General features: G+C 68.8%; 50 protein-coding genes and 1 tRNA gene (1 of these 51 running past the window's edge). 35 read left to right on the top strand and 16 right to left on the bottom strand.

Features of this window, described 5'->3' with window-relative positions:
• The first annotated feature begins 288 nt into the window (after positions 1–288).
• The 10 genes from rnr (at position 289) to G7A98_RS04445 (ending at position 9851) form a co-directional block, all read left to right on the top strand.
• Positions 289–2670 (top strand): ribonuclease R, encoded by a 2382-nt coding sequence (gene rnr / locus G7A98_RS04400; protein WP_163648264.1) that lies wholly within the window; start codon positions 289–291, stop codon positions 2668–2670.
• Between the two features lie 89 nt (positions 2671–2759).
• Positions 2760–3500 carry a 23S rRNA (guanosine(2251)-2'-O)-methyltransferase RlmB gene (gene rlmB, locus G7A98_RS04405; RefSeq protein ID WP_276207472.1) on the top strand — a complete coding sequence of 247 codons (741 nt, stop codon included), beginning with the start codon at positions 2760–2762 and terminating at the stop codon, positions 3498–3500.
• A gap of 141 nt (positions 3501–3641) precedes the next feature.
• Entirely contained in the window at positions 3642–4034 is a 393-nt protein-coding gene (rpsF, locus tag G7A98_RS04410; RefSeq protein WP_163648265.1) for a 30S ribosomal protein S6, read from the top strand.
• A gap of 27 nt (positions 4035–4061) precedes the next feature.
• Entirely contained in the window at positions 4062–4289 is a 228-nt protein-coding gene (gene rpsR / locus G7A98_RS04415) for a 30S ribosomal protein S18 (protein WP_031382360.1), read from the top strand.
• A 14-nt stretch (positions 4290–4303) separates the two neighbouring features.
• Positions 4304–5155, top strand: coding sequence for a hypothetical protein (locus G7A98_RS04420; RefSeq protein WP_163648266.1), 852 nt, complete (start codon positions 4304–4306; stop codon positions 5153–5155).
• 15 nt (positions 5156–5170) lie between these two features.
• The gene (gene rplI, locus G7A98_RS04425) at positions 5171–5617 is read left to right on the top strand and encodes a 50S ribosomal protein L9 (protein WP_163648267.1); all 447 of its coding nucleotides are present in this window, start codon (positions 5171–5173) and stop codon (positions 5615–5617) included.
• A gap of 175 nt (positions 5618–5792) precedes the next feature.
• Positions 5793–7181 carry a replicative DNA helicase gene (gene dnaB / locus G7A98_RS04430; protein ID WP_163648268.1) on the top strand — a complete coding sequence of 463 codons (1389 nt, stop codon included), beginning with the start codon at positions 5793–5795 and terminating at the stop codon, positions 7179–7181.
• Between the two features lie 102 nt (positions 7182–7283).
• Positions 7284–7586: a hypothetical protein gene (locus G7A98_RS04435; protein WP_163648269.1), complete on the top strand. Its 303-nt coding sequence runs from the start codon at positions 7284–7286 to the stop codon at positions 7584–7586.
• Between the two features lie 66 nt (positions 7587–7652).
• Positions 7653–9425, top strand: a complete 1773-nt coding sequence (locus tag G7A98_RS04440) for an EAL domain-containing protein (protein ID WP_163648270.1) — start codon at positions 7653–7655, stop codon at positions 9423–9425.
• 123 nt (positions 9426–9548) lie between these two features.
• Positions 9549–9851 (top strand): DUF6482 family protein, encoded by a 303-nt coding sequence (locus tag G7A98_RS04445; protein ID WP_163648271.1) that lies wholly within the window; start codon positions 9549–9551, stop codon positions 9849–9851.
• Positions 9852–9854: 3 nt separating this feature from the next.
• Here G7A98_RS04445 and G7A98_RS04450 read toward each other — a convergent pair whose 3' ends face one another.
• Positions 9855–10238 carry a DUF393 domain-containing protein gene (locus G7A98_RS04450; RefSeq protein WP_163648272.1) on the bottom strand — a complete coding sequence of 128 codons (384 nt, stop codon included), beginning with the start codon at positions 10236–10238 and terminating at the stop codon, positions 9855–9857.
• A 160-nt stretch (positions 10239–10398) separates the two neighbouring features.
• Here G7A98_RS04450 and hemH point away from each other — a divergent pair, with 160 nt between their 5' ends.
• Positions 10399–11388, top strand: a complete 990-nt coding sequence (gene hemH / locus G7A98_RS04455) for a ferrochelatase (protein ID WP_163648273.1) — start codon at positions 10399–10401, stop codon at positions 11386–11388.
• 4 nt (positions 11389–11392) lie between these two features.
• On the opposite strand, the gene G7A98_RS04460 is transcribed toward hemH, so the two are convergent.
• From G7A98_RS04460 to G7A98_RS04490, 7 genes are all read right to left on the bottom strand, one after another.
• On the bottom strand, positions 11393–11776 hold the full coding sequence (locus G7A98_RS04460; RefSeq protein WP_163648274.1) for a Na+/H+ antiporter subunit G: 384 nt from the start codon (positions 11774–11776) through the stop codon (positions 11393–11395).
• Positions 11777–11807: 31 nt separating this feature from the next.
• Positions 11808–12077 carry a K+/H+ antiporter subunit F gene (locus G7A98_RS04465; RefSeq protein WP_163648275.1) on the bottom strand — a complete coding sequence of 90 codons (270 nt, stop codon included), beginning with the start codon at positions 12075–12077 and terminating at the stop codon, positions 11808–11810.
• A complete protein-coding gene (locus G7A98_RS04470) occupies positions 12071–12568 on the bottom strand; it encodes a Na+/H+ antiporter subunit E (RefSeq protein ID WP_163648276.1) in 498 nt (165 codons plus the stop codon). Before G7A98_RS04470 ends, G7A98_RS04465 begins: the two co-directional genes overlap by 7 nt.
• Positions 12565–14106, bottom strand: coding sequence for a monovalent cation/H+ antiporter subunit D (locus G7A98_RS04475; RefSeq protein ID WP_163648277.1), 1542 nt, complete (start codon positions 14104–14106; stop codon positions 12565–12567). Before G7A98_RS04475 ends, G7A98_RS04470 begins: the two co-directional genes overlap by 4 nt.
• Positions 14103–14453, bottom strand: a complete 351-nt coding sequence (locus tag G7A98_RS04480) for a Na+/H+ antiporter subunit C (protein WP_163648278.1) — start codon at positions 14451–14453, stop codon at positions 14103–14105. The genes G7A98_RS04475 and G7A98_RS04480 overlap by 4 nt, the downstream gene beginning before the upstream one ends.
• Positions 14453–17251, bottom strand: coding sequence for a monovalent cation/H+ antiporter subunit A (locus G7A98_RS04485; protein ID WP_163648279.1), 2799 nt, complete (start codon positions 17249–17251; stop codon positions 14453–14455). Before G7A98_RS04485 ends, G7A98_RS04480 begins: the two co-directional genes overlap by 1 nt.
• Positions 17252–17341: 90 nt before the next feature.
• On the bottom strand, positions 17342–17503 hold the full coding sequence (locus G7A98_RS04490; RefSeq protein ID WP_163648280.1) for a hypothetical protein: 162 nt from the start codon (positions 17501–17503) through the stop codon (positions 17342–17344).
• Between the two features lie 263 nt (positions 17504–17766).
• Between G7A98_RS04490 and G7A98_RS04495 the strand changes: the two genes are divergently transcribed.
• A complete protein-coding gene (locus G7A98_RS04495) occupies positions 17767–19176 on the top strand; it encodes a DASH family cryptochrome (RefSeq protein WP_163648281.1) in 1410 nt (469 codons plus the stop codon).
• Positions 19177–19429: 253 nt separating this feature from the next.
• Positions 19430–19702 carry a DUF3429 domain-containing protein gene (locus tag G7A98_RS16670; RefSeq protein WP_240464670.1) on the top strand — a complete coding sequence of 91 codons (273 nt, stop codon included), beginning with the start codon at positions 19430–19432 and terminating at the stop codon, positions 19700–19702.
• A gap of 156 nt (positions 19703–19858) precedes the next feature.
• Here G7A98_RS16670 and G7A98_RS04505 read toward each other — a convergent pair.
• Positions 19859–19935: transfer RNA gene (locus G7A98_RS04505), tRNA-Met, on the bottom strand.
• Positions 19936–20105: 170 nt separating this feature from the next.
• Between G7A98_RS04505 and phbB the strand changes: the two genes are divergently transcribed.
• The gene (gene phbB / locus G7A98_RS04510) at positions 20106–20852 is read left to right on the top strand and encodes an acetoacetyl-CoA reductase (RefSeq protein ID WP_163648282.1); all 747 of its coding nucleotides are present in this window, start codon (positions 20106–20108) and stop codon (positions 20850–20852) included.
• Positions 20853–20932: 80 nt separating this feature from the next.
• Here phbB and G7A98_RS04515 read toward each other — a convergent pair whose 3' ends face one another.
• On the bottom strand, positions 20933–23707 hold the full coding sequence (locus G7A98_RS04515; protein ID WP_163648283.1) for a DUF349 domain-containing protein: 2775 nt from the start codon (positions 23705–23707) through the stop codon (positions 20933–20935).
• 227 nt (positions 23708–23934) lie between these two features.
• Here G7A98_RS04515 and minC point away from each other — a divergent pair, with 227 nt between their 5' ends.
• From minC to sbcB, 4 genes are all read left to right on the top strand, one after another.
• Positions 23935–24690: a septum site-determining protein MinC gene (minC, locus tag G7A98_RS04520; protein WP_163648284.1), complete on the top strand. Its 756-nt coding sequence runs from the start codon at positions 23935–23937 to the stop codon at positions 24688–24690.
• 51 nt (positions 24691–24741) lie between these two features.
• Positions 24742–25560, top strand: a complete 819-nt coding sequence (gene minD, locus G7A98_RS04525; protein WP_163648285.1) for a septum site-determining protein MinD — start codon at positions 24742–24744, stop codon at positions 25558–25560.
• A complete protein-coding gene (gene minE, locus G7A98_RS04530) occupies positions 25557–25805 on the top strand; it encodes a cell division topological specificity factor MinE (RefSeq protein ID WP_163648286.1) in 249 nt (82 codons plus the stop codon). The genes minD and minE overlap by 4 nt, the downstream gene beginning before the upstream one ends.
• 70 nt (positions 25806–25875) lie before the next feature.
• A complete protein-coding gene (gene sbcB, locus G7A98_RS04535) occupies positions 25876–27366 on the top strand; it encodes an exodeoxyribonuclease I (protein WP_163648287.1) in 1491 nt (496 codons plus the stop codon).
• Positions 27367–27403: 37 nt separating this feature from the next.
• Here sbcB and G7A98_RS04540 read toward each other — a convergent pair whose 3' ends face one another.
• Both G7A98_RS04540 and G7A98_RS04545 read right to left on the bottom strand, forming a co-directional pair.
• Positions 27404–30241 carry an insulinase family protein gene (locus G7A98_RS04540; RefSeq protein ID WP_163648288.1) on the bottom strand — a complete coding sequence of 946 codons (2838 nt, stop codon included), beginning with the start codon at positions 30239–30241 and terminating at the stop codon, positions 27404–27406.
• Positions 30241–30927: an SOS response-associated peptidase gene (locus G7A98_RS04545; protein ID WP_163648289.1), complete on the bottom strand. Its 687-nt coding sequence runs from the start codon at positions 30925–30927 to the stop codon at positions 30241–30243. The genes G7A98_RS04540 and G7A98_RS04545 overlap by 1 nt, the downstream gene beginning before the upstream one ends.
• Before the next feature lie 206 nt (positions 30928–31133).
• On the opposite strand from G7A98_RS04545, the gene G7A98_RS04550 reads away from it, so the two are divergent.
• A complete protein-coding gene (locus tag G7A98_RS04550; RefSeq protein WP_163648290.1) occupies positions 31134–31748 on the top strand; it encodes a TetR-like C-terminal domain-containing protein in 615 nt (204 codons plus the stop codon).
• Entirely contained in the window at positions 31745–33628 is a 1884-nt protein-coding gene (locus G7A98_RS04555) for an MFS transporter (RefSeq protein ID WP_163648291.1), read from the top strand. Before G7A98_RS04550 ends, G7A98_RS04555 begins: the two co-directional genes overlap by 4 nt.
• A gap of 6 nt (positions 33629–33634) precedes the next feature.
• On the opposite strand, the gene G7A98_RS04560 is transcribed toward G7A98_RS04555, so the two are convergent.
• Both G7A98_RS04560 and ccsA read right to left on the bottom strand, forming a co-directional pair.
• Positions 33635–34918 carry an HlyC/CorC family transporter gene (locus tag G7A98_RS04560; RefSeq protein ID WP_163648292.1) on the bottom strand — a complete coding sequence of 428 codons (1284 nt, stop codon included), beginning with the start codon at positions 34916–34918 and terminating at the stop codon, positions 33635–33637.
• A 75-nt stretch (positions 34919–34993) separates the two neighbouring features.
• Positions 34994–35794 (bottom strand): cytochrome c biogenesis protein CcsA, encoded by an 801-nt coding sequence (gene ccsA / locus G7A98_RS04565; RefSeq protein ID WP_163648293.1) that lies wholly within the window; start codon positions 35792–35794, stop codon positions 34994–34996.
• 219 nt (positions 35795–36013) lie between these two features.
• Between ccsA and ffh the strand changes: the two genes are divergently transcribed.
• From ffh to G7A98_RS04615, 10 genes are all read left to right on the top strand, one after another.
• On the top strand, positions 36014–37435 hold the full coding sequence (ffh, locus tag G7A98_RS04570; RefSeq protein ID WP_163648294.1) for a signal recognition particle protein: 1422 nt from the start codon (positions 36014–36016) through the stop codon (positions 37433–37435).
• A gap of 168 nt (positions 37436–37603) precedes the next feature.
• Complete coding sequence (gene rpsP / locus G7A98_RS04575; RefSeq protein ID WP_163648295.1) at positions 37604–37867, top strand: 30S ribosomal protein S16; 264 nt, start codon at positions 37604–37606, stop codon at positions 37865–37867.
• Positions 37868–37881: 14 nt separating this feature from the next.
• Positions 37882–38430, top strand: coding sequence for a ribosome maturation factor RimM (rimM, locus tag G7A98_RS04580; RefSeq protein ID WP_163648296.1), 549 nt, complete (start codon positions 37882–37884; stop codon positions 38428–38430).
• A gap of 65 nt (positions 38431–38495) precedes the next feature.
• Positions 38496–39284 (top strand): tRNA (guanosine(37)-N1)-methyltransferase TrmD, encoded by a 789-nt coding sequence (trmD, locus tag G7A98_RS04585; RefSeq protein WP_163648328.1) that lies wholly within the window; start codon positions 38496–38498, stop codon positions 39282–39284.
• 140 nt (positions 39285–39424) lie between these two features.
• Positions 39425–39781, top strand: coding sequence for a 50S ribosomal protein L19 (gene rplS / locus G7A98_RS04590; RefSeq protein ID WP_163648297.1), 357 nt, complete (start codon positions 39425–39427; stop codon positions 39779–39781).
• A gap of 111 nt (positions 39782–39892) precedes the next feature.
• Positions 39893–40798, top strand: coding sequence for a site-specific tyrosine recombinase XerD (gene xerD, locus G7A98_RS04595; protein WP_163648298.1), 906 nt, complete (start codon positions 39893–39895; stop codon positions 40796–40798).
• A 3-nt stretch (positions 40799–40801) separates the two neighbouring features.
• Positions 40802–41545 carry a DsbC family protein gene (locus G7A98_RS04600; RefSeq protein ID WP_240464671.1) on the top strand — a complete coding sequence of 248 codons (744 nt, stop codon included), beginning with the start codon at positions 40802–40804 and terminating at the stop codon, positions 41543–41545.
• Positions 41546–41669: 124 nt separating this feature from the next.
• Positions 41670–42986 carry a homoserine dehydrogenase gene (locus G7A98_RS04605; RefSeq protein ID WP_163648299.1) on the top strand — a complete coding sequence of 439 codons (1317 nt, stop codon included), beginning with the start codon at positions 41670–41672 and terminating at the stop codon, positions 42984–42986.
• Positions 42987–43166: 180 nt separating this feature from the next.
• A complete protein-coding gene (gene thrC, locus G7A98_RS04610; protein WP_163648300.1) occupies positions 43167–44555 on the top strand; it encodes a threonine synthase in 1389 nt (462 codons plus the stop codon).
• Positions 44556–44746: 191 nt separating this feature from the next.
• Positions 44747–46564 (top strand): DHHA1 domain-containing protein, encoded by a 1818-nt coding sequence (locus tag G7A98_RS04615; RefSeq protein ID WP_240464672.1) that lies wholly within the window; start codon positions 44747–44749, stop codon positions 46562–46564.
• Between the two features lie 121 nt (positions 46565–46685).
• Here G7A98_RS04615 and G7A98_RS04620 read toward each other — a convergent pair whose 3' ends face one another.
• Complete coding sequence (locus G7A98_RS04620; RefSeq protein WP_163648302.1) at positions 46686–49676, bottom strand: copper-translocating P-type ATPase; 2991 nt, start codon at positions 49674–49676, stop codon at positions 46686–46688.
• Positions 49669–50097: a MerR family transcriptional regulator gene (locus G7A98_RS04625; RefSeq protein ID WP_163648303.1), complete on the bottom strand. Its 429-nt coding sequence runs from the start codon at positions 50095–50097 to the stop codon at positions 49669–49671. Before G7A98_RS04625 ends, G7A98_RS04620 begins: the two co-directional genes overlap by 8 nt.
• 233 nt (positions 50098–50330) lie before the next feature.
• On the opposite strand from G7A98_RS04625, the gene G7A98_RS04630 reads away from it, so the two are divergent.
• The 5 genes from G7A98_RS04630 to G7A98_RS04650 all read left to right on the top strand — a co-directional run.
• Entirely contained in the window at positions 50331–51602 is a 1272-nt protein-coding gene (locus tag G7A98_RS04630; protein ID WP_163648304.1) for an outer membrane protein transport protein, read from the top strand.
• A 167-nt stretch (positions 51603–51769) separates the two neighbouring features.
• A protein-coding gene (gene prfB, locus G7A98_RS04635) for a peptide chain release factor 2 (protein ID WP_163648305.1) occupies positions 51770–52868 on the top strand; the annotation gives its coding sequence in 2 pieces (ribosomal slippage) (positions 51770–51844 and positions 51846–52868; 1098 coding nt in all).
• Between the two features lie 185 nt (positions 52869–53053).
• Entirely contained in the window at positions 53054–54604 is a 1551-nt protein-coding gene (gene lysS, locus G7A98_RS04640; protein ID WP_163648306.1) for a lysine--tRNA ligase, read from the top strand.
• A 258-nt stretch (positions 54605–54862) separates the two neighbouring features.
• Positions 54863–55249 carry a hypothetical protein gene (locus G7A98_RS04645; RefSeq protein WP_163648307.1) on the top strand — a complete coding sequence of 129 codons (387 nt, stop codon included), beginning with the start codon at positions 54863–54865 and terminating at the stop codon, positions 55247–55249.
• Between the two features lie 72 nt (positions 55250–55321).
• Positions 55322–56719 carry the 5' portion of an MFS transporter gene (locus G7A98_RS04650; protein ID WP_163648330.1) on the top strand. The gene runs 3 nt beyond the window's last position, so the window shows 1398 of its 1401 coding nt (coding positions 1–1398); the start codon lies at positions 55322–55324; the stop codon falls past the right edge of the window.

The following is a 56719-nucleotide window of genomic DNA, read 5'->3' on the forward strand; positions in this document are numbered from 1 at the left end:
GGAGAGGACTTGAACCTCCACGTCCGTAAGGACACTAGCACCTGAAGCTAGCGCGTCTACCAATTCCGCCACCTGGGCCGGGGCAAGTGGCCACGAATCATACCGATTCCTGACGCGAATGCAAGCCCCTCGGCGGCAATTCTTCGGGCGAACGGCGGTCGCGGGTTGCCGGCCGATGGTTGGGTCGCCTTGCGCACGGCGCTATACTGCGCGCATGACAAGACCCTTATCAGCCTCAGCCGCGCCGCGTCCGTCATCGCCCGCAACGACAATCAAGGAAGCTACAACATGAATCACTGGACGTTAAATGACGATCCGCACGCCGCGCGCGAAGCCGAAAAATACGACAAGCCGGTCCCCAGTCGTGAATACCTGCTGGCCCGGCTCGAGGAGTATGGCAAGCCGATCACCGACGAGAACATGAGCCGCATGCTCGGCCTGACCGACGATGACCAGGTCGAGGCCGTGCGCCGCCGTCTGGCCGCCATGGAGCGTGACGGCCAGATCCTGCGCAACCGTCGCGGCGCCTACGCGCTGATCGACAAGCTCGACCTCATCAAGGGCAAGGTGCTGGGCCATCGCGACGGCATCGGCTTCCTGCTCCGCGACGACGGCAAGAAGCCCGACCTGGTCATGCCGCCGCGCCAGATGCGCCGCGTGTTCCATGGCGATCACGTGCTGGTGCGCATCAGCGGTCGTGACCGCCGCGGCCGCGACGAGGCGACCATCGTCGAGGTGCTCTCCCGCAACACCCAGGCGCTGGTCGGCGTGTTCCGCGAGCGTTCGAGCGAGTTCGGGGTATTGATTCCCGAGAACACCCGCATCACCCAGGAAGTGATCGTGCCGCACAGCGCCGCCGGCGGCGCCCGGGACGGCCAGGTGGTCTCGGTACGCATCACCCAGCAGCCCGAAACCCGCGTGCAGCCGGTGGGCGAGGTGACCGAGATCCTCGGCGAGCGCATGGACCCGGGGATGGAGATCGACATCGCCATCCGCAGCTACGAGATTCCCGATGCCTTTCCGCCCGAGGTCGAGGCCCAGATCGACGGCATGTCGGATCAGGTGGCCGAGGCCGACAAGCACCATCGCATCGACCTGCGCGACACCCCGCTGGTGACCATCGACGGCGAGGACGCCAAGGACTTCGACGATGCGGTCTGCGCGTGGAAGACCAAGTCGGGCAGCTGGAAGCTGATCGTGGCGATCGCCGATGTCTCGCACTATGTGCGCCCCGGGTCGGCGCTCGATCAGGAGGCTCACGTTCGCGGCAACTCGGTGTACTTTCCCGGCCAGGTGGTGCCGATGCTGCCCGAGCTGCTCTCCAACGGGCTGTGCTCGCTCAACCCGGAGGTCGACCGCCTGACGCTGGTCTGCGAGATGAACATCTCCAAGACCGGGGCGATCAGCCGCTATCGCTTCTACGAGGCGGTGATCCGGTCGCACGCCCGCCTGACCTACACCCAGGTCGGCGAGATGCTCGAGTCCCCCGACAGCCCGCTGGGTCAGGAGCTCTGCCAGCGCTATCACAGCCTGCTGCCCTCGCTGCACAACCTGCACGCGCTGTACAAGCTGCTGCGCCAGTCCCGCGAGGAGCGTGGCGCCATCGATTTCGAGACCACCGAGACCGAGATCCTGTTCAACGCCGAGCGCAAGATCGAGGCCATCGTGCCGCGCTCGCGCAACGACGCCCACAAGCTGATCGAGGAGTGCATGCTGGCCGCCAACGTGGCCACGGCGCGCTTCCTCGACAAGCACGACCTGCCGGCGCTGTATCGCATCCACCAGCCGCCGGCCGCCGAGCGGCTCGACAAGCTGCGGCTGTTCCTCAACGAGCTGGGCCTGACCCTGCCCGGCGGCGACGAGCCCACGCCGCAGGACTTCCAGGCCCTGCGCGAGACGATCAAGGACCGTCCCGACGCCGACATTATCCAGACGGTGATGCTGCGCACCATGAGTCAGGCGGTCTACTCGCCGCACAACGAGGGGCACTTCGGCCTGGCCTATCAGGCCTATGCCCACTTCACGTCGCCGATCCGCCGCTATCCGGACCTGCTGGTGCACCGGGCGATCCGTTCGGTCATCCGCGGCCCGCGCCAGACCAGCAACGTGCTGCGTGCCGAGGGGGCGCCGGTGGAGAAGCCCTCCATCTGGTGTCCGTACACCTTCGAGCAGATGATCGAGCTCGGCGAGCACTGCTCGATGACCGAGCGCCGTGCCGACGATGCGACCCGCGACGTCGCCGACTGGCTGAAGTGCGAGTTCATGTCCGACAAGGTCGGCGACACCTTCGAGGGCACTATCGCCTCGGTGACCCAGTTCGGGATCTTCGTGCGTCTTGACGACGTCTATGTGGAGGGGCTGGTGCATGTCACCTCGCTGCCCTCCGACTACTACCACTACGAGCCCGAGAAGCATCGCCTCAAGGGCGAGCGGGGCGGCATCGCCTATCGTCTGGGCGACGGCGTCACCGTGCAGGTGGCACGGGTCGATCTCGACGAACGCAAGATCGACTTCGATCTGGTCGACGAGCACCCGCGACGCCAGAAACCGCCGCGCAAGGCCGGTGGGCCGCGTGGCAGCGGCGGCGGTGACGAGGGTGGCGGGCGCAAGCGTTCACGGCGCAAGTCGCGGCCCGGCAAGCGTGAGCGTCGCGGCGGGGAGTCGTCGTGAGTCGTCGTCAGGCCCGTTCGCCCGCCGGCGGCAAGGGTCGCGGTACGGCAAAAGCGCCGCGTATTGCGACCCCGGCCGGGCTGGACAGCGTGTTCGGTGTGCATGCCGTCGAGGCGCTGCTCGAACGTGGCGAGCCACCCCGCGAACTCTGGTATCAGGAGGGGGCGGCCGAACGGCGGCTCGGCGAGCTGCTTGCCCGGGCCGCTGATGCCGGCGCGCGGCTCACCGCCCAGCCCCGTGACGTGCTCGACGGTCTGGCGCAGGGCGCCAGCCACCAGGGGGTGATCGCCTTCTGTCCGCCGCTCGAGGCACAGAGCGAGGAGTCACTGTGGCATCGCCTCGGCGGCTGGCCGCACGCCGAGCCTCCGCTGCTGCTGGTGCTCGACGGCGTCACCGACGTCCACAACCTGGGCGCCTGCCTGCGCAGTGCCGACGCCGCCGGCGTGCACGGCGTGGTGGTGCCCAAGGACAAGTCGGCGCCGCTCAACGCCACCGTGCGCAAGGTAGCCTGCGGGGCCGCCGAGAGCGTGCCGGTCTATCGCGTCACCAACCTGGCGCGCGCCCTGGGCCGGCTCAAGGACGCCGGCGTCTGGGTGCTGGGTACCGCCGGGGAGGCGACCGACGACGTCTTCGCGGCCGACTTCGACCGCCCCGTGGCGCTGGTGATGGGCGCCGAAGGCAAGGGGCTGCGGCGGCTCACCCGTGAAGCCTGCGACACTCTCATCAAGCTGCCCATGGCGGGCAGCGTCTCCAGTCTCAACGTCTCGGTGGCGACCGGCGTGTGCCTGTTCGAGGCCGTGCGCCAGCGTCGAGGGGCGGCCGGCGGCTGAACGCCGCTTGCATGGGGTGGGGCGCATCACTACAATTGTGCGGTTCTTTGAACACCCTCACCCCGTACTCAAGACTCCTTGCTTCCGCATGGCCGGTTCCACTGTCGCCATCGGGAAGCTGTCAAACCGAAAGGAGATACCATGCGTCATTACGAAATCGTGTTCATGGTCCACCCGGATCAGAGCGAGCAGGTTCCGGCGATGGTCGAGCGCTACACCAGCCTCGTCACCGACAACGGCGGCACCGTGCATCGTCTCGAGGATTGGGGGCGCCGTCATCTGGCCTACCCGATCAACAAGATTCACAAGGCCCACTACGTGCTGATGAACATCGAGTGCCGCGGCGAGACTCTCGAGGAAATCGAGAACATCTTCCGCTTCAACGATGCCATCATCCGCAGCCTGGTGGTGCGCTGCAAGGAAGCCGTGACCGAGGCGTCGCCGATGATGAAGGCCGCCGAGGACAAGGGCCGTCGTCGCGACGAGAAGTCCGACAAGCCCCGCGCCGAGCGCACCGAAGCCGCCGCCAACTGAATCGCTGCCCGTCCAGGAGGATAATCCATGGCACGCTTTTTCCGTCGCCGCAAGTTCTGCCGCTTCACCGCTGAAGGCGTGAAGTATATCGATTACAAGGATATCGATACGCTCAAGGCCTACATCACCGAGACCGGCAAGATCGTTCCCAGCCGCATCACCGGCACCCGTGCGCGGTACCAGCGTCAGCTGTCCACCGCCATCAAGCGGGCCCGCTACCTGGCGCTGCTGCCGTACACCGATAGCCACCAGTAAGCCGATACCACGCAATGCTACCCCTGGCTCGCTGGGTCATGCGCGGCACGCCGCACGCCGCGGGTGCCGCTGCAGCCGCCGCCCTCGTGCCGTGGCTGTTCTGGCTGAGCGCCGCGATCGCCTCGCTGGTGACGCTGCGGCGCGGCCTGGCGCCGGCCATGCCGGTGATCGTCGCCGCTGCGCTGCCCACCGGCTGGTGGTGGACGCGGGGTGACAGCATCCCGCTGGCCACACTGCTGCTGGTGACGCTGATGGCGGTCGTGCTGCGCGCGCGCCGACGCTGGAGCGAAACGCTGATCGTCGGCGCGCTGGCCGCGGCCGTCATGGTGCAGCTGGGTGTGTTCCTGCCGCCGGGTGGTGTCGACCCGCTGCTCGAGACGCTGCGCCAGAGCTCGCCGGAGTTCGCCCGCATGCTCGACGAGCTGGCCGCCCAGGGCGTGTCCACCGAACGGCTGGCCACGCTGCTGATCGGCGGCATCACCGGGCTGATCGTCATGCTGGCCAGCGTGGCCTGCCTGGCGCTGGCACGCAGCTGGCAGGCCGGGCTCTATAACCCGGGCGGGTTCCGCAGCGAGTTCCATGGCCTGCGCCTGACCCGCCGGGAGCTGCTGGGACTGTTCGCCATGGCCATCGTCGGCGGTCTGGTGACCTGGCCGGCACTGGTGTTCATGAGCTGGGTGCCGCTGCTGATCGGTGGCGTTGCGTTGATTCACGGCCTGATTGGTCTCAAAGGGATGAACGGGTTATGGCTGGTCGCCTTCTATGCGCTGCTGCTGACCACCTGGCCCATGATTCTGATCGTGCTGCTGCTGGGCCTGGTCGATACCTTCGCGGATTTCCGCGGCCGGCTGGCCCGCAGCCAATGACAAGAGGTTAACGAGATGGAAGTCATTCTGCTCGACAAGATCGGCAAGCTGGGTGCGCTGGGTGACAAGGTCACCGTCAAGCCCGGTTACGGCCGCAACTATCTGGTCCCCTACGGCCTGGCCGTGCCGGCGACCAAGGACAACGTCGCCGCCTTCGAGGCGCAGCGTGCGGAACTGGAAGCCCAGGCGACCGAACGCCAGCGTGAAGCCGAAGAGCGCGCCGAGCAGCTCAACGACATCGAGCTGTCACTGGTCGCCAAGGCCGGCGACGAAGGCAAGCTGTTCGGTTCCATCGGTCCGCGCGACCTGGCCGACGCCCTGACCCAGGCCGGCATCGACGTCGCCAAGAGCGAAGTCCGCATGCCCGAAGGGCCGATCCGCGCGACCGGCGAGTACGACGTCCAGCTGCACCTGCACGCGGAAGTCGACGCCACCGTGCGTATCGTGGTGGTGGCCGAGTAACTCGCCCCGCCACGGCCGGCCCGGCCGGTCGAGAGACAGCGCGACGCCTTCCGGGGTGTCGCGCTTTCTTTTGCGCGCGAGCCGGCTCCGGGGTCGGCGGCGCGGCGAGACGAGATAGGCTAGAATGGCGCGGCGGTCGCTGCGGCCGCCACGCCCCCGATGTCGGAACGAGCCCATGAGTGACTCCCTGGAACTGGACCCGGAAGCGGCCGCCCTCAAGGTGCCCCCGCATTCGCTGGAGGCCGAGCAGTCGGTGCTGGGTGGCCTGATGCTCGACAACGCTGCCTGGGATACCGTCTCCGAGCGCCTGGTGGCGGATGACTTCTACCGCTACGAGCATCGCCTGGTCTTCAACGTGATGATCCAGCTGGCCGAGAGCGCGCACCCGCTCGACGTGGTGACGCTGTCCGAGGCGCTGGAGTCCCGTGACCAGCTCGACACCGTGGGTGGGCTGGCGTACCTCGCCGAGCTGGCCCGCAACACGCCTTCGGCCAGCAACATTCGCGCCTATGCCGACATCGTTCGCGAGCGCGCCACGCTGCGCAAGCTGATCCAGGCCGCCAGCCAGATCGCCGACGGCGCGTTCGCTCCGCAGGGCCGCCCGGCCGACGAGCTGGTCAACGAGGCCGAACGGCTGGTCTTTCAGATCAGCGAGTCGCGCCCCAAGATGGGTGGGCCGGTCGGTATGAGCGACCTGCTCACCAAGGCGGTGGATCGCATCGACGAGCTGTTCAACATGCAGGGGCAGATGACCGGGCTGTCCACCGGCTTCCGCGACCTGGATGACATGACCTCAGGCCTGCAGCCCTCCGACCTGGTGATCATTGCCGGACGCCCGTCGATGGGCAAGACCACCTTCGCAATGAACGTCGTCGAGCATGCGGTGATCTCCAGCGACAAGCCGGTGATGGTGTTCTCGATGGAGATGCCCGCCGAGGCACTGATGCTGCGCATGCTCTCCTCGCTGGGGCGGATCGACCAGACCCGGGTGCGTACCGGCCAGCTCGAGGACGAGGATTGGCCGCGGCTGACCTCGGCGGTCAACCTGCTCAAGGACAAGCAGCTGTTCATCGACGACACGGCGGCGCTGTCGCCCAACGAGATGCGCTCGCGCATCCGCCGCATCGTCCGCGAGCACGGCAACCTCGGCATGATCATGATCGACTACCTGCAGCTGATGCAGATTCCCGGCTTCTCCGAGAACCGCACCGGCGAGATCTCCGAGATCTCGCGCTCGCTGAAGGGCCTGGCCAAGGAGTTCGGCTGCCCGGTGATCGCCCTGTCGCAGCTCAACCGCTCGCTGGAGCAGCGGCCCAACAAGCGCCCGGTGATGTCGGACCTGCGCGAGTCCGGCGCCATCGAGCAGGACGCCGACCTGATCGCCTTCGTCTATCGTGATGAGGTCTACAATCCGGATAATCCCGACAACAAGGGGCTGGCCGAGCTGGTCATCGGCAAGCAGCGCAACGGGCCGATCGGCACCGTGCATCTGGCCTTCATCGGCAAGTACACGCGCTTCGAGGACCTCGCCCCCGACAGCTACGGCCAGCACTTCGGCGAATGACCCGGGGTTGAGGCCGGACGGTGCGGCCGTATAATGCCGCCCCTCGGGCGTCAACCGGCCCCGGGCCGACCATCGACGGCACAGATGACAGAGGAGAGATCCATGGCGGGCGGATATCGTCGCGGCTATCGCAAGCGTACCCCCAAGCTGGAGGCACGCGGCACGCTCGAGAGCATCGAGCGCGAGGGCCCCTTTCAGGAATGGCTGGGCATGCCCGACCTGTACCGCTACACGCTGGTGGTCGACGGCGAGACCTACAGCTACCAGACCGAGGACGCCGAGCTGCCGGTCGGCGAGGGCGATTACGTGGTGTTCCGCTACAAGCAGACCAAGGCCGGCAACTGGGTCGACCGCAACTCGCTGGGCATCGCCATCGACCCCTCGACCTACCGGCCCGACGCCTGAGGATCGCCGCCACCGGCAGCGGTGGCGGCCGTGAAAGGGCGCCCGTGTCACGCAAGTGTCATCGTCATGTCGCTCAATGGCGGCATGAATCCCGACATCTCCTGTATCTCGCCGATTTCCGGGCTGGATGCCTTCATCGACACGGCGGCCGTCACCGTCCACTTCCAGCCGATCGTGGCGGTGCATTCCGGCCATGTCTTCGCCTATGAGGCCCTGTCCCGCGGGCCGGCCGGCACGGCGCTCGAACCGCCGCTGGCGCTCTTCAGGGCCGCCCGGGAGCGGCACCTGCTGGCGCCGTTGGAGGCGGTGTGTCGCGAGCGGGCCATGACCCGCTGGGTCGACGAGGGGCTCGACGAGCGGCTGTTCATCAACGTCTCGCCGGAAGTGCTGCTGGATCCGCAGCACCGCAGCGGCGAGACGCGCCGCCTGCTCGAGACCCTGGGGCTGCCGCCCCATCGCGTGGTGATCGAGCTGACCGAGCAGTCGCCGGGCATCGATCCGACGCTGATGGCCGAGGCGGTGCGCCACTACCAGTCGATGGGCTTCGCCATCGCCCTGGACGATCTCGGCGAGGGCTATGCCGGGCTGCGCCTGTGGTCGGAGATCGCCCCGGATTTCGTCAAGCTCGACCGGCATTTCGTCAGCGGGCTCGACGGCGATCCGGTCAAGCGGCGCTTCGTGCGGGCGATCATCGACATCGCCCACAGCATGGGCTCGCAGGTGATCGCCGAGGGCGTCGAACGCGAGGCGGAACTGGCCTGCCTGGTGGAACTGGGGGCCGACTACTGCCAGGGCTGGCTCCTCGCCCATCCGGCGCCGGACCCGGCCCGGCGGCGGCCGGCGCTGGAGGAGCGGCTCGCGACCCTGACGCGGCGCCACCGTCTGCCGCTGGAGGCGGTGATCATCGAACGGCTCTGTACCCGGGTGACGCCGCTGGCGGCCGATGCTAGCGTGGCCGAGGCCAGCGAGCGCTTTGCCGCCGAACCCGACTCGCGCTGCCTGGCGGTAGTCGACGAGCAGGCCGTCCCCATCGGCGTGCTCGATCGCCAGCGGATCCTGGCGCTGCTCGGCAAGCGTTTCGGCTTCGACCTCCACGGGCGTCAGCGGGTCACCCGGGTGATGCGCCACGCTCCCTTGTGCGTGGAGGGCAGCGCCTCGCTCGACCAGGTCTCGCGCAAGGTCACCGGGCGCGAGCGCGACCTGCGCGACGAGGACTTCGTGATCACCGAGGCGGGGCGCTATCGCGGCATGGGGCGGGTGGTCGACCTGCTGCAGGTCATCACCGAGCAGCGTGTCGAGATCGCCCGCCAGGCCAACCCCCTGACCCAACTGCCCGGCAATGCGCCGATCCGCGCCGCCCTGGACCGCTTCGCCGGGCGCGCCCGGCCCTTCATCGCCGCCTATCTGGATCTGGACCACTTCAAGCCGTTCAACGACCGCTTCGGCTATGCCCTCGGCGACCGCCTGCTGCTGACGCTGGCCGAGCTGCTCGGCGAGTCGCTGCGCGATGGCGACTTCCTGGGGCATCTAGGCGGCGACGACTTCGTGCTGCTGCTCGACGACCCTCGCGATCGCCACGCCCGCCTGGCCGACATCCAGCGACGCTTCCGACGCGCCTGCGAGGCGCTGATGCCCGAAGCCATCGTCCGGGCCGACGGCTTCGACGGGGTGGACCGCTTCGGCCAGCGTCGCGTCTTCGGCCTGCCGCGGCTGTCCATCGCCGCGCTGATGCTCTCCGGTACGCGCCGGCCGGCGAGTTTCGGGGACTGCTGGCGCAGCCTCAAGGCGCAGGCCAAGCGCGACGCCACGGGGCGCGTGGTGGCCCGTTACCCGGCGTGAACTTCAGATGCGTTGCGTGGTCTGCAAAGATTGACCGCTGACATGGACCTGTCACACCCGATGGCTAGCCTGACTGGATAAGCAGGCCCGCCAATGGATCGACAAGCACAAGGAGGGAGCCTCATGGAGCTTCACGCACTCAAGCACTACGTGCACGAGCACGACAATTTCGAAGTTCGCGTCATCAGCCACGCCGGCAGCCGTTTCTACCAGGTCGAGCTCGAGGACCTCGAGGGCCAGCGTCACCTGCTGACCCGGCAGGGCAAGCCGATGCTGTTCCGCGCGCTGGACGACGTCTACCTGGAGCTCAAGCGGGCCGGCATCCACCGCGCCTATCTGGTCCAGTTCGTCGCCCACGACGAGATGATCGGCCACGAGGCCCACTATCACGAGCCGCTGGCCTCGCGCATGCCGCTGGTCTTCTGAGGGTCAGTACCGGGTCGGCAGCAGCCGGCCCAGGGTGAAGCGGTGCCGCGCCACCCACAGGTAGCCCCGATCGAGAATCCCCTTCAGCCCCGGCCGGTGTGACAGCCATACCAGCCGGCGATAGCCCAGCAGGGCGAGCATCGCCCGAACCGCCTCCATTCCCGCGAACCACTCGCCTCGCCCGTCGCGGGCGAACATGCGCCCCAGCAGCTCCTCCCAGTCGCGCCCCCAGGCCGCCGGCGAGAACTCCGCTGCACGGATGTTCACGCAGCGGATGCGCTCGCGATGGCGTTGCCGGTGGATCCAGGCGACCTGACGTCGGCAGATCGGGCAGTCGCCGTCGTAGAGCATCGTCAGCGGCGCTCGGGCGGTGGCGGGTGAGGTCATGCGTCCTCCGAGACGTTGCCGGGCAGGCGTGCTGCCCCGGTGTCCAGTTGTTCAATCGTTGTACAAATGGCCGAGATAGTCACGCTTCATTCCCCCGGCGAGCCGGGGGCTTGGTAGACTGCCCGGACTGTCACCTGCTTGCGTTCAAGGAGAGTCGTTCATGTCTCAGCCCCGCTTCGGCGTCCTGCTGGCCAACCTCGGTACCCCCGATGCGCCGACCCCGGCGGCGGTGCGCCGCTATCTGGCGGAGTTCCTGTGGGACGAACGGGTGGTGGATGTCTCGCGGCCGCTGTGGTGGCTGATCCTGCACGGCGTGATCCTGCGCGTGCGCCCGGGGCGGGTGGCCCGCAACTATGCCGCGGTCTGGCAGGACGAGGGCTCGCCGCTGCTGGCGATCGGCCGCCGCCAGCAGCGCGCCCTGGCCGAGCGTCTCGCCGAGCGCTTCGGCGAGACGATTCCCGTGGAGCTGGCGATGACCTACGGCAACCCGAGCATGGAGCGGGCCGGCCAGGCCCTGCGCGATGCCGGGGTGTCGCGCATCCTGGTGCTGCCGCTGTTCCCGCAGTTTTCGCGCTCGACCACCGCGGCGGTCTTCGACCGTCTGGCGCGGGCGCTCAAGCCCTGCCCGCACCTGCCCGAGCTGCGGTTCGTCAACGACTATCACGCTCATCCGGCCTACATCGAGGCGCTGGCGGCCAGCGTGCGCGAGCACTGGGCGAGCCAGGGCGGCCAGCGGGGGCGGCTGCTGATGTCCTATCACGGCATTCCCAAGCGCTATGCCGAGTCGGGCGACCCCTACCCCCAGCAGTGCGCGGCCACCAGCCGGGCGCTGGCCGAGGCGCTGGGGCTGGAGGACGACGCCTGGCTGATGAGCTACCAGTCGCGCTTCGGTCGCGAGGAGTGGCTCCGGCCCTACACCGACGAGACGCTGAAGGCCTGGGGCCACGAAGGCGTCGAGCACGTCGACGTGATCAGCCCGGCCTTCGCCGCCGACTGCCTGGAGACCCTGGAGGAGCTCGAGGTGGAAAACCGCGATAACTTCCTCGGCGCCGGCGGCCGGGTCTATCGCTACATCCCGGCGCTCAACGACCGCGCCGATCACATCGCGCTGTTCGCGCAGCTGGTGGAACAGCACACCCGGGGCTGGTAGGGCGTCAGGGCAGGCGGTCGCCGTTGGCCTCGCTCTCCTCGTCCTCGGCCAGCTCCTCGATCTCGCCCCGGGTGCGCGGATCGCGGGGCAGCTTCTGGTGCAGCGCGCTCTTGGCCAGCAGGTGGGCGGACACCGGCGCGGTGATGAACAGGAAGATGGTGATCAGCATCTCCTGGAGGCTCGGGCCCTTGCCGACCAGCGAGAAGTAGAGCATCGAGGCCAGCAGCACGCAGCCCACCCCCAGGGTGGTGGTCTTGGTGGGGCCGTGCAGGCGCATGTAGATGTCGCGCAGATGGGTCAGCCCCAGCGAGCCGATGAAGGCGAAGGCGCCGCCGGCAATCAGCAGGACGGCGATCACGCCCTCCATGAGGTTGTAGAAGCCGATCATGTCTCGCTCCTTGGCCGGTGTCGCGCCGGTGTCATTCGATGATGTCGCCGCGCAGCAGGTACTTGCAGACGGCCACGGTGCTGATGAAGCCGAGCATGGCGATCAGCAGGGCGGCCTCGAAATAGGTCTTGTCGTTGAGCCAGATGCCGAGCAGCACGATCAACGCGATGGAGTTGACGTACAGGGTGTCGAGCGCCAGCAGGCGGTCGGGCTGGCCGGGGCCGATCGCCGCGCGATACAGGCACAGCAGCATGGCGGCGGTGAACAGGGCCAGGCTGATCCAGAAGGCAACGTCTAGCATCCGAAGATCTCCTTGAGCGGTCGTTCGTAGCGCTCGCGTATCGTGTCGATGGTGGCCGGGATGTCGTCGGTGTCCAGCACGTGGATCAGCAGCGTGCGGCGGTCCTGGCGCAGGTTGGCCGATACCGTTCCCGGCGTCAGCGTGATGGTGCTGGCGAGGATGGTGATGGGGAACAGCTCCTCGAGTTCCAGCGGATACTCGACGAAGGCCGGCTGCATGCGCCCGCGCGGATCGAGGATCAGCTTCGAGACCTCCAGGTTGGCGACGATGATGTCGCCGAGCAGGCGCAGGATGTAGCGCACCAGCAGCCAGGGCCGCTTGATGGTCGGCTGGTGCTCCCAGAAGCGTCGGGTGAGCAGCGGGATGACGATGGCCAGAAAGCCGCCCAGCAGCACCTGGCCGAGGGCCATGCTCTGCTGCAGCATCAGCCACACCGCCAGCAGCAGGATCGACAGCAGCGGCATGGGCAGCCACGGTTGCACGGGAATCATGAGTCACCCTCCGTCCGGTGGCGTTCGAGGATCGCCTGGATATAGGCCTCGTGATCGGCCAGCTGGTCGGCTGCGGCCTCGGTGTAGGCGCTCAGCGGCCCGGCGAAGGCCACCAGCAGCGGCGAGGCGCCGATCAGCAGCAGCAGGCCCAGCGTGCGCAGGGCGCCGATGCCCGGCGTGTCACCATTATTGTCCCGGGCCTCGCTGCGCTCGTTGCCCGAAGCGCGCCAGAACACCGTGGAGCCGCTGCGCGACAGGGCGACGATCGCCGCCAGGCTGCTCGACAGCAGGATCGGCCACAGCCAGACCTGCTGGCCCGGGGTCGCGGCCTGCAGCAGCAACGCCTTGCCCACCGCGCCCGAGAAGGGCGGCACGCCGGCGACGGTCAGTGCGGCGATGAAGAACAGCGTGCCCAGCAGGGCGACCTGTTGCACCGACCGGCCGCGCACGATCCGGGCGCCGGCCTTGCCGCGCTGGCGCGCGATGCTGTCGACGAGCAGGAACAGCCCGCCGGTGATCAGTGTGGTATGCACCATGTAGTAGAGCAGGGCGCCGTGGGCGTCGATGCTGTTCATGCCGATGCCGGCCAGCAGCGTGCCCACCGAGATGATGATCAGGTAGGCGACCTGGGTGCGCAGGTCCCGCGACGACAGCACGCCGACCCCGCCGAGCGCCAGGGTGGCCAGCGCCAGCCACCACACCCAGGGCTGGGCCAGATTCGCCAGCGAGCCCGCCTGGGGGCCGAAGATCAGGGTGAACACGCGCAGGATTGCATAGATGCCGACCTTGGTGAGGATGGCGAACAACGCCGCGACCGGGGCGGGTGCCGCGGCATAGGCGCGCGGCAGCCAGAAGTACAGCGGCAGGATCGCCGACTTCAGGCCGAACACCACCAGCAGCAGCATGGCCCCGGCCTCGGCGAGCACCAGCCGGCCGCTGTCCAGCCCCGGCGCCCGAGCGGCCATGTCGGCCATGTTGAGTGTGCCGATGGTGCCGTAGAGCACCCCCAGGCCAATCAGGAACAGCGCCGAGCCGGCCAGGTTCAGCGCCACGTAGTGGAAGCCGGAATGGATGCGCGCCTTGCCGCCGCCGTGCATCAGCAGCGAGTAGGAGGCGATCAGCAGCACCTCGAAGAACACGAACAGGTTGAACAGGTCGCCGGTGAGGAAGGCGCCGTTGATGCCCATCAGCTGCAACTGGAACAGGCCGTGGAAGTTGGAGCCTTCCTCGTCGGTGCCGGCGCTGGCATAGCACAGGCTGCCCAGTGCCAGCAGCGCGGTGAGGGTGACCATCAGCGCCGATAGCCGGTCGAGCACCAGGATGATGCCGAACGGCGGCTGCCAGTCGCCCAGCGCGTAGTACTGGATGGTGCCGCCGGCGCTCTCGCGCATCAGCAGCACGCCGCAGACCAGCAGGGCCACCGTGGCGGCCAGGGCGATCAGCCGGCGCGGCAGCGCCGGCCCCTCGCGCTTGAGCAGCAGGCCCAGCCCGGCGAACAGCGGGATCAGGATCGGCAGGACGATCAGGTGGTTCATCAACTGCGCTCCTCCCGCGGCTCGTCGACACGATTGCCGTTGACATGGTCACTGCCCAGGTCGCCGCGTGCCCGCATGGCGAGAATCACCGAGAACGCCGTCATGGCGAAGCCGATCACGATCGCCGTGAGCACCAGGGCCTGGGGCAGCGGGTCGGCATGGGGGCCGCCCTTGTCGCCGAGCACCACGGCACCGCCCGTGTCCAGCCCGCCCATGGAGAACAGGAAGAGGTTGACCGCGTAGGACAGCAGGGTCAGCCCCACCACCACCGGAAAGGTGCGGCCGCGCAGGGCGAGGAACAGGCCGCAGGCGGCGAGCACGCCGGTGGTCATCGAGAACAGCGCTTCCATCAGGCCTTCTCCTTCTGCTTGCTGGGGCGGTGGGGCGTGGTCAGCTTGCCCAGATTGGCCAGGATCATCAGGGTGGCGCCGACCACCGTGAGGTAGACGCCGAGGTCGAAGAGCATCGCCGTGGCCAGCTCCACGTCGCCGATCAGCGGGATATGGAAGTGGCCGAACGACGAGGTCAGGAACGGGTACCCGAACGCCCAGCTGCCCAGGCCGGTCAGCGCGGCGACGCCGACCCCGGCGACGGCGATCGGCTGGTACTGGAAGGACAGCCGGCGCTGGCTCCAGTCCACCCCGCGGGCGATGTAGATCAGGATCAGGGCCACCGCGGTGACCAACCCGGCGATGAAGCCGCCGCCCGGGGCGTTGTGGCCGCGCAGGAAGATGAACACCGAGACCAGCAGGGCCAGCGGCAGGATGGTCTGGGAGACGCTGACCAGGATCATCGGATGGCGATCCTTCGACCAGGGGCGGCCGTCGGCATCGCTCGAGGGCATGAACAGGCGCAGCCGGTTGAGCAGCTTGTAGATGCCCACCGCGGCGATGCACAGCACGGTGATCTCGCCCAGGGTGTCGAAGCCGCGGAAGTCCACCAGGATCACGTTGACCACGTTGTGGCCGCCGCCGCCGGGCACGCTGTTGTCGACGAAGTACTGCGAGATCGACTCCAGCGGCCGGGTCAGCACCGCGAAGTTGAGGCTGGCGACGATGCCGCCGAAGCCCGCCGCCAGCAGGGCATCACGCAGGATACGCGGCGCGCCGGATTCCTTGGGGGTGCGCTGCGGCAGGAAGAACAGCGCCAGCATCAGCAGGATCATGGTCACCACCTCCACCGCCAGCTGGGTCAGCGCCAGGTCGGGCGCCGAGAAGCGCGCGAAGGCCAGCGAGGTCACCAGGCCGACGATCGACAGCATCAGCAGCGAGACCAGGCGCCGACGGTGCAGCACCGCGGTGGCCAGGCCGGCGAACATCGCCATCAGCGCCCCGGCGACGAGCAGTCCGTCCAGCGGCTGCAGCGGCAGGGGGCCGCGCAGCTGCACGGTATGGGTCAGCGTGCCGCCGACCAGGCAGAGAATGGTGATCACCAGCCACAGCATGTAGCGCTGCAGGGAGCCGTTCTCCAGGGTATCGATCAGCTGCTGGGCGCCGCGCACCACCCACTGCACGGCCGCCTCGAAGTTCAGGCGGGCGTTCTGGATGCGGAACTGGCGCTGGAAGGCGAACAGGTGGCGGCGCTGGACATAGAGCACGGTACCGCCGATCAGGGCGATGGCACTCATCAGCAGCGGCAGGTTGAAGCCGTGCCACACCGCCAGGTGCAGTTCGGGCACGGGGCCGACGAGGGCGGCCCGGGCGGCGGCGTCGATCAGGGTCGTGGCGGTCAGCGCCGGCATCACGCCGACCACGATGCACAGCGCGGCCAGCAGCAGGCCCGGCGCGACCATCGGCAGCGGCGGCTCGTGCGGGGTCCGGGGCAGCTCCCGCGGCGGGCCGTTGAAGAAGACGTTGTGCACCAGGCGGATCGAATAGGCCACCGACAGCAGGCTGCCCAGGGTCGCCAGCGCCGGGATCAGCCAGCCCAGGCCGCCGAGCAGCGACGTCTCCAGGGTCTCGGTGAGCATCATCTCCTTGGACAGGAAGCCGTTGAACAGCGGCACCCCCGCCATCGCCGCGCCGGCGATCACCGCCACGGTCGCGGTCAGCGGCATGGCCCGCCACAGCCCCTGCAGCTTGCGGATGTCGCGAGTGCCGGTCTCGTGGTCGACGATGCCGGCGGTCATGAACAACGCCGCCTTGAAGGTCGCGTGGTTGAGGATATGCAGCAGCGCGGCGACCACCGCCATGCGCTGGTCGAGCCCCAGCAGCAGGGTGATCAGCCCCAGGTGGCTGATCGTGGAGTTGGCCAGCACGCCCTTGAGGTCGTACTTGAGCAGCGCGAAGTAGGCGCCGTAGAGCAGGGTCGCCAGGCCGGTGAGACCGACCAGATAGAGCCAGGCCTCGCTGCCGGCCAGGGCCGGGTGCAGGCGGGCCAGCAGAAAGACCCCGGCCTTGACCATGGTCGCCGAATGCAGGAAGGCCGAGACGGGGGTCGGCGCGGCCATGGCATGCGGCAGCCAGAACTGGAAGGGAAACTGGGCCGACTTGGTGAAGGCGCCCAGCAGCACCAGCAGCAGCGCGGGCAGGTAGCGCGGGTCGGCCTGGATCATGTCCCGACTGTCGAGCACGGTCTGCAGGTCGTAGGTGCCGACGATATGGCCGAGCAGCAGGAAGCCGGCCAGCAGGCACAGGCCGCCCGCACCGGTCACCGTCAGCGCCATGCGCGCGCCCTTGCGGGCCTCGCTCTGGTGGTACCAGAAGCCGATCAGCAGGAAGGACGACAGGCTGGTCAGCTCCCAGAAGAACCACAGCAGCAGCAGGTTGTCGGCCATCACGATGCCCAGCATCGCCGCCATGAACAGCATCAGGAAGGCATAGAAGCGCGGCAGGTTGTCCTTCGGCGACAGGTAGTAGCGGGCATAGAGGATGATCAGCAGCCCGATGCCCAGAATCAGCAGCACGAACAGCAGCGACAGGCCATCGAGGCGCATGGCGAATTCGAGCCCCAGGGCCGGTATCCAGTCGAAGGCGGCGCGTGGAACGCCGCCGGCGAAGACCGTGCCGGCATGCAGGCCGGCGACGATCAAGGCGAGCGCCGGCGGAATCGCCGTCATCAGGGCGCAGCGGCCGCGTCGGTCATTCGAGCCCATGACGGGCAGCAGGCTGCCGACCAGGGGCAGCAGCACGATCAGTAACACGGACATGAACGACTCGCTCTTGTCGTTGGCATTCTGGCGGGCCGGGCGCTCGGCACCGCGGCATGGCTCACAGTTCAGTCGTCGCGGCGACGACCATCAAGCGCAAATGCGGGGCGGGTCGGTCAGGAAGGGGCGGCGTACGGCGCGGGGCGTCAGCATCCAGGCGGGCGTGCGATCCGCGAGACGCGCGATGGGCAGAGTGTCGGCACCGAAATGGCGGCGCGCACGGCCGGTACCGTGCGGGGGACGATCCGTCATGGTGTCTTCCTCCCTTCATGGCTCCCTGGCGCGTCGGGAATGGCTAGTCGACTGATTTTATTATGAAAATAAGTCGGAAAGACAGCGCCGAAATGAAGTCAGTGTTCGACTCTACCACGCCCCCTGCAGTGTATCCAGCCGCCGTGCCGGCCCAATAATGTACAAAATATGTACCTTTAAGGGTAAAATGTTGTACAGCAATGGTTCCCGGAAAGCCGAGACGACGCGGGCGATGCGCGCCCGGCGGGTCGCAAGGAGGTGCAATGAGTCGCGTGCTGGTGTGGTTGCGCAATGATCTGCGCGTTGCCGACAACCCCTTGTGGTGCGTCGACACGCCTGCCGAGACGATGCTGTGCGTCTATGTGCTCGATCGTCGCTGGCTGACGCCGTGGCGGCCGGGCGATGCGCGGGCCCGGATCGGCCCGGCGCGACTGCGCTTTCTCTGGGAAAGCCTGATGGCGCTGCGCGGCGAGCTGCTGGTGCGGGGCAGCGATCTGCTGGTGTGCGTCGGCGACCCGGTCGACGAACTGCAGGGCGTGCTGCGGCGTGCTCCCGCGGACGTGATTCGCGTGCGCGAGGACCCCGGCTGGCAGGAGAGCGACGACGTGCAGCGCCTGGCCAGCCGTCTGCCGTCGGCGGTGAAGCTCGAGACCGTCTCCGGCGGCACGCTGTTCACCCGCGAGCAGCTGCCCTTCTCCCCGGGCGCGTTGCCCGACACCTTCAGCGCCTTCCGCCGCCGCGTGGCGGGGCTGGCGCCGCGACCCTCGCGGATGGCGCCGGTGACGCTGCCGCCGTGGCCCGACGAGGCGCCGCGCGGCCTGCCGCCGCTGGCCCGGGTGTCGCCGGAGGCCGCCGGGTGGCGGGTCGACCCCCTGGGTGGTCCCTGGCCCGAGGGCGGCGAACGGGCCGGGCGCGAGCGGTTGCAGCGGTTTCTCGCCGGGCCGCTCGATCATTACCGGGACACCCGCAATGCGCTGCTGGGCGACGACGTCTCGAGCCGGCTGTCGCCCTGGCTGGCCTGGGGCTGCCTGTCCGCGGGGCAGGTCATGGCGCAGCTGGCCGAGCGACCGGCCGACGATGACGCGGCCGTGACCGCGTCCCGCGAGGCCTTCGTCGACGAGCTCCTGTGGCGTGAGTACTTCCACTGGGCCGCCCGTCAGGACGGGGCGGCGCTGTTCGGCGAGCACCGCCTGCCGGTGGCGCACGAGCCGGCCCTGGAGGCCTGGTGCGCGGGAGCCACGGGGGTGCCCTTCATCGATGCCGCCATGCGCGAGCTGGTGGGTACCGGCTGGCTGTCCAACCGCGCGCGGCAGAACGTGGCGAGCTTCCTGGTCAAGGACCTGCAGGTCGACTGGCGGCTGGGTGCCGCCTGGTTCGAGCGCTGGCTGGTCGACTACGATGCCGCCAGCAACTGGGAGAACTGGCGTTACGTGGCCGGGGGCGGCCGTGACCCTCGCCGGGATCGCTACTTCAACGTGATGCGTCAGGCGCTGCGCTACGACGCCGACGGGGACTATGTCGCCCACTGGCTGCCCGATCTGGCGTCGCTGCCGCCGGGACCGGCCCGACACGCCCCCTGGCGTCATCGGCCGGCGCGCTTCGGCAGGCCCTGGGTGGAGCCGGAAGCATGGCGGACGGTCATGACGTCATCGGCGGTTGTTACTGGTCAGTAACCGGCAAGCCGGCTAAGCTGTGGCGTTGCACGGATAATCAACGGTTGCAAGGATGCTGCCATGTTCACTGAGGTATCGCCCTCCGTCCGCCTGCCCTTCGGGCTGGGGGCCGTGGGCCTGTTGCCCTTCGTCATTGCCACGGCCGGGGTCTACATCGCTCCGGTACTGTGGCAGGCCCTGGCCATCAAGGCCTTCCTGTTTCTACAGCGCGCTGTGCCTGACCTTTCTGGGCGGCGTCCACTGGGGCGTTGCCATGAGCCGCGACCGCGAGTCGAATCCGGCGTTCGCCACGCGGCTGTGGGTGAGCCTGATGCCCGGCCTGGTCGGCTGGGCGGCGCTGATGATCGAGTACCGGCTGGCGACGCTGGTGCTGATGATCGGCTTCTGGCTGCTGCGCTTCTACGAGCGCACCGATGCCAGTCTCGTGCGGTTGCCGGGCTGGTATCAGGGGCTGCGCAGCCTGCTTTCGCCCGTGGTGGTGGCCTGCCACCTGGCGGTGGTGGTGCGCCTGAGCCTGCTCGGCTGAGTACCGCGCAGGATCGGCAGGCGTGCAGGGGGCGTCTGCCGTGTCGCCTCTCGGCCCCGGGGCAGGCTCACGAGGCGCGGCAGGGATCATGGCGCTCGGGTAGGGGCCAACGAAAAAAAGCGGACCGGTCAATGACCGATCCGCTTCTTCGAAATTTGGTAGCGGGGGCCGGATTTGAACCGACGACCTTCGGGTTATGAGCCCGACGAGCTACCAGGCTGCTCCACCCCGCATCAAATTGTGGAGCCCAGTATACGCAGAAACTGAGTCACGTCAAGAGTCCGTCGGGAATTCGCACAGCGAGCCGAATATTGACCATACTGGCGGGGCGAGGTCACAAAGATGACATCGTCGGTCGAGGAGACTGTTAGTGGTTGAACGTCATGACTCAGGGGGAGAACACATGACACAAGCAGCACCCGTCGCCTGGGTAACCGGTGGCACCGGCGGCATCGGTACCGCCATCTGTCGTGAACTGGCCAGGGAGGGGTATCAGGTCGTGGCCGGCTATCACAATCCCGACAAGGCCCGGAACTGGCTCGAGGAGCAGCGAGCGGCCGGTTTCGACAACATCGCGCTGTCGGGCACCAACCTGATCGACTACGAGGACTGCGAGGCGGGGGTCCGCGAGATCCGTGACACCTACGGGCCGGTCAGCGTGCTGGTCAACTGCGCGGGCATCACCCGCGACACCACGCTCAAGAAGATGAGCCCCGAGCAATGGCGCGAGGTGATCGACTGCAACCTCAACAGCGTCTTCAACACCTGCCGCTGCGTCATCGAGGACATGCTCGAGTCGGGCTACGGGCGGATCATCAACATTTCCTCGATCAACGGGCGCAAGGGCCAGTTCGGCCAGGCCAACTACTCGGCGGCCAAGGCCGGCATGCATGGCCTGACCATGGCGCTGGCCCAGGAAACGGCGGCCAAGGGCATCACCGTCAACACCGTGTCGCCCGGCTACATCGCCACCGACATGATCCAGAAGGTGCCGGAGAAGATCCGCGAGTCGATCCGCGAGTCGATTCCGGTCAAGCGCTTCGGCGAGCCCGACGAAATCGCACGGGCGGTGTGCTTCCTGGCCGACAAGGGGTCCGGCTTCATCACCGGGGCGAACCTGGACATCAATGGCGGGCAGTTCATGGGGTAAGCCCTGGCCGGCGCCCCGTCACTCATCACCCGCACCCGCGAGCGAGGCCCCGGCCTCGCTCGCGGCGTTTCGGGGCTCGCTCAGGGCGGCGGCAGCTCGGCCAGGGCCGCCAGGTGGTGATCCATGTCGGCGGCTTCGCGCCGCCAGGGATCGGGGGCGACCGGGCCGGTGGCGAGGATAGCGGCGAGTACCCCCTCCAGTTCCTCGGCGCGGGTCAGGTCGCGTCCCAGCCCGTCGTTGAGCCGCTGTACCTGGATGGCCAGCCGCAGGGGCTCGTCCTCGCGACTCACCGCGGCGCCGGCCAGCAGGGCGAGGTGCACGCGCAGGCGGGTCAGGTGCTCCGCGACCTCGGCGGCCGGCGGCGGGTCCAGCCGGGCCGCGTTGCGCCGCTCGTGGGCCGACTGCAGCGGGGCGCCCAGCGCCGGAGGCGCCGGGACGTCCTCGGGCGGGCGGCCGTCGATCAGCCGGGCGTCGGCGGCCAGATGGGCCTCGAGCAGCGGCCGCAGTGCCTGCCAGCGAGCGATCGTCTCGCTGACCGCCAGGCGTGCCAGGCGGTCGCGGCGCGCGCGGACGATGCCCGACCACCGTCGGCGCATGCCGTCGCTGCGCCGCCCCTGGGGCAGCGGCTCGAGGCTTTCGGCCTCGGCGATGGCCGCCTCCAGCGTGGCCACGTCGTCGCTGGAGGCGGGCTGCCAGGCATCCAGGCGCTCGATCAGGGCCTGCATGGCCTCGAGGCGCTGGCGGCTGCGCTGGGCACGGTCGTCGCGCTCGTTCTCGCGCGCCGCGAAGATGGCGTCGCAGTAGCCGCGAAACGCCCGCCACAGGGTCTGCTCCTCGCCCTTGGGCGCCCGGCCGAGCTCGCGCCAGCGCCGCTGCAGCGCCTTGGCCTGCTCGGCACGGGAGGCCGCCCGGGTGTCGGTGTCCTCCTGGAGCAGGCGGGCCGCCTCGACCAGCTCGCGCTTGGCCGTGGCGATCTCCTGGGCGCGGTGGTCGATCAACTGCTGCAGGGCGTGGCGGATGCGGCCGAAGCGCTGGCCGATCACCCGGGCCTGGTCGCGGGGCACCGGGGCGAAGCGCTGCCACTGCTCGCGCGCGCGGTCGCGGATCTGGCGCAGGGCGTCCGGGTCGGCGTGCGGGTCGGGGTTGTCGAGCAGCGCCTCGAGCTGCTCGCAGAGGCCTTCGCGGGCGGACAGGTTCTGTTGGCGCTCGGCCTCGCGGCGCTGCTTCCAGGGGCCCAGGCGCTCGTGGATGCGATCCGAGGCGGCACGAAAGCGCGTGGAGAGCGCGCGGTCGGCGGCGGCGTCGCCGAGGTTCTTCCAGTCCTTGACCAGCTGCCGGTGCTGGCGATCCAGTTCGGCATCGCTGTGGGTGGTGTCCTCGGCCAGCGCCTCGATGGCGTCGCACAGCTGCTCGCGCTTGGGGCCGGCGACGAAGCCGCGCCAGTCGCGCAGTTCGGCAAGCTGGGCGCCGAGCCGCTTGAGGGTGGGCTGGTGGCGACGCCGCTCCGCCTCGGGCAGCAGGGCGAGGCGCTGGCGCAGGCTCTGGTGCAGGCGGCTGGCGCGCTTGAAGGCGCCGCGGTCGAGCAGGTCGTCCAGGGCGTCGAGATCGCGGGCGAAGCGGGCGCTCTGCTGCGGCGACCCGGCCGGCTCCGCGGGCGGCGTGGCGAGTACCTGCCGGGCGCGGGCGAGCTGCGGCGTGGGCGGCAGGTCGCCGGGCCAGTCGATGCGGTCCAGGATGCCGGTCAGGGCGGTGGCGTCCTCGGCCTCCAGTGCCGCCGCCAGCTCGGCCCCCTGGCGGTCGAGCCGTTCCCAGGCCTGCAGCAGGCGATCGTACTCCTCCAGCGCGCGGGCATAGCGTTCGCTGAGTGCGGCCTCCGGCGCGTGACGGTCGGAGAGAGTCTGCCACTGGTGGGCCACCAGGTGCTTCTGGGCCTGCAGGCTGGCCATGTCCTGGTCGGTGAGGCATTCGCCCTGGGTGAAGCTGGCCAGGGTGTCCTCCAGCGACTCGATCAGCGAGCGCCGGGTCTCGTCGGCGTCGTCGCGCCGCTCCTCGGCGGCGGCCAGGGCATGATGCCGGGCCTCGTGGTCGGCGATCACCTTGCGGCAGCGCTGCGAGGCCTCCTGGTAGCGCTGCTCCTGGCTGGCGGTGGGCAGATCGCCGAGCGCTTCCCACTCGCGCTCGAGATGGCGATAGCGACCCGGGTAGAGGGGCTCCCAGGCATGCTGGGCGTGGGCCTCGAGGGCGGCAAGGATGCGTTCCCGGCGCTCGCGGGCCTCGCGGGCCTGGGCCTCGTCCTCGCGCAGCCGGTTGAGGCGGGCCCGGGCCAGCCGGGCCACCTGCTTGTCGCGCCGCGAGCGGCGGGCCAGGCGGGTCAGCCCGGTCTCGCTGGTGATCCGCTCGGCGGCGGCCTGGCGTACCGCGGCGATGCCGTTGTCGCAGGCCTGGCGCAGCAGGCGCTCCTCGTCGTCGAGGCGGGCCAGGGCGGCCAGGCGCAGTGCCTGATTGTCCCCTTCCCGGGCCAGGGTCTCGAGCAGGTCGGGGTCGTCGAGCGTCTCGACCAGCGTCAGGCGTTGCCCCAGTGGGGTACTGCCCTCGCGGCCGCTGAGCAGCTCGCGCAGGCGCTCCTGCAACTCGGGACTGTCGTGCGTGTCACGCAGCGCCAGCAGAGCGGCCGGCTCGTCGAGCGCCGCCAGCGCGGCGCGGCGCACGGCCGCGTCGGGGTCGCCGGCAAGTCGCTCGAGACGCCGCCGGTCGTCGTCGGTGTCGGGGTCGAGGCGCTCGATGGCCTGGCGGCGCACGGCGGGGTCGTGGTGCTGCCAGCGGGGCGCGAAGAATCGTCGTAGGAATCCGGGCATAGGTCGCGATACATCCCTGAAAGAGGCGCGGAAGACGCCGGTCGACGCGGCGTGCGCGCAAGGCGTTCCAGTCGTTTATCTAAGCATGGCTCGGCGTGGCCGAAAAGGTCGGGGGCGTCGGTACCCGGAGACACTGACAGGCCGTATCCACAGGGCGTATGATCGGTTGCAGCCCGGCAGCCCCTCGCTTAGCTTTAAATGTCACCATCCGACTGTGGAGACCGGCAATGAGCCTCAACATGGACAGGGCCGGCAGTGCCTTCGCCTTCAAGGGGGGAATGCTGCCCATGACGGTCATGGAGCTGACCAGTGCAGACCCCGAACAGATACGCGAGCAGCTGGTCGGCAAGCTCAATCAGGCGCCGGCCTTCTTTCAGCATACGCCGGTGATGCTGAGTGTCGAAAAGCTCGAGGAGCCGCACCTGGCGCTGGAGCGGATCTGTGCCGTGTGCCGCGCCCACAAGCTGCTGCCGGTGGCCGTGCGTGGCGGGGGCGACCCCGTCAAGCAGTCGGCCTGGGCCCTGGGGCTGGGCTGGTTTCCGCCCCAGGAGGTGCGCCCGCGTACCCTCGAGAGCGTGCTGCCCGGGGCCGGCGAGCCGCCCGCGGAGGATGGCGCGGCCCCGGAGGCCGAGGCGCCGATCGTGCAGGGCGGGGTCGGCAGCCGCATTCATCGCGGCACGGTGCGTTCGGGGCAGCAGGTCAGCGCCCCGGAGGGCGACCTGGTGGTGGTCGGTGCGGTCAATGCCGGGGCCGAGGTGCTGGCCGGCGGCAACGTGCATGTCTACGGCGCGTTGCGCGGGCGGGCGCTGGCCGGCATCCACGGCGACCGCGACGCCGGCATCTTCTGCCGGGAGCTGCGGGCGGAACTGCTGTCGCTGGCAGGAAACTACAAGCGTCTCGAGGATATCGACCCTCGGCTGCTGGGGCGGGCCGTGCAGGCGACACTCGACAACGACCAATTGAGCATCACGCCGCTGGACTGATGAGCAGGGCGTGAACGGACGATCTTCGATTTCAGCAACAGGAAGCTTACCTTGGCCAAGATCATTGTAGTGACCTCCGGCAAGGGCGGGGTCGGAAAGACGACCAGTGCAGCGGCAATCGCGACCGGACTGGCGCTGCGTGGAAAGAAGACCGTGGTGATCGACTTCGACGTGGGGCTGCGCAACCTCGATCTGATCATGGGCTGCGAGCGGCGCGTGGTCTACGACCTGATCAACGTGATCCAGGGCGAGGCGGGGCTCAACCAGGCGATGATCCGCGACAAGCGGGTCGAGAACCTGCACATCCTGCCGGCCTCCCAGACCCGGGACAAGGATGCGCTGACCGCCGAGGGCGTGGAGAAGGTGCTCGACACCCTGTCCTCGGACTTCGACTATGTGGTCTGCGATTCGCCGGCGGGCATCGAGCGCGGCGCCCAGCTGGCCATGTACTATGCCGACGAGGCGGTGGTGGTCACCAACCCGGAGGTCTCCTCGGTGCGCGACTCCGACCGCATCCTCGGCCTGCTGGGGTCGAAGACCCGCCGTGCCGAGCAGAATCGCGAACCGGTCAAGGAGCACCTGCTGATCACCCGCTACGATCCGGAGCGGGTGACCGGTGGCGACATGCTCAACCTCGAGGATATCCAGGAGATCCTGGCCATCCACCTGATCGGGCTGATTCCCGAGTCGGAGGCGGTGCTGCGGGCCTCCAACCAGGGGATTCCGGTGACACATGACCAGAAGAGCGATGCGGGGCTGGCCTATGTCGATACCGTGGCACGGCTGCTGGGCGAAGAAGTCCCGCTGCGCTTCCACGAGTACCAGAAGAAGGGGCTGCTCTCGCGCATGTTCGGAGGAGGTCGTCGGTGAAGCTACTCGAGTTTCTCAAGCGTGAACGCAAGAAGTCGGCGTCGGTGGCCAAGGAGCGGCTGCAGATCATCGTGGCGCACCAGCGCAGCCAGCGTGATCAGCCGGATTACTTGCCGCTGCTCGAGAAGGAGCTGCTGGAAGTGATTCGCCGCTATGTCAACGTCGACCAGGAAGCCATCAACATCAGCCTGGACAGCGAGGACGACTGCTCGGTGCTCGAGCTCAACGTCACGCTGCCGCGCTGAGGTGCGGCTGAGTCGTCGCCGGGGCTGTGCTAGGCTGGGCGCTTTCCTCTGAGGCGTTGGGAGAGCGTGCATGGCCCGTCGCGGCGATTCGCAGCAGACCTTTCTCTGGCACGACTACGAGACGTTCGGCGCCGACCCCCGGCGTGACCGGCCGTCCCAGTTCGCGGCAATCCGTACCGACGGCGACTTCCGGGAGATCGGCGAGCCGCTGACGCTCTATTGTCGGCCGGCCGACGACTACCTGCCCTCGCCGCAGGCCTGCCTGATCACCGGCATCACCCCCCAGGCCGCGCTGCGCCGCGGGCTGCCCGAGATGGCCTTCGCCGAGCGCGTCAATGCGCTGATGAGCGAGCCCGGCACCTGTGCGCTGGGCTACAACAGCCTGCGCTTCGACGACGAGGTGTCGCGGCATCTCTTCTATCGCAACCTGCTTGATCCCTATGCCCGCGAATGGCAGAACGGCAATTCGCGCTGGGACCTGATCGACGTGGTGCGTGCCTTCCATGCGCTGCGCCCCGACGGGATCGCGTGGCCCCGGCGCGAGGACGGCTCGCCGAGCTTCCGGCTCGAGGACCTCACCGCCGCCAACGGCATCGCCCACGCCGGTGCCCACGATGCCCTGGCCGACGTGCGCGCCACCATCGACCTGGCTCGCCTGCTCAAGCGCTGCAACGCCCGGCTCTTCGACTACCTGCTGACGCTGCGCGACAAGCGCGTCGTGGCCCGCCAGCTGAACGTGCCGGCGGGCAAGCCGATGCTGCACATCTCGCGCCGCTATCCGGCCAGCCGAGCCTGCAGCGCGCTGGTGATGCCGCTGGCCGAACATCCCTCGAATCCCAACGGCGTGATCGTCTACGATCTCGCCGTCGATCCCGCGCCGCTGTTCGAACTCGATGCCGCGGCGATCCGTGAACGGGTCTTCGCCAGTGCCGACGAACTCAGCGAGGGCGAGTCGCGCATCCCGCTCAAGGTCATCCACATCAACCGCAGTCCGGTGGTCATGCCGGCGACCTTCCTCAAGGACGTCGACGGGCCGCGGCGTGGCGAGTACGGCGACATCGTCGAGCGCCTGGGGCTGGACATCGCCGCCTGCCGCCGCCACTGGAAGGCGCTGAGCGGCCGGCCCGAGGCGGCGCGCAAGGCGGCCGAGGTGTTCGCCGAGCCGCCTCCCGAGGGTCCTCGGGATCCGGATTTCATGCTCTACTCGGGCGGCTTCTTCTCGCCGGCCGACCGCCAGCAGATGCAGCGGGTCCACGAGACGCCACCGGAGTCGCTGGGCGACACCGTCTTCGCCTTTCAGGATCCGCGGCTCGAGGAGATGCTCTTTCGCCTGCGCGCGCGCAGCTACCCGGACACCCTGAGTGCCGAGGAACAGGCGCAGTGGGAGGCCTACCGCTGGGCGCGCATGAACGATGCCAGCCTCGGCATCCTGACCCTCAAGGGCTTCGCCCGCGAGATCGAGCGGCTCAACCAGCAGCCGCTCGGTGATCGCGAGCGGCAGATTCTCGAGGAGCTGGTGATGCACGTCGAGGCGATCGTCCCGCCCCAGGCCTTCGGGTAATCGCCAGCCCGCCCGCCACGAGGCGGGCGGGCTGCTTTCAGCGAGTTTCCGGCAACGGCGTGAAGCCGTCGGTCAGTTCGCCGACGTTACTGGCAGTGTCGCCGGGCGCGAAGCGAATGCTCAGCGGCGTGCTGTCGCGCAGGGCCTGCCAGGCGCCGCGAACGTCCTCCGGCGTCAGCGCGGTGACCGTCTCGGCGAGGTGCCGGCGGCGCTGGAAGTCGGGCGTCGGGTGGACGGTTTCCTGCCACAGCCGTCCGGTCAGCTCGGACAGCGACGAGGGGCGCTCCAGCAGATGGTCATGAACCGCCTTGCGATAGGGCGCCAGGGTCGCCTCGTCGAGGCCGGCGATGCGCTGGTCGAAGTCGCCCAGGAAGGCGTCCATGCGCGAGCGGATCGTCGCCACGTCGGTACTCGGCGACTGCACCAGCAGGCCCAGCCCCGGGGCGTCGAGCAGCGGCTGGTAGCCGGCGTTGACGATGTAGCCGAGCTGCTCCTGGGTGCGCAGTCGGCTGTAGAAGGGCGCCTGGATCAGCTGGCCGAGCACCGCCAGGCGGGCCTGACTGGCGAGGCTGCGGTCCGGCCCCTGAAGATAACGCAGCACGGCGGTGTCGTTGCGCGTCGAGGCCGGGTGCAGCACGGGCGGCGTGGCGGGCACGGCCAGCGGTGTCAGCTCGGGCACGCCGGCCTTGTCGAGCGTCGGCGAGAGCGCGCGGCGGACCAGCGTGTCGACCTGCCGGGCCTGGTCGGCATCCAGGTTGCCCACGGCCATGCTTTCCAGGTGCAGCCGGTCCAGGAACTGGCGACGATAGGCGCGAAGGGCGTCCAGCGAGGTGTCGTCGAGGGCCGCGAGCAGGGTCTCGGGGGACCAGCTCGGGCGCATCAGGGCGTCGCCCAGGGTGCGCTGCATCTGCTGATAGAGCGGCGAATCCGGGGCGTTCTGCCACTGCTGCTTCAGCTGCAACCGGACCCGCGCGATGCTGTCCGCGCCGATGGCGGCCGTCTTCAACTGCTCGAGCACCCGTTTCACCAGCACGTCCTGATGATCGCGCCACCCCGAGAAGGCCAGGGTGATGCCGCGGCCGTGGGCATAGGCGGAAAACGACTGGCCGGCCAGGCGTGCCGGATACAGCGCCTCGTTGAGGCTGTCGCCCAGCCAGCCGGCGAGCAGGCGAGCGAGCACCGCATCGCGCGGCGAGTCGGCGGCGTCCGGGGTCTGCAGGCTGAAGCGCCACTCCACCCGCGGCGTGCCGAAGTGGCTGTCAGGCCGGTACCAGAGGGTGTGCTCGGCGGTGTCGACGAGTGCCTTCGGCGGCTGGGCCTCGAGCGGCAGCACCTCGAGATCGTCGGCGATGTAGGGATTGTGGCCGGGCAGGGCCAGGCCGTCGAGCGGCGTGGCCTGGGGCCAGTGGTCGACCCGCGCGAGGCGGTAGGGGGCGTCGAACCAGCGGGTGGTCCTGTCGCCCTCGACCTCGGGGCCGCTGTAGACGCGCAGCAGGTGCTGCGGCGTCAGCCGGCCGAGCAGGTCGCGCAGCTTGCCGGGCTCGAAGCCGTCCATCCGATAGGGTCCGTACTGGGCATCCTTCAAGGGATAGTAGCCCAGGTTCATGGCCAGGCTGCTGGCCGTGTGGATCGGCTCGCCCCGCTGCTGGAAGCGGAAGTCCTGCTCGGCGAGCTCGGCCTGCTCGCGATAGCGCCAGGCGTTGATGCCGTTATCGCGGATACGCTGGATCATCGCGAACAGGCTGGCCTGGATGCGGTCGAGGTGGCGGGCGCCTTCGGGGGTCAGATCCACATTGACCATGAACAGGGCATCGTCGCCGTCGCCGCGGGCGCTGCCCGCGGACAGTCCGTCGGCCCAGCCGGCATGGCGCAGGGCCGCCAGCAGGCTGCCCTCGCCTTCATGGCCGAGCAGGTTGGCCAGGTAGTCCACCGGCTTGTGGCGATAATCCTGCTGCGGGTCGGGGATCGGGAAGGCGAAGCGCACCTGGCGATGCTGCTTGAGGCTCTGGACCTGCAGTCGGGCTGGCAGCTGGTCCGGGGTCACCAGGGCCTCGGGGATCGTCGGGCGCGACAGGCCGCGGTCGGGAACCGCCGCGAAGTCCTGGCGGACCCAGGTGCCCAGTTGGTCCAGCGGCTGCGGGCCGATGACCACCAGGTCCATGACGTGCGCCCCGTAATGGGCCTTGTAGAAGTCGATCAGCGACTGGCGCAGCGGCTGCTTGCCGTCCTTCAGCGTCTCGAGGCTGCCCACCGAGAAGCGCGTGGCGGGATGATCGGGATTGAGTGCCCGATCCATGGCCTCGTTGACCCGCCGGGCATCGTCGCGCAGACGCGCCTGATATTCGGAGTGCACGGCATGGCGCTCACGGTCGACGTACTCGGCGTTGAAGCGCGGTGCGACGAAGAACTGGCTGAAGCGGTCGAGTGCGCCTTCGAGGGCCTGCGGCTCGACATCGAAGAAGTAGTTGGTGTCGCGGTCGGCGGTGAAGGCGTTGTGGTCGCCGCCGTGCTGGCTGATGAATTGCTGGTAGCTGTCGGCCTCGGGGTACTTGTCGGTACCCAGGAACAGCATGTGCTCGAGGAAGTGGGCCAGCCCGGGCACGGCATCCGGGTTCTGGTCGCTGCCCACCGCCACGTTCATCGCTGCGGCCGCCTTGTCGGCATCGGCATCATGGATCAGCAGGACCTCGAGGCCGTTGTCGAGGGTCAGGCTTCGATAGTCGCGGTTGTCGTTGGGGCTGACGATAACGCCGCCGGAGGTCGGCAGGGGCGACGCGGTGCTCGGTGCATCGGCCGCCGTGGCCACCGCAGGGCTGCCGAGCGCGGTGACGATGACCAGCGCCCAGGCGCCGAGGGGGGATCGCAGTGCAGGCATCATCTCTCCTGTTCGGGGTCCCAGCGGAGCATCCGGCCGGTGGGGCGTCCGCAGGCCCAGTCCTGATTCGAAGGATCGTTTACCTGTCTTGATACCGGAAATGCGCCCAACAGTTCCACGGGGGCCGGTTTCAGCAGGCCCCGGGCCGTGGTCAGCGGAGTGTCCGGGTCGAGCCAGGTGGCGAGGTCCTCGGCGGCGATGAGCGCCGGCAGGCGGTCGGTCAGCGGGCTCAGCAGCGGGCTGGTGGCCACCGTGATCAGCGCCGTGGAGTCGGTCCAGGTGGTCAGGGTGGTGTGGTAGCGACACCACAGGGCGGCCAGCAACAGCGGGCCGCGATCGGCGCGGGTGATCAGGTAGGGCTGCTTCATGCGTGGCTGGGGTCGCCAGGCGTAGATGCCGCTGACCGGTACCACGCAACGTCGGGCGGCGAAGGCGTCGCGGAACATCGGGCGTTCGTCCAGCGACTCGGCCCGGGCGCAGTGCGGCGCATGGTCGAGCACCTTGAGCCAGGGCGGCGTCAGCCCCCAGAACAGGGTGACGAGACGGGGCGTGCCGTTTTCCCGCCGGATCGCCGACAACGGATGGCGCGGGGCCCGGTTGGGGCTGGTGCGCAGCGGCTGGTCACGCTGCAGCGACGGCACCAGGGTGTTGAGTGCCAGGTCGGCAATGTGCAGGCGTCCGGCCATCGGGCCTCCCGAACTCGATAGGCAAGCGAAGCGGCGCGACCGTTGCCGGTCGTGTCGCAGGCGGCATGGTATCAGTCGCCACGGGAAACCGTGTAGCACAAGGGGCCCCGGCGGGCTTGCGTTTGCGCGCGGTGTCGATATGCTGGGGTGAAAACACTGTTCGACCACGCCGTCCCCCATGGACGGGCGATTGACGAGGCGATTTCATGGCACGTCCCAGACAGCACGCGCCCGAGGCGTTGCATGCCCAGGTAATGGCGGCATGCGATGCCTGGCTGCGGGAAAACCCCGTGCACACGCTGTCCCTGCGTGCGCTGGCGCGCGAGATCGGTTGTGCGCCCAGTACCCTGCTGAAACTCTATGGCAGCTTCAACAATCTGTTGCAGCACGTCAACATCCAGACCCTGGAGCATCTGGGCGGCGCCGTCGAGGGGCTGCACGACGCGCCGCCCGAACCGCGGCTGAAGTCGCTGGCCCTGGCCTACTGGCAGTTTGCGCAGCAGGAGCCCTACCGCTGGCAGCTGCTCTTCGACTATCCGTTGGCCCAGGAGGGCGAGCTCGACCAGCGTCAGCACAGCATGATCGAGGGGCTCTTCACTCGGGTCGAGGCGACCCTCAAGGAGTACCAGCCGGCGCTCGGTGACCTCGACGCCCGCCGCATGGCGCGGACGCTGTGGGGCAGCGTGCATGGCCTGGTGCAGTTGGGGCTGAACGAGCGCCTGGGCTACTGGCAGGGGCAGCCGCTCGAGGTGAGCGAACTGCTCGACCAGCTGCTCTCCACCATTCTGGCCGGTCTCAGGGCGTCACCGGGAATGGCATGAGTCGTCCGCTGCTGCTGCGTCGCGAGTTTGCCCCCTTCTTCTGGACCCAGGCACTGGGGGCCTTCAACGACAATGTTTTCAAGAACGTCCTGCTGTTGCTGCTGACCTTCGTCGCCGTGCCGCGTTTCGGCTGGGACACGGGGCTGCTCAACAATCTGGCGGCGGGGCTGTTCATCCTGCCGTTCCTGCTGTTCTCCGCCTGGGGCGGGACGCTGGCCGACCGCCTCGACAAGCAGGTGCTGGTGCGTCGGCTCAAGCTCCTCGAACTGGCGACCATGACCCTGGCGGCGGCGGCGGTATGGTTCGAGCAGTTCCTGCTGCTGCTGGCGCTGCTGTTTCTGATGGGCACCCAGTCGGCGCTCTTCGGACCGGTCAAGTACGCCATCCTGCCGCAGCATCTGCCGCGCACCCAGCTGGTCAAGGGCAATGCCTGGGTCAATCTGGGCACCTTCGTGTCGATCCTGCTGGGCACGCTGCTGGCCGGCGTGCTGGCGTCGCTGGAGGGGGCGCTGGCACGCGGAGCCATTGCTGCCGCACTGATCGGCGTGGCGGTCATGGGGTATCTGGCCAGCCTGGCGGTGCCGGCGGCACCGTCCAGCGACCCGGGTCGCGTCAGCTGGCAGCCGCTGGCGGGCAGCATCGCCGTGCTGCGCGACAGCTGGCGCCACCGGCGTGTCTTCCGGGGGTTGCTGGGAATCAGCCTGTTCTGGTTTCTGGGGGCCTGCTACCTGACCCAGTTGCCCGCCTGGGTGCGCGACATGGTACACGGCCAGGAAACCGCGGTGAGCTGGCTGCTGGGTGCCTTCGCGCTGGGCGTCGGCGGCGGGGCGTTGCTCTGTGCGCGGCTTTCCGCCGGGCGACTCGAGCTGGGGCTGGTGCCGCTGGGCGCGCTGTTGATCGCGCTGGGCGGCTTCGATTTTGCGATTCGCCCCGCTCTGGCGGGGAGCGAGACGGTACTGTCCGAGCTGCTGCTCATGCCCGCATTCTGGCGCATGAGTCTCGACCTGACTCTGGTCGGCGTGGGCGGGGGGCTGTATATCGTGCCGCTCTACACGCTGGTACAGGTGGCCAGCAGCGACGGCCACCGAGCGCGAATGATCGCCGCCAACAACCTGCTCAATGCCTTGTTCATGATCCTGGCCGCGCTGTTCGGCATTGTGCTGCTGACGCTGCTCGACCTGCCCCTGGCCGTCTTCTTTGCCGCGCTGGCGGGCGTGGCGCTGGCCATCTGTCTGGGCGTGATGATCATCAATCCGCGAGCGGTACTGCGCCTGGCGATCTTCACCCTGATGCATCTGGTCTATCGCCTGCGCTTCCGGGGCCGCAGCCGGGTGCCCGCCGAAGGGCCGGCGCTGGTGGTCTGCAATCACGTCAGCTTCATGGATGCGCTGATCATCGGCGGTGCCTGCCCGCGGCCGCTGCGCTTTTTGATGGACCGGCCGATTTATGAGTCCCCCTGGCTGAACTGGTTCTTCCGTCTGGCCGGGGCGATCCCGGTGGATTCCGAGCGCCGTGACCCGGGCGGCGTGCGCCGGGCCATGGCGGAAGTGAGCCGGGCGCTGCGTGCCGGCGAGGTGGTGATGGTATTCCCGGAAGGGCGCCTGACCACCGACGGCGAGATTCATCGCTTCCGGCGTGGCGTGGACATGATTCTGGCGCGTGATGCCGTGCCGGTGGTGCCGGCGGCGCTGGCCGGGCTGTGGGGCTCGTGGACCTCGCATCGCCACGGACGCGCCTTTTCCACCCGCCCGCGCCGCTTCCGGGCGCGGGTGGCGCTGATCTTCGGCGAGCCGGTGGCGCCCGAGGCGGCCGATCGCGAGACGCTGGAGACCCGGGTGCGCGCGCTCAAGCGCGAGGCCGACGCGCTTCTGGCGAACTGAGCCCGCTCAGGCGTTGCGCGGGCGGCGAACCGCAGGCTGCCAGCAGCGCGCCGCGGTGATCAGGTTGTCCTTGACCTGCAGGATTTCCATGCGCGTCTGGCCGAGCTGCAGGCAGGCCGGAGCGTCGGGGAAGGACTCGAGGTGTTCGATGATCAGGCCGTTGAGGGTCTTGGGGCCGTCGGTGGGCAGCTGCCAGCCCAGAGTCTTGTTGATCTCGCGGATGTTCGCGGTGCCCTCGATCACGTAGCTGCCGTCGTCCTGCAGGTGGATCTCCTGATGCATGCCGGCCACGTCGGTGGTGAACTCGCCGACGATCTCCTCGAGGATGTCCTCCAGCGTCACCAGACCTTCCACGTCCCCGTACTCGTCGACCACGATGCCGATGCGGCGCTTCTGCTGCTGGAAGTTGAGCAGCTGGGTGTGCAGCGGGGTCGACTCGGGGATGAAGTAGGGCTCGCGGGCTTCCTGCACGATCGAGGCCTTGGTGACCTCGGGTCTGGAGAGGAAGCGAGCGGCGTTGCGCAGGTGCAGGATGCCGATGACGTTGTTGATGTCGCCCTTGTAGACCGGCACGCGGGTGTGCTGGCTGGCGCGAATCTGGGCGAGGATGCTGTCGAGGTCGTCGTCGAGGTCGATGCCGGCGATCTCGTGGCGCGGCACCATGATGTCGTTGACCGTGACGTTCTCGAGATCGAGGATCGACAGCAGCATCGACTGGTGGCGGCGCGGGATCATGGTGCCGGCCTCGTGGACCACGGTGCGCAGCTCGTCGCGGGACAGGCTGTCGGCGCCGCCCTCGATGTTCTTCACCCCCATCAGGCGCAGCAGGCCGTTGGAGATGGCGTTGACCAGCCACACCAGCGGGTAGAGCAGCTTGAGCAGCGGCTCCAGTGCCAGCGACGACGGATAGGCGATGCGCTCGGGCTTGATGGCGGCGTAGGTCTTGGGCGTGACCTCGGCGAAGATCAGCACCACGATGGTCAGCGCCAGGGTGGAGATGGCCGGGCCGGAGACCTCGCCGAAGTAGTGGATGGCGATGATGGTGGCGATCGAGGCGGCCAGGTTGTTGACGAAGTTGTTGCCGATCAGGATCACGCCGATCAGCCGGTCGGGGCGGGAGAGCAGGCGCAGCACGCGCTGGGCGCGACGTTCGCCGCTTCTCGCCTGATGGCTCAGGCGGTAGCGGTTGATCGACATCATGCCGGTCTCGGAACTCGAGAAGTAGGCAGACAGGAGTATCAGCAGGGCAAGCAGGCCGAACAGCAGTCCCAACGGGATGTCGTCGCTCAAGGTCGGAGGATCCTCAGTCGCGTACCAGGCTCGTTTGTAGGGAATGGGAGCGCGCGGTGTCAAGGCGCGACGCGGCTAGACGTCGTGGAACACCACCTCGATGGCGAACTTGCTGCCGAAGTAGGCGAGCAGCAGCAGCAGGCAGCCGCCGAGCGTCCAGCGGGCCGCCCGGGCGCCGCGCCAGCCGAAGAAATGGCGCCCGGCGAGCAGGGCGGCGAAGATCACCCAGGCGGCCAGCGACAGCACGGTCTTGTGCACCAGGTGCTGGGCGAACATGTTGTCGATGAACAGCATGCCGCTGATCAGCGAGACGGTGAGCAGGATCATGCCGGCCCAGATCAGCTCGAACAGCAGGCGCTCCATGGCGGTCAGCGGCGGCAGCGACTGCACCAGGCCGCGGGTATGATGGCGGCGCAGGGCCTGGTTCTGGCGGGCCAGCAGCATGGCCTGCACGGCGGCGATGGCGAACAGCGCGAAGGCCAGGATCGAGGTCAGCACGTGGACCATGATGCCCGGCGTCAGGCCGGCGGGGTGGCTGCCCACCGGCAGCTCGGTGGCCAGCACGATGGTCAGCGCGGCGAGCGGAAACAGCCCGGCGGCGGCGCTGAGCACCGGCTTGATGAAGCTCGTCAGCACCAGCAGGATGGCCACCAGCCAGCTGATCAGCGAGGCGCTGGCCGAGATGCCCAGGCTGACCTCGCCCAGCTCGCGCAGGGCGGAGGCCACCACCACGGTATGACAGGCCACGGCCAGCAGGCCGAGGCCGCGGACCAGGACCGGACGGGCGGGGACGCGGCGCAGCAGCACGAGGCTCTGCCAGGAACCGGCGCCGAGATAGAAGGCGATGGCCAGAAACGCGAACGGAAGCACCTGCATGAGGACCTAATCGACCCGTGGAGTGGCTCAACGAGAGAGAATCATTCGCGGGTCACTATATCGGAATCGCCCGGCGCCGCCCAGCCTGATCGCGGCGCGGGGCAAGCATGGAGACGGCGCGGCGTAACGCGTATAATCGTCGGCCAACGCGTCGGCACCCGCCGGGCCGGCCATCACGGCCCGCCCCGGGGCCTCGTGCACCCACTGCCGGAGAGTCACATGTTCGAAAGTCTCTCGCAACGTCTGTCGAAGACGCTCAAGTCGATCACCGGTCAGGCGCGCCTGACCGAGGACAACATCAAGGATACGCTGCGCGAGGTCCGCCGGGCGCTGCTCGAGGCCGACGTCGCCCTGCCCGTGGTCAAGGCCTTCGTCGAGCGCGTGCGCGAGCGCGCGGTCGGCCAGGAGGTCTCGCGCAGCCTGTCGCCGGGCCAGCAGTTCGTCAAGATCGTCCAGCAGGAGCTCGAGGCGATCATGGGCGAGGGCAACGTCCCGCTCGAGCTCAAGCAGCAGCCGTCGGTGATCCTGATGGCCGGCCTGCAGGGGGCGGGCAAGACCACCTCGGTGGCCAAGCTGGCCAAGTACCTGCGCGAGCGCGAAAAGAAGAAGGTGCTGGTGGTCTCCGCCGACGTCTATCGCCCGGCGGCCATCGACCAGCTCGAGACGCTGGCCAGGGAGGTCGAGGTCGACTTCTTCCCGTCGCGCAGCGACCAGCAGCCGGTGGCCATTGCCGAGGCGGCGCTCAAGCACGCCCGTATCCAGTTCCATGACGTGGTGATCGTCGATACCGCGGGGCGCCTGCACGTCGACAGCGACATGATGGACGAGATCCAGGCGCTGAATAAGGCCATCGCGCCGCAGGAGACCCTGTTCGTCGTCGATGCCATGACCGGCCAGGATGCCGCCAATACCGCGAAGGCCTTCCACGAGGCCCTGCCGCTGACCGGGGTGATCCTCACCAAGGCCGACGGTGATGCCCGCGGCGGGGCCGCGCTGTCGGTGCGCCACATCACCGGCAAGCCGATCAAGTTCATGGGCATGGGCGAGAAGGTCGATGCTCTCGAGCCCTTCCACCCGGATCGCGTGGCCTCGCGCATCCTCGGCATGGGCGACATGCTGTCGCTGATCGAGGAAGCCGAGCGCACGGTGGACAAGGGCAAGGCCGAGAAGCTGGCCAAGAAGGTCAAGAAGGGCGATGGCTTCGACCTGGAGGACTTCCGCGACCAGCTCCAGCAGCTCAAGAAGATGGGCGGCATGGGCGGCCTGATGAGCAAGCTGCCGGGCATGGGGCAGATGGCCGAGATGGCCCAGGGCCCCGGTGTCGAGAAGGAGCTGGGCAAGCTCGAGGCGCTGATCAACTCGATGACGCCCAAGGAACGCCACAAGCCGGAGATCATCAACGGCTCCCGCAAGCGGCGCATCGCCACGGGGGCGGGCCTGCAGGTGCCCGACCTCAACCGTCTGCTCAAGCAGCACAAGCAGATGCAGAAGATGATGAAGAAGGCCGGCAAGAAGGGTGGCATGCAGAAGATGATGCGCGGCATGGGCGGCATGCCGGGTATGGGCGGCATGGGTGGCCCCGGCGGCATGGGCGGCCCGGGTGGTCCGGGCGGCTTCGGCGGCGGATTCCCGAAGCGCTGAACGGGGCGCGCCGGCTGCGTTGTCAAGGAAAAAGGTTCCCAAGCCGGGCCGATTTCCGTAAAATGCTGCGTCTTCGTGGCAGGCTGCGCGTAGGCGCGTGGCACGAGATGCCGTCGCCGCGAGTGCGGCGGCGTAATGTCTGAATTCAACCGAAGGACTCATAACGCAATGGTTACCATTCGTTTGGCACGGGGTGGCGCCAAGAAGCGTCCCTTCTATCACGTGACCGTCAGCGATTCCCGCAAGTCTCGCGATGGCCGTTTCATTGAGCGCGTCGGCTTCTTCAACCCGGTCGCCCGGGGCCAGGAAGAGCGCCTGCGTCTTGACCTGGACCGCGTCAGCCACTGGGAAGGCCTGGGCGCCCAGGTGACCGAGCGCGTCGCCGAGCTGGTCAAGGAAGCCCGCAAGCAGCAGGCTCAGGCCCAGGCCTGAGGATGACCCCCGGCATGCCGATGGACGCAGCGCCCGAGGCGGCGGCGGACGATTACGTCGTGCTGGGCAAGCTGACCAGCCCCTATGGTGTCAAGGGCTGGCTCAAGGTGTACTCGTACACCGACCCGATGGAGGGCATCCTCGACTATCCGGAGTGGATCCTCGTGCAGCGCGGCACGCAGCATGTCTACCGCGTGGCCGGGGGGCGGCGCCACGGCAAGGGCCTGGTGGCCGGTCTGGATGGGGTGGATACCCGCGAGCGGGCCGAGCAGCTGGCCGGGGCCGAGATTCGTCTGGCCAAGCAGCAGCTGCCGAGGCTCGAACCCGGGGATTACTACTGGCACCAGCTCGAGGGCCTGCGGGTCGTGACGCGCGAGGGCGTCGACCTGGGCTTCGTCGACTACCTGTTCGAGACCGGCGCCAACGATGTGCTCGTGGTGCGCGGTGACGCGGACAGTCGCGATGCCGAGGAACGTCTGCTGCCGTTTCTGCCCGACGAGGTGATCCTCGAGGTGGATCTCGAGGCCGGCCGTCTGACGGTCGACTGGGATCCGGAATTCTAGACCGGGGAAACCCGGGAGCATGCCGCGCATGGCGTGGCAGCCGTGATTGGGCCATGGGGCAAGCCGTGTGGATTGGTGTCGTTTCCCTGTTTCCGGAGATGTTCGAGGCCGTGACCGGCTACGGCGTGACCGGGCGGGCGGTCAAGCAGGGGCTTCTGGACATCGAGTTCTGGAATCCGCGGGAGTACGCCACGGACCGCCACCGCACGGTGGACGACCGGCCCTATGGCGGTGGCCCCGGCATGCTGATGAAGGTCGACACGCTACGCCAGGCGATTCACGCGGCGCGTGATCGTGGCGAAGCGCAGTTCGGCGTCCCGCCGAAGGTGGTCTACCTGTCGCCGCAGGGGCGACCTCTGGATCAGCGGGGCGTGGGCGAGCTGGCGGCCGACGGCCCGTTGGTACTGGTCGCCGGGCGTTACGAAGGTATCGATGAGCGCGTCGTGGAAAGCGACATCGACGAGGAGATCTCGATCGGCGACTATGTGCTCAGCGGCGGCGAGCTGCCGGCCATGGTGCTGATCGACGCCGCGGCCCGGCTGGTGCCCGGCGTGCTGGGCCACCAGGGCTCAGCCGAGGAGGACTCCTTCACCGATGGGCTGCTGGACTGCCCGCACTACACGCGCCCCGAGGTGATCGACGGGCGCCGGGTGCCGGAGGTCCTGCTCAGCGGCAACCACGAGCGGATTCGTCGCTGGCGTCTCCAGCAGGCGCTGGGCCGCACCTGGCTGCGGCGGCCGGAGCTGCTGGAGGGGCGCACGCTGAACACGGAGCAGCGCGCGTTGCTCGAGGCGTTCATCGAGGAGCACGCCACAATGGCGGAGGAGCGTGACCGATCGGTCGTCGACGACTGAGCGCCACGCGTCACCCATACAGTCGTTCCCGCGTCTTCGAACGTCGGGATCACACGTCGGGCGGGTATCGCCACGGCCCCGGGCCGTCAGCGCAACGCGGCGGGCCCGCCCGGCACACTATCAGTCAAGGAGTTTGCATCATGAGCAGCAAGAACAAGGTGATCCAGGCGTTGGAAGCCGAGCAGATGGAAAAGGCCATTCCGGAGTTCGGTCCGGGCGACACCGTGGTCGTGCAGGTCAAGGTCGTCGAGGGCAACCGCGAGCGTCTGCAGGCCTTCGAGGGCGTGGTGATCGGCAAGCGCAACCGGGGTCTGAACTCCGCCTTCACCGTGCGCAAGATCTCCCACGGTGTCGGCGTCGAGCGGACCTTCCAGACCTACAGCCCGCTGGTCGACTCCATCGCCGTCAAGCGTCGCGGCGACGTGCGCCAGGCCAAGCTCTACTACCTCCGCGAGCGCAGCGGCAAGTCGGCACGCATCAAGGAAAAGCTGGCCTGATACGGCCTTCGTTCCGGAGCATGGCGCGAGCCGTGCTCCGCGCCGTGCGACCCCGTCGCCGCGTCATGCGGGGCGGGGTTTGTCGTATCCGGAAGGAGGCGAGTCGCGTCCATGAGCCACACGCGGGACCGCGATGAACGGCGCGTCGAGGCGTTTCTCGATGCGCTGTGGCTGGAGCAGGGCGCCAGCGAGCATACCCTGAGCGCCTATCGCCATGACCTGCTGGCCTGGCTCGCGCAGCTGGACGAGACGGGCGGGTCGCTGCTGCAGCCGGCGAGCGAGGCGCTGCCGGCCTGGCTGGACGGTCGCCGGGAAGCCGGTTATCAACTGCGCAGCAATGCCCGGCTGGTGTCCAGCCTGCGACGCTTCTACCGCTGGGCCCTCGAGCAGGGCGAGTGCGAGCACGACCCGCTGGCCGACGTGCGCCTGCCGCGGGTGCGGGCGAAGCTCCCCGACACCCTCGACGAGGACGAGGTGGAGCGTCTGCTCGAGGCGCCGGCCACCGACACCCCGCTGGGGCTGCGCGACCGGGCCATGCTCGAGGTGCTCTATGCCTGCGGCCTGCGGGTCTCGGAGCTGGTCGGCCTGCGCCACGACAGCATCAACAGCCGCCAGGGCGTGGTGCGCGTGCTGGGCAAGGGCGACAAGGAACGGCTGGTGCCGCTGGGCGAGGAGGCGCAGGCGTGGCTGGAACGCTACCTGCGCACGGGCCGTCCCGCGCTGATGGGCGACGTGCGGCGGGCGCCGCTGTTTCCCGGCCGCGGCGACAACTTCATGACCCGCCAGACCTTCTGGCATCGCATCAAGCACTATGCGCGCCTGGCCGGCATCGACAAGCCGCTCTCGCCGCACACGCTGCGCCATGCCTTCGCCACGCATCTGCTGAATCATGGTGCCAATCTGCGTGTCGTCCAGCTATTACTGGGGCATAGTGACTTGTCGACGACCCAGATCTACACCCATGTGGCCCAGGCCCGCCTGGAAGCCCTGCATGCGGCACACCATCCGCGAGGTTGAATCATGCAGCGAATGACACGGATCCTGTCCTGCCTTTTCCTGAGCGGCCTGATGCTGGCCGGCGTGGCCCGGGCGGCGGTCCCCGAGGCGCTGACCGACACCTTCACCGTCAACGGCAAGCCGGTCCCGGTCAAGACGGTCAGCGAGACCCCCCTGAAGGGCCTCTACGAGGTGCGCCTGACCACCGGGGAAACGCTCTACAGCGATGCCGAGGGAGAGTACTTCGTCGCCGGCGAACTCTATGCCAATCGCGACGAAGGGCTGGTCAACCTGACCCGTCAGGCCGAGAACGCCGAGCGCGACAAGCGCCTGGCCGCGATTCCCGAGTCGCAGCGCGTCATCTTCCGCGGCACCGACGAGCCCAAGGCGGTCCTGCGGGTGTTCACCGACGTGACCTGCCCGTACTGTCGCAAGCTCCACGAGGCGGTGCCGACCCTCAACCGCATGGGCATCGCGGTGGAGTACCTGGCCTTTCCGCGCAGCGGCCTGGGTTCGGCCGGTGCCCGGCAGATGGTCCAGGTCTGGTGTGCCGACAACCGTCAGGAAACCCTGACCGACGCGATGCACGGCAAGGCGCCCACCAATCCGCCGGACTGCGACAATCCGGTGGCTGACCAGTATCATCTGGGCCTGGAACTCGGCGTTCAGGGCACGCCGGCGATCGTCCTGCCCGACGGTCGCCTGGTGCCCGGCTATGTGCCGCCCAGGCGCCTGGCTGCCATGCTGGGGCTGGACCCCGCCGGCTGAGCCGCTCTCGGTGCCGCTCGGGCGCGCCGATCGACAATGACATGCCCCGGCCTATCGGGGAGACTGGACACAGGCGGCCCTGGCGGGCCGCGATCGAAGCACGGAAAATCTGGGGAGCAAGACGTTGAAACCGGTGAGAGTTGGGATCTGTGGACTGGGGACCGTCGGCGGCGGCACCTTCAATGTGCTGATGCGCAATGCCGACGAGATCGCGCGACGCGCGGGGCGGCCGATCGTCATCGAGCAGATCGGTGCCCGCCGCGACAACCCCGAGTGCGACACCGCCGGGGTCAAGGTCACCGCGGACATCTTCGAGGTCGCGCGCAACCCCGATGTCGACGTGCTGGTCGAGCTGATCGGCGGCTATGACGTGGCCCGCGAGCTGGTGCTCACGGCCATCGAGCACGGCAAGCACGTGGTCACCGCCAACAAGGCGCTGATCGCCGTGCACGGCAACGAGATCTTCCAGGCCGCCCACGACAAGGGCGTGATCGTCGCCTTCGAGGCCGCGGTGGCCGGCGGCATCCCGGTGATCAAGTCGCTGCGCGAGGGCCTGGGCGCCAACCGCATCCAGTGGGTCGCCGGCATCATCAATGGCACCGGCAACTACATCCTCACCCACATGCGCGACGAGGGCCGGGCCTTCGAGGACGTGCTCGCCGAGGCCCAGGCGCTGGGCTATGCCGAGGCCGACCCGACCTTCGACGTCGAGGGCATCGACGCCGCCCACAAGCTGACCATCCTTGCCTCGATCGCCTACGGCGTGCCGCTGCAGTTCGAGAAGGCCTACACCGAGGGCATCTCGCGGATCACCGCCGAGGACGTCGAGCAGGCCGACAACCTGGGCTACATCATCAAGCACCTGGGCATCTCCAAGCGCACCGAGACCGGGCTGGAGCTGCGCGTGCATCCCACGCTGATTCCCAAGGAGCGGCTGCTGGCCAGCGTCCACGGGGTCAAGAACGCCATCGCCGTGATGGGCGACGCCGTGGGCCCGACCCTCTACTACGGGGCCGGTGCCGGTGCCGAGCCGACCGCCTCGGCGGTGGTCGCCGACCTGCTGGACGTGGCCCGCGACATCACCACCGCCCACCACTACCGAGTGCCTTACCTGGCCTTCAGCGGTATCCGCGAGGGCGATCAGAGCCTGCCGATCCTGCCCATGGAGGAGATCGTCACCGCCTACTACCTGCGCCTGCTGGCGGTGGACCGCCCCGGGGTGCTGGCGCGGGTGGCGACGATCCTCTCCGAGCAGGGCATCTCCATCGAGGCGCTGATCCAGAAGGAAGCCACCGAAGGCGAGCTGGTGCCGATCATCCTGCTGACGCACCGTACCCGCGAGCAGCACATGAACGAGGCGATCCGCCAGCTCGAGTCGCTGTCCGACATCGCCGGGCCGGTGATGCGGATTCGGGTCGAGGCCCTGGACGAACAGGAGTAAGTCACCCCGAATCCGGGGCTGCGCTCGGCCATGCGTCGTTGAAACGTGGCTTGGACTGCTCATTTACCTCGGTAAACTCCGCGTCCGCGCCACGTTTCGCCTAGCCTGGCCATCGCTCGCCTCCGCCTTCGGCGCAACTTACAGTAGGGGCTAACAGCTCACGACCGAGTGGAAATCAAGATGCGTTATATCAGTACGCGCGGGCAGGCGCCGGCGCTCAACTTCGAGGATGTGGTGCTGACCGGCATGGCCAGCGACGGCGGTCTCTACGTGCCCGAGACGGTGCCGCAGCTGTCCCGCGACGCGCTGGCCGAGATGGCCGGGCTGTCGTATGCCGAGATCGCCTTCCGGGTCATGAAGCCCTTCGTCGGCGGCGAGATCGATGACGACACCTTCCGCGACATCGTCCGCGACGCCTACGCGACCTTCAGCCACGAGGCGGTGGTGCCGCTCAACCAGCTCGGCGCCAACCACTTCCTGCTCGAGCTCTTCCACGGCCCGACCCTGGCCTTCAAGGACGTCGCCCTGCAGCTGCTGGGCCGGATCCTCGACCACTTCCTCAAGAAGCGCGGCGAGCGCGCGGTGATCATGGGCGCCACCTCCGGCGACACCGGCTCGGCGGCGATCGAGGGCTGCCGCCACTGCGACAACCTCGACATCTTCATCCTCCACCCGCACAACCGGGTCTCGGAGGTGCAGCGCCGCCAGATGACCACGGTGCTGGCCGACAACGTCTTCAACGTCGCCATCGAGGGCAACTTCGACGACGCCCAGGCGATGGTCAAGGCCAGCTTCGCCGACCAGGCGTTCCTGAACGGCACCCGGCTGGTGGCGGTGAACTCGATCAACTGGGCGCGCATCATGGCCCAGATCGTCTACTACGTCGCCGCCGGCGTGGCGCTCGGCGCCCCGCAGCGCAAGGTCAGCTTCTGCGTGCCCTCGGCCAACTTCGGCAATGTCTTCGCCGGCTACATGGCCTACCAGATGGGCCTGCCGGTGGAGCGCTTCGTGATCGCCACCAACGCCAACGACATCCTGCATCGTACGCTGGCCGCCAACGACTTCTCGAAGCGCGAGCTCGAGGCCACGCTGGCGCCGTCGATGGACATCGTGGTGTCGTCGAACTTCGAGCGGCTGCTGTTCGACGCCTACGAGCGCGACGGCGACGCCGTGCGCGCCCTGCTCGAGCGCTTCCAGAACGAGCCCACGGCGCTCGCCGAGGCGCCGCTGGCCCGGCTGCGCGAGAAGTTCGCCAGCCACAGCGTGGATGACGCGACGATCCTCGAGGTGATCCGCGAGGCGCACCATCGCACCAAGGAGATCCTCGACCCGCACACCGCCACCGGCTACCGGGCGGCCGAGGTCTGCCGCGGCGATGCGAGCGTGCCGATGATCACCCTGGCCACCGCGCACCCGGCCAAGTTCGCCGATGCCGTGGTCAAGGCCGGCTTCCCCGGCGTGCCGCTGCCCAGCCACATGGACGACCTGCTCGAGCGCGAGGAGCGCTACAGCGTGCTGCCGGCCGAGCTCGATGCCGTGCAGCGGTTCGTCGCCGACCACCGCCGGTGAGCCTGTACCACGCGGGGCTGATCCGGAGACAGGTCTGCGAGGGGGCGCTGTAAACCCTTCCCTGGGCGCTACCGACGCCATCCATGGCGTCGGACCCCCTCTCCGACCTGTCGCCGGCGCTCCGCGTCATCCTCGCAGAAGCCAACACGCCCGGTTCGCCGGGCGTCTTGCCGCTATTTCCGGGAGTTATCGTGGACACCACTCCGACGCGCGTTTCCGATGCCTCGCTGACGCCCCGCATCCTGCCGCGCACGCGTGACGAGGCGCTCTATCGCCGTGCCCGGGAGGCCGGCCTGACCGAGCTTCAGGCGCGGGTGCTGGCCGGGCGCCTGGCCGGCTATCAGGGCGAGCTCTCGCCGCTGGTGACGCCGAGCCTGCGGCATCTCGCGCATCCCGAGCGGCTGGCGGATGCCCGGCGCGCCGCCGAGCGGCTCGCCCGGGCGGTGGCCGAGGGCGAGCACATCGGCATCCTCACCGACTACGATGTCGACGGCATCACCTCCCACGTGGTGATCCGGCGCACCCTGAGCGAGCTGTTCGGGGTCCCGGATCAGCGCATCCACAGCCTGATCGGTCATCGCATCTTCGACGGCTACGGCATCAGCCTGCCGCTGGTGGAGCGCACCCTGGCGCTGACGCCGCGACCCAGCGTGATCGTCACCGCCGACTGCGGGTCCTCCGACGAGCCGCGCATCGCCCGGCTCGCCGCGGCGGGCATCGACGTGATCGTCAGCGATCACCACGCCCTGCCCGAGGCGGGGCCGCCGGCCTCGGCCTACGCCACGGTCAATCCCACCCGCCGCGACTGCGGCTTCCCCGACCCGACCATCGCCGGCTGCATGGTCGCCTGGCTGGTGATGTCGCTGACCCGCGCGGTGCTGATCGAGATCGGCCACCTTCCGCCCTCGACGCCCAAGCTCTCGCCCTGGCTCTCCTACGTGGCGCTGGGCACGGTCGCCGACTGCGTGTCGCTGGGCGGCAGCGCCATCAACCGTGCCGTGGTCGCCCAGGGCCTGACGCTGATCAACCGCATGGAGGCGCCCTGCTGGCGGGTCATGGCCGAACGCCTGGGGCCCGACAGCGTGCCCTTCGACGCCGAGACGCTGGCCTTCCAGATGGGCCCGCGCATCAACGCCCGCTCGCGGCTCGACGACCCCTACGCGGCGCTGCACTTCGTGCTCGCCGCCGATGACGCCACCGCGCGCCGCCACCTCGAGGTGCTCGATGCCGACAACCAGTCGCGCAAGGCGATCGAGGCGGAGATGGTCGAGCAGGCCCGGGCGGTGGCCACGGCGCAGGTCGCCGAGGGCGCGCGGGTGCTGATCGTCCACCTGGAAACCGGCCATGCCGGGGTCCAGGGCATCGTCGCCTCGCGGCTGGTGCAGGCCTTCGGCCGCCCGGCGCTGGTGCTGACCCCGGCGGCGCAGCCGGGCATGCTGACCGGCTCGGGGCGCTCGGTCGAGGCGCTGCACCTGCGCGACGCCCTGCAGCGCGCCCATGACCTTTCGCCCGAGGCGCTGCCGCGCTTCGGGGGCCATCGCGGGGCGGCCGGGGTCGGCGTGCCGCTGGAGCAACTCGAGGTGTTTCGCGAGGCATTCGCCCGCGCGGTGGACGAGCGGCTCGGCGAGCGCGAGCTCTATCCCTGCGTGTTCACCGACGGCGAGCTGGCCGCCGATCAGCTCGACCTGGCGACGCTGGACGAGCTCGAGCGCCTGGCGCCCTACGGCCGCGAGTTCGAGGCGCCGCTGTTCGACGGCGAGTTCCGGGTCGAGCAGCTGCGGGTAGTGGGCGCCGACGGCAGCCACCTGATGCTGACGCTGTCGCAGGGGGCCGTCAGCGTGCGGGCGATCTGGTTTCGCGCCCTGACGCCCGGCGAGCTGCCGGCGTTCGATCTCGGCGCACGGCTGCGCTGCGCCTACAAGCTGTCGCGCAATCGCTGGCGGGGGCGGGAGTCGCTGCAGTTGATGGTCGAGCATGCCGAGCGGCTGCCCGACCGAGGCGGGAAATGAGCGGGCCGGCCGAGCGATCGGCCGGCCCGACGTCGAGGTGGATCAGATCAGTGGCGGGGCGCCCAGAACCACCAGGCGATGCCGGCGATCAGCGCCAGGCCGATGACGTTGACGAGTACACTCATGCCGAAGCCTCCCGTGTCGTTTCCCGCGGGGTGAACAGGCGCAGCCGGTTGGCGTTGCTGACCACGGTGACCGAGGACAGCGACATCGCCACCGCCGCAATGACCGGCGACAGCAGCATGCCGGTGGCCGGGTAGAGCACCCCGGCGGCGATGGGAATGCCCAGCACGTTGTAACCGAACGCGCCCCACAGGTTCTGCTTGATGTTGCGCAGCGCCGCGCTACTGATGGCGATGGCGTCGGCGACGCCATGCAGCGAGTTGCGCATCAGCGCGATGCCGGCCGACTCGATCGCCACGTCGGTGCCGGCGCCGATGGCGAAGCCCACGTCGGCACGCGCCAGGGCGGGGGCGTCGTTGATGCCGTCGCCGACCATGCCGACGATCTCGCCGCGGGCCTGCAGCTCGGCGATGGCGTCGTGCTTGTCCTCCGGCAGCAGGCCGGCCCGGTAGTCGTCGATACCGGCCTCCGCGGCGATCGCGGCGGCGGTGGAGGCGGCATCGCCGGTGAGCATCACCACCCTGAGCCCCGCCTGGCGGAGCCGGGCGACGGCCGCCACGGCGTCCTCGCGCAGCGGGTCGGCGACGGCGAACAGCGCCGCCAGCCGGCCGTCGACGGCCAGGTGGATCACCGTGCGGGCCCGCGACTCGGCATCCTCGATCCAGGCGCGGCCCGGCGCGAGATCGACCCCGGTCTCCTGCATCAGGGCGGCGTTGCCCAGCAGCAGGCGCTCGCCGTCGGGCCCCCGGGCCTGGACGCCGCGCCCGGTGAGCGAGGTGAAGTCGCGGATGGCGGCGGGGGTGGCCGAGGCGGCCTCGGCATGGGCCACCAGCGCCGTGGCCAACGGGTGCTCGGAGCCGCGCTCCAGCGCCAGGGTCAGGCCCAGAATGCGCGCTTCGTCGTCGAAGGCCTGCCAGTCGGTCACGCTGGGCTTGCCCTCGGTCAGGGTGCCGGTCTTGTCGACCACCAGCGTGGTCAGGCGGCTGGCGGTCTGCAGCGCCTCGCCGCTGCGGATCAGCACGCCGTACTCGGCGGCCTTGCCGACGCCGATCATGGTCGAGATGGGCGTGGCCAGGCCCAGGGCGCAGGGGCAGGCGATGATCAGCACCGTGGTGGCGGCCACCAGCATGTGGATGATGCGCGGCTCGGGGCCGACGTTGAACCATACCAGCGCCGTGATCACGGCCAGGATCATCACGGTCGGCACGAAGACCGCCGCCACCCGGTCGGCCAGCCGGCTGATCGGCGGGCGCGAGTTCTGGGCGTTGCGGACCTGCTCGATGATCCGCGACAGCCGGGTCTGCTGCCCCACGCGCGTGGCGCGGTAGACCAGCGAGCCCTTGCCGTTGACGGTGCCGGCGGCCACTTCGTCGCCCTGACGCTTGGCGACCGGCATCGGCTCGCCGGTGAGCATCGATTCGTCGATGAAGCTCTCGCCCTCGAGCACCTCGCCGTCCACCGGCAGGCGCTCGCCGGGGCGGACCCGCAGCCGGTCACCCTCGCGGACCTCGTCGATGGCCACGTCGCGCTCCTCGCCGTCGCGGAGAACCCGGGCCGTCTGTACCTTGAGGTCGAGCAGGTGCTTGAGCGCCTGGGAGGTCCGGCCGCGGGCGCGGACCTCGAGGGCCTGGCCGACGTTGATCAGACCCACGATCATCAGCGAGGCCTCGAAGTACAGGGCGCGCGCCGCCTCCGGCACGATGCCGGGGGCCAGGGCGACGACCATCGAGTACAGCCAGGCCACGCCGGTGCCCACGGCGACCAGCATGTCCATGTTGGCCTGGTGATGGCGGAAGGCCTTGACCGCGCCGACGAAGAACACCCGGCCGGCGGTGGCCAGCACGCCGAGGGTGCCCAGCCCCACCAGGACCCACAGCCAGCGTTCGCCGCCGCCGAGCACCGGTTCGTGGACGAACATCAGGCCCATCAGCGCCAGCCCGGGGACCAGCGCGACCACGGTGTCGCGCAGCCGGCGGCGATACTCGCGGGCCTCGTTGGCCTCGCGCTTGGCCTCGCCGCGCTCCAGGTCCTCGATCACCTCGGCGCTGTAGCCGGCGTCTTCCACCGCCTTGACCAGCGCCTGCGGGGAGGCCGTGCCGCTGACCGAGGCGGTGCGGCTGGCGAAGTTGACCTCCGCCCGGGCGACGCCCTCGGTGGCGTCGAGCGCCTGCTGGATGGTCCGCACGCAGCTGGCGCAGGTGATGCCGGACAGCGCCAGTTCGAGGTTCTGCGGCTGGCCGCCGGTAGCGGCGGCTGTGAAAGCGGGCTCGCCGTCCGGCTCGGCATCCGGCTTGCTGGCCGGCGTCTCGGGCTCGGGGGCCGACGGCGAGGCGCGGCGCGCCTCGGGAGCGGCCGGTTCGGCGGTGGTGTCTTCCGGTGGATAGCCGGCCTTGCCGAGCACGGCGTCGATCAGGGCGTCCGGCAGGTAGCTGGCCACCATCAGGCGCTTCTCGGCGGGCTCGCCCTCGACCCGCGCCAGCGGGTCACGGGCCTGAAGGGCCTCGCGCATGCGCTTCACGCAGCCCTGGCAGGACATGCCCGGGACCCGGCGGGTGCGGGTCGTGAAACGCGCGGGTTCGGCATGGTAGCCGGCGGTCTCGGTGGCCTCGACCAGTGTCGCGGTGTCCAGCGCGCTGTCGACCGTCAGCCACCCGGCACTGGGCTCGCCCTCGACGACGGCCGCGGCGTCCTGCTCCTGAATGGTCCGACGAATCTTGCCGACGCACCCCTGGCAGCTGACCCCCTCGGTCAGGAAGGCGTGGGGCGCGCGGTCGACGGGCGCGGCGTCGAAGCCGGCCTCGCGGATCGCCGCGATGAGCGCCTCGGTGTCTTCGGTGGTGGTGACACGGGCCAGGCGCGTGTCGAGGTCGATGTCCGCCTCGCCGTCGAGCGCGCTCAGGGCCCGGCGTGTCTTGTTGACGCAGCCGTTGCAGGTCAACCCCTGCAGCGCCAGCGCATGCGGCCGGCGCCGAGTCGCGGTATCACTCATGATGTTCGGTCTCCTGCGGCAGGTTCCAGTGCTCGATCAACCGACAGATGGTATGGCCGTCGGGGGCCCCGTCGGGCATGTCGGACCAGTTGGCCAGGGCGTTTTCCATGCGCTCGGCCAGGCGTTCGAGCTCGATGATGCGCTGCTTGATCTCGGGCAGGCGGGCCGCGAGCAGATCGCGCACCATGGGGCAGGGAGAGTCGCCGTGGTCGGCATGCTCGAGAATCTCGCCGATCTCCCGGAGGCTGAAGCCCAGGGTCCGGGCGCGTTGAATGAAGCGCAGGCGGTTGAGGTCGGCCTGATCGTAGATCTGGTAGCCGTTGTCGGGGTCGCGCTCGGGGCTCAGCAGGCCCTCCCGCGTGTAGTGGCGCACGGTTTCCGCGGTCACGTTCGCCGTCTTGGCCAGTTCTCCCACTTTCATGCCTGGTTCCTCCCTGCTGTTGCATAGCAGTTTAAAACCCTTGGGTAACACAAGGGTCAAGGCGAGCCCGGTCGAATAAGGTTCGACCAATGGGGGAGGTGTCGGAGGTATTAAAACGGACGTTTGTCCTTGACTTGATATCGGCGATCAGCCAAAACGGTGAGACGTTTCATTGTCCGGTATGGGCAAGCCGATCCACCGCCAGCCCCTCGGGGAACAGGATGTCGATAATCATGCATAACAACAGGAACAAGCTCGCCATCGCCATCGCCGCTGTCTCGGCCGCGATCTCGACCTCTGCCGCGGCCGGGGGCTTCCAGTTGAACGAGCAGAGCGTGAGTGCCCAGGGCACCTCGTTTGCCGGGCGCACCTCGAATGTCACCGACGCCTCGATCGTCTTCGGCAATCCGGCGGGGATGTCGTTTCTCGAGCGCACCCAGGTTACCGCCGGGGCCACCTATCTCGACGTCAACAGCGATATCGACAACGCCGCGGGGACCACGGCGCTGGGCACCCCCGTCACGCCGGGGACCAACGAGGGCGACATGGTGCCGGGCAAGACGGTGCCCTTCGGCTACTTCGTCCAGCCGATCAACGACCACCTGCACTTCGGCCTCGGCGTCTATGCGCCGTTCGGGGTGATCACCGACTACGAGAGCCGTTTCGAGGGACGCTACTTCGGCAGCTACAGCGATGTGGAGGTGATCACCGTCCAGCCGACGCTGTCGATCAAGTTCAACGACCAGTTCTCGGCCGGTTTCGGCGTGACCTACAACCGCATCGATGGCGAGCTGGAAAAGGCCACCTATGGCGGGCCCTTCGGCGACGGCAGCGTCAATGTCCAGGGCGACGACGAGGCCTGGGGCTTCACCTTCGGCCTGATGTACAAGCCGGTCGAGTCCACCACCCTCGGCGTGACCTACCGCTCCGATGTCGACTACACCCTGGACGGCGACCTCAGGACCCGCAACGTCTACGCCGGTGGCACGCGCACGCTGCCCGATGCGACCTACGATGCCTCGCTGGACATCACCCTGCCGGAAACCATCGACTTCTCGGTGACCCACGACGTCAACGACCGCTGGACGCTGATGGCCGGGGCGGCGCTGGTCAAGTGGAGCAGCTTCGACCGACTGGTGATCGCCAACGACAGTCCGCTGGGCACGCGCACCGAAGTCCAGGATTACGACGATGCCTGGCAGTATGCGCTGGGGACCGCCTATCAGGTATCGCCGGCCTGGGTGCTGCGTGCCGGCATCGCCTACGATGACTCGCCGATCCGCGACGCGGTGCGTACCGTGCGCGTGCCCTCCGGAGACCGCACCATCTACTCGCTGGGCGCGGGCTGGACGCCGGTGCCGGACCTGACTCTCGACGTCGCCTATACCTACATCGACGAGGCGACCGCCTCGGTCGACGAAGCCTCCCGCACGGCCGGCCGCTACCGGGCCGACTACCACAACAAGATCCACGGCATCGGGGGCCAGCTGACCTACCGCTTCTGATCCCTTCACGTCCCCGCCGGGCTCGGCCGTTCGGCCGGGCCCGGCGCCCGTCGTGCGGATGACGCCCTCGGGCTGTTTGGCTACAATGGGCGCCTTTCGACACGCGGCGCCCGGCCGTCGTCTCGCCGGCGTCCGGTGTCGCCATCGCCCATCAAGACGGGATCACCATGCAAGAGATCAATCCGATCAATCACCTCATCAAGGACCTGTCCGAACGGACAGACGTCCTGAGGGGGTATCTTTGACTATGCCGAAAAGAAGGATCGGCTAGAGGAAGTCACCCGCGAGCTCGAGAACCCGGATATCTGGAACGACCCGGACTATGCCCAGAAGCTGGGCAAGGAGCGCGCCACCCTCGAGAACATCGTCGCCACCATCGACCAGCTCGATCAGGGGCTGGCCGACAACCGCGAGCTGCTGGAACTGGCGGTGATGGAGGAGGACGAGGATACCGTCGAGGAGGTGAAGCGCGAGCTGGAAAATCTGCAGGCCAGCCTCGAGAAGCTCGAGTTCCGGCGCATGTTCGCCGGCGAGATGGACGAGAACAACGCCTACCTCGACATCCAGGCCGGCTCCGGCGGCACCGAGGCCCAGGACTGGGCCAACATGCTGCTGCGCATGTACCTGCGCTGGGCCGAGCATCACGGCTTCAAGGCCGAGATCACCGAGCTTTCCGCCGGCGAGGTGGCGGGCATCAAGTCGGCGTCCGTGCACGTCCAGGGCGAGTACGCCTTCGGCTGGCTGCGCACCGAGACCGGCGTGCACCGCCTGGTGCGCAAGAGCCCGTTCGACTCCGGCGGTCGTCGCCACACCTCCTTCGCCTCGGTGTTCCTGTCGCCGGAGGTGGACGACAGCTTCGAGATCGAGATCAACCCGGCCGACCTGCGCGTCGACACCTATCGCTCCAGCGGCGCCGGCGGTCAGCACGTCAACACCACCGATTCGGCGGTGCGCATCACTCACGAGCCCACCGGCATCGTGGTGGCCTGCCAGAGCCAGCGCAGCCAGCACGCCAACCGCGACTTCGCCATGAAGCAGCTCAAGGCGAAGCTGTGGGAACACGAGATGGAGAAGCGCAACGCCGCCAAGCAGGCGGCCGAGGAGTCCAAGGCCGACATCGGCTGGGGCAGCCAGATCCGCTCCTACGTGCTGGACGACCAGCGCATCAAGGATCTGCGCACCGGCGTGCAGTCCAGCAGCTGCGAGAAGGTGCTGGATGGGGATCTGGATCAGTTCATCGTGGCCAGCCTCAAACAGGGCCTTTGAGCGACGCTATTGCGCTCGACGAGGCGGTGTTGCGGCGCTGCTCATCATGCTCATGGACAGCCACGTCCACTGCGCTGATTCGCACCGCCGCGCCTTGCCTCGTCGTCGCTCATGACGCGTCTCGACCTGGGTGGCACCTTCATCGCGCCACAATCGATAGCGACCTTCCATAGACAGGCAGAACCATGGCGAACCAGGACAACCAAGCGGCCGTCGAGGGCCAGGACGAGAACCGTCTGATCGCGGAGCGTCGTGCCAAGCTGGCGGCGCGGCGCGAGCAGGCCGCCGAGCGCGGCACGAGCGTCTTTCCCAACGACTTCCGTCGCGACAGCAGCGCCGCCGCGCTGCAGGCCGAGCTGGGCGACCGGGACAAGGAGGCGCTCGAGGCGCTGGACCGCCGGGCCGCGGTGGCCGGGCGCATCATGCGCAAGCGCGGGCCCTTCGTGGTCATTCAGGACGCGTCCGGCCAGATCCAGCTCTACATCGACAAGAAGGGCCTGCCGACCGAGACCCTCGAGGACATCAAGGGCTGGGACATCGGCGACATCGTCGCCGGTCGCGGCCCGGTGCACAAGTCCGGCAAGGGTGACCTCTATGTCAAGATGGACGAGGCGCGGCTGCTGACCAAGAGCCTGCGCCCGCTGCCGGACAAGTTCCACGGCCTGACCGATCAGGAATCGCGCTATCGCCAGCGCTACGTCGACCTGATCATGAACGCCGACTCGCGGCGGGTGTTCGAGACCCGCGCCCGGGTGATCAGCGCCATGCGCCGGTTCTTCGAGGACCACGGCTTCATGGAGGTCGAGACGCCGATGCTGCAGCCGATTCCCGGCGGCGCCACGGCCCGGCCCTTCATCACCCACCACAACGCGCTGGACCTCGACATGTACCTGCGCATCGCCCCCGAGCTGTATCTCAAGCGGCTGGTGGTGGGCGGCTTCGAGCGGGTCTTCGAGATCAACCGCAACTTCCGCAACGAGGGGCTGTCGACGCGGCACAACCCCGAGTTCACCATGATCGAGTTCTATCAGGCCTACGCCGACTATCACGACCTGATGGATCTCACCGAGGCCATGCTGCGCGAGGTGACGCGCTCCGTGCTGGGCACCACCACGGTGACCAACACCGTGCGTGACGCCGACGGCGAGGTGCTGGAGACCTTCGAGTACGACTTCGGCCAGCCGCTGCGCCGGCTGAGCGTGTTCGACGCCATCCTCGAGTACAACCCGGATATCCGGGCCGAGGCGCTGGCCGACGAGTCCGCCGCCCGCCAGATCGCCGAGCGTCTGGATATCGACGTCAAGGACGGCTGGGGCCTGGGCAAGGTGCAGATCGAGATCTTCGAGAAGACCGTCGAGCATCGCCTCCAGCAGCCGACCTTCATCACCGACTACCCGACCGAGGTCAGTCCGCTGGCGCGGCGCAAGGACTCGGATCCCTTCGTCACCGACCGCTTCGAGTTCTTCGTCGGCGGCCGCGAGATCGCCAACGGCTTCTCGGAGCTCAACGACGCCGAGGACCAGGCCGAGCGCTTCGCCGCCCAGGTGGCCGAGAAGGAGGCCGGCGACGACGAGGCGATGTACTACGACGCCGACTACATCCGCGCCCTCGAGCACGGCCTGCCGCCCACCGCGGGCGAGGGGATCGGCATCGACCGGCTGGTGATGCTGCTGACCGACAGCGCCTCGATCCGCGATGTGCTGTTGTTCCCGGCGATGCGCCCTTCCGGAGATTGAAGGCGCTGCGCGTCGGCCAGACCTCGTGGCGCGGGGGTTCGCCTTGCTCATGTACCACCTCGTACATTCCGCCGGCGAATCCCCGCGCGCCTGGTCTGGCGCAGGCTCGCCGCCTTCCGCGTGTTCCGGTGGGGCGGCGCATTCCCGCACAAGAGGGCGCGGTCGGGAAGTGTTGGTAAGGGGCGTGGCGAGCGCCCATAATGATCGGCGTTTTACTGGCGCGGCACATCCGTCGCGGCACCTTCGAGGAGAGTCCCGATGAAACTGCTCAACCGCTCCGCGCTGAGCGTCAAGCCCACCCAGGCGTTCGTCGACTGGGTCAACTCGCTCGAGCCCGTGATGGGCGACGACGATCTGACGCTGGGGGATGTCGACAGCGAGAGCACGGTGTACCTGATCCCCGAGATGGATACGCCGGAGGCACTGCAGGCCTATGTCCGCGAGCGGTATCTGGACATCCTCGAGAACGAGCTGCGTGCCTGGGAGGAGGACACCCGGCAGTGGCCGGAATCCCTCGACTGGGCACTGTTCGAGCGCTTCCTGGTCGTCGAGCACAGCTATCTCGCCCTGGATCTCGAGAACGACGAGCCGATCGAGATCGCCGACATCGACGACGACCTGCTGATGGACGCCGACGAGGACTGAGCACGCGGTGTCGCCTTCGCCTTGCCCTGATTGCCGTTCCCGCCTCGGCCGCCGGACGCCTCCGGCGTGCTGATGCGCCGCCTGTTCGAGACCCGCCCCGGTGACACCGGCCTGCCCGGCCCGCAGCGGCGCTGGGCCCTGCTGGTGCTGGTGATGGGCACGCTGATGGCGGTGTTCGACGGCGGCATCGTCAATATCGCCCTGCCGACCCTGGCCCGGGAGCTGAATGTCAGCGAGTCCCGGGTGGTGTGGATCACCAACGTCTATCAGCTGGTCAGTGCCTCGTCGCTGCTGGCCTTCGCGGCGCTGAGCCGCCTGCTGGGCCGGCATCGCCTCTACATCGGCGGCCTGGCGGTGTTCACCGTGGCCTCGCTGGCCTGTGCCCTGGCGCCGGGCTTTGCCTGGCTGGTGGGGGCGCGGGTCGTCCAGGGGCTGGGGGCGGCGGCGATGCTGTCGATCGGCCCGTCGATGTACCGGGTGATCTTCCCGCCGCGGCTGCTGGGCTCGGCGATCGGCATCGGTGCGCTGGTGGTGGCCTTCGGCATCGCCTTCGGCCCCTCGCTGGGCGGCGGTATCCTCTATCTGGCCAGCTGGCCCTGGTTGTTCGCCATCAACGTGCCGATCGGCATCGCCGCCCTGCTCCTGGCGCTCAGGGCGCTGCCCCGCGAGGCGCCCGAGGCGGGGCGCTTCGACTGGCCGGGGGCACTGCTCTCCGCGGGCATGGTCTCCACCTTCGTGCTGGCGCTCGACCAGCTGGGACACGGCGGGCTGCACCTGGTCGCCCTGGCGCCGCTGGCGACGAGCCTGGCCTGCCTGGCGGGCTTCATCCGCCGCCAGCGTCGGGCGGCGACCCCGCTGGTGCCGCTGGCGATGTTCCACGAGGCTCGCTTCAGTTATGCGGCGACGATCTCGATGTGCGCCTTCATCGCCCAGGGGGCGGCCTTCGTGGGGCTGCCGTTCCTGTTCCAGAGCGTCATGGAGCGCAGTCCCCTCGAATCGGCGGCGCTGTTCACGCCCTGGCCGCTGGCGCTGATGGTCACCGGCCCCCTGGCCGGTCGCCTGGCGGATCGCTTCAATCCGGCGGTGATCTCGTCGCTGGGCCTGGTGCTGTTCTTGGCAGGCATGCTGTCGCTGGCGCTGCTGGGCGAGGACACCACCCTCGGTCATGTCGTCTGGCGGGTCGCGCTGTGCGGCATCGGCTACGGCCTCTTCCAGGCACCCAACAACCGCGAGCTGCTGGGCGGCGTGCCGATGGCCTACAGTGCCAACGCCTCCGGGGTGATGGCCTCGGTGCGCACCTTCGGCCAGGCGGTGGGCACGGCGCTGGTGGGGCTGGTCCTGGCGCTGTCGCTCGGCGCGTCCGAGTCGCCGGTCGGCTCGCTGACGCTGGCGCTGTGGCTCGGTGTCGCCACCGTGAGCCTGGCGCTGGCGTTGAGCCTGCGGCGGATTCCGCTGGCCCGCCACGCTCGG

Source organism: Modicisalibacter sp. 'Wilcox', from assembly GCF_010993675.1.
Classification (GTDB): domain Bacteria; phylum Pseudomonadota; class Gammaproteobacteria; order Pseudomonadales; family Halomonadaceae; genus Modicisalibacter; species Modicisalibacter tunisiensis.

Bases quoted from the DNA above. Each gene is read 5' to 3' on its own strand.
- G7A98_RS16670 (WP_240464670.1), top strand. From the start codon at position 19,430: ATGAGCCGCGACCGCGAGTCGAATCCGGCGTTCGCCACGCGGCTGTGG.
- G7A98_RS04545 (WP_163648289.1), bottom strand. From the start codon at position 30,927: ATGGCCGGACGCCTGCACATTGCCGACCTGGCACTCAACACCCTGGTG.
- G7A98_RS04550 (WP_163648290.1), top strand. From the start codon at position 31,134: ATGGCACGTCCCAGACAGCACGCGCCCGAGGCGTTGCATGCCCAGGTA.
- sbcB (WP_163648287.1), top strand. From the start codon at position 25,876: ATGGCCCGTCGCGGCGATTCGCAGCAGACCTTTCTCTGGCACGACTAC.
- G7A98_RS04470 (WP_163648276.1), bottom strand. From the start codon at position 12,568: ATGATTCCCGTGCAACCGTGGCTGCCCATGCCGCTGCTGTCGATCCTG.
- rplS (WP_163648297.1), top strand. From the start codon at position 39,425: ATGAGCAGCAAGAACAAGGTGATCCAGGCGTTGGAAGCCGAGCAGATG.
- G7A98_RS04435 (WP_163648269.1), top strand. From the start codon at position 7,284: ATGGCGGGCGGATATCGTCGCGGCTATCGCAAGCGTACCCCCAAGCTG.
- G7A98_RS04465 (WP_163648275.1), bottom strand. From the start codon at position 12,077: ATGCTAGACGTTGCCTTCTGGATCAGCCTGGCCCTGTTCACCGCCGCC.
- ccsA (WP_163648293.1), bottom strand. From the start codon at position 35,794: ATGCAGGTGCTTCCGTTCGCGTTTCTGGCCATCGCCTTCTATCTCGGC.
- G7A98_RS04450 (WP_163648272.1), bottom strand. From the start codon at position 10,238: ATGACCTCACCCGCCACCGCCCGAGCGCCGCTGACGATGCTCTACGAC.
- G7A98_RS04555 (WP_163648291.1), top strand. From the start codon at position 31,745: ATGAGTCGTCCGCTGCTGCTGCGTCGCGAGTTTGCCCCCTTCTTCTGG.
- rplI (WP_163648267.1), top strand. From the start codon at position 5,171: ATGGAAGTCATTCTGCTCGACAAGATCGGCAAGCTGGGTGCGCTGGGT.
- G7A98_RS04445 (WP_163648271.1), top strand. From the start codon at position 9,549: ATGGAGCTTCACGCACTCAAGCACTACGTGCACGAGCACGACAATTTC.
- G7A98_RS04630 (WP_163648304.1), top strand. From the start codon at position 50,331: ATGCATAACAACAGGAACAAGCTCGCCATCGCCATCGCCGCTGTCTCG.
- G7A98_RS04490 (WP_163648280.1), bottom strand. From the start codon at position 17,503: ATGACGGATCGTCCCCCGCACGGTACCGGCCGTGCGCGCCGCCATTTC.
- G7A98_RS04645 (WP_163648307.1), top strand. From the start codon at position 54,863: ATGAAACTGCTCAACCGCTCCGCGCTGAGCGTCAAGCCCACCCAGGCG.
- minC (WP_163648284.1), top strand. From the start codon at position 23,935: ATGAGCCTCAACATGGACAGGGCCGGCAGTGCCTTCGCCTTCAAGGGG.
- G7A98_RS04485 (WP_163648279.1), bottom strand. From the start codon at position 17,251: ATGTCCGTGTTACTGATCGTGCTGCTGCCCCTGGTCGGCAGCCTGCTG.
- G7A98_RS04600 (WP_240464671.1), top strand. From the start codon at position 40,802: ATGCAGCGAATGACACGGATCCTGTCCTGCCTTTTCCTGAGCGGCCTG.
- lysS (WP_163648306.1), top strand. From the start codon at position 53,054: ATGGCGAACCAGGACAACCAAGCGGCCGTCGAGGGCCAGGACGAGAAC.
- dnaB (WP_163648268.1), top strand. From the start codon at position 5,793: ATGAGTGACTCCCTGGAACTGGACCCGGAAGCGGCCGCCCTCAAGGTG.
- G7A98_RS04625 (WP_163648303.1), bottom strand. From the start codon at position 50,097: ATGAAAGTGGGAGAACTGGCCAAGACGGCGAACGTGACCGCGGAAACC.
- rpsP (WP_163648295.1), top strand. From the start codon at position 37,604: ATGGTTACCATTCGTTTGGCACGGGGTGGCGCCAAGAAGCGTCCCTTC.
- G7A98_RS04440 (WP_163648270.1), top strand. From the start codon at position 7,653: ATGTCGCTCAATGGCGGCATGAATCCCGACATCTCCTGTATCTCGCCG.
- G7A98_RS04540 (WP_163648288.1), bottom strand. From the start codon at position 30,241: ATGCCTGCACTGCGATCCCCCCTCGGCGCCTGGGCGCTGGTCATCGTC.
- rpsF (WP_163648265.1), top strand. From the start codon at position 3,642: ATGCGTCATTACGAAATCGTGTTCATGGTCCACCCGGATCAGAGCGAG.
- phbB (WP_163648282.1), top strand. From the start codon at position 20,106: ATGACACAAGCAGCACCCGTCGCCTGGGTAACCGGTGGCACCGGCGGC.
- ffh (WP_163648294.1), top strand. From the start codon at position 36,014: ATGTTCGAAAGTCTCTCGCAACGTCTGTCGAAGACGCTCAAGTCGATC.
- G7A98_RS04480 (WP_163648278.1), bottom strand. From the start codon at position 14,453: ATGGAAGCGCTGTTCTCGATGACCACCGGCGTGCTCGCCGCCTGCGGC.
- thrC (WP_163648300.1), top strand. From the start codon at position 43,167: ATGCGTTATATCAGTACGCGCGGGCAGGCGCCGGCGCTCAACTTCGAG.
- xerD (WP_163648298.1), top strand. From the start codon at position 39,893: ATGAGCCACACGCGGGACCGCGATGAACGGCGCGTCGAGGCGTTTCTC.
- rpsR (WP_031382360.1), top strand. From the start codon at position 4,062: ATGGCACGCTTTTTCCGTCGCCGCAAGTTCTGCCGCTTCACCGCTGAA.
- hemH (WP_163648273.1), top strand. From the start codon at position 10,399: ATGTCTCAGCCCCGCTTCGGCGTCCTGCTGGCCAACCTCGGTACCCCC.
- G7A98_RS04420 (WP_163648266.1), top strand. From the start codon at position 4,304: ATGCTACCCCTGGCTCGCTGGGTCATGCGCGGCACGCCGCACGCCGCG.
- G7A98_RS04460 (WP_163648274.1), bottom strand. From the start codon at position 11,776: ATGATCGGCTTCTACAACCTCATGGAGGGCGTGATCGCCGTCCTGCTG.
- G7A98_RS04495 (WP_163648281.1), top strand. From the start codon at position 17,767: ATGAGTCGCGTGCTGGTGTGGTTGCGCAATGATCTGCGCGTTGCCGAC.
- rimM (WP_163648296.1), top strand. From the start codon at position 37,882: ATGCCGATGGACGCAGCGCCCGAGGCGGCGGCGGACGATTACGTCGTG.
- G7A98_RS04620 (WP_163648302.1), bottom strand. From the start codon at position 49,676: ATGAGTGATACCGCGACTCGGCGCCGGCCGCATGCGCTGGCGCTGCAG.
- G7A98_RS04515 (WP_163648283.1), bottom strand. From the start codon at position 23,707: ATGCCCGGATTCCTACGACGATTCTTCGCGCCCCGCTGGCAGCACCAC.
- rnr (WP_163648264.1), top strand. From the start codon at position 289: ATGAATCACTGGACGTTAAATGACGATCCGCACGCCGCGCGCGAAGCC.